This is a genomic window from Mesorhizobium amorphae CCNWGS0123 (assembly GCF_001686985.1).
In the GTDB taxonomy this organism is placed as follows: Bacteria; Pseudomonadota; Alphaproteobacteria; order Rhizobiales; family Rhizobiaceae; genus Mesorhizobium; species Mesorhizobium amorphae.
Window position 1 is genome coordinate 4,230,486 of the sequence record NZ_CP015318.1, and the last position, 55,873, is coordinate 4,286,358.

Sequence of the window (55,873 nt, forward strand, 5' to 3'; positions counted from 1 at the left end):
CGCCGACGGCCTTGAGGCCACGGAAACGCTCGACGTTGAACGGAATGCGCCAGTGGTCGCCGGCGCGCTTGTAGGTGATCTTGTTGTAGAAGGTCGACAGGATCTCTTCGCCGTCCATGCCGAGCGCCATCAAGAGCGATGTCACCGGGATCTTGCGGCGGCGGTCGATACGGGCGTGCACGACGTCCTTCGAATCGAACTCGATGTCGAGCCACGAACCACGATAGGGGATGACGCGCGCGGCAAACAGAAGCTTGCCCGACGAGTGCGACTTGCCCTTGTCATGGTCGAAGAAGACGCCCGGCGAACGGTGCATCTGCGAGACGATGACGCGCTCGGTGCCGTTGACGATGAAGGTGCCGTTCAAGGTCATGAGCGGCATGTCGCCCATGTAGACGTCCTGCTCCTTGATGTCCTTGATCGACTTCGCGCCGGTATCCTCGTCGATATCGAACACGATTAGGCGCAGCGTCACCTTCAGCGGCGCGGCATAGGTCAGGTCGCGCTGACGGCATTCGTCAACGTCGAATTTCGGTCCTTCGAACTCGTACTTCACGAACTCCAGCATCGAGGAGCCGGAAAAATCGGAAATCGGGAAGACCGACTTGAAAACAGCCTGCAGTCCCTCGTCCGGACGCCCGCCCTTGGGCTCGTCCACCATCAGGAACTGGTCATAGGATGCCTTTTGAACCTCGATCAGGTTCGGCATCTCCGCAACTTCCGGGATCTTTCCGAAGAACTTGCGTACGCGTCTGCGGCCATTGAAAGTCTGGGTCTGGGCCATCGTCGCTCCTTAGCTCTAAACTCGGGACGAGCCTCGCCGCGGCTCGCCTTGCATTCCGGGCCGCCTTGGCGGCAGCCCCTGTCTGTTGTCCCGCCACCTGTCGGCGGCCGGGCTAGAACGGGAGAAAACCCGTTTCCTGAAGGCCGGTTTCGGCCCTCAGGAAAGAGGTTCTCATACGTCTCGCGTTACGCAGCCTCCCTTCACGCCAAGGGAGTGGCGGACGGCGCGAGGCCGCCCGCCATTATTCAACGCTTACTTCAGGTCGACCTTGGCGCCGGCTGCTTCCAGCTGGGCCTTGAACTTGTCCGCGTCGGCCTTGGAAACGCCTTCCTTGACCGGCTTCGGAGCCGCCTCGACCAGATCCTTGGCTTCCTTGAGGCCAAGACCGGTGATGGCGCGGACTTCCTTGATGACGTTGATCTTCTGGGCGCCGGCGTCGGTGAGGACGACGTCGAATTCGGTCTTTTCCTCGACCGGAGCAGCAGCGGCGGCAGCACCACCGGCAGCGGCAACCGCAACCGGAGCAGCAGCCGAAACGCCCCACTTTTCTTCCAGAAGCTTCGACAGCTCAGCCGCCTCGAGGACGGTCAGCTTCGAAAGGTCGTCTACGATCTTTGCGAGATCAGCCATTGTTGTATTCCTTCATAAGGTTCGAACGTGTGTTTGTGATAGCGAGGAACGGCCTCATGCCGCCTCGTCCTTCCGGGCGTAAGCGCCGATGACACGCGCGACCGAAGCCGCGGGCGCATTGACGATCTGGGCGATCCGGGTTGCCGGCGTGGCGATCATGCCAACCAGCCTGGCGCGCAGCTCGTCGAGCGACGGAAGTGTGGCGAGTGCCTTCACACCGTCGGCGTTGAGCGAGGTGGTGCCCATTGCGCCGCCGAGAATGACAAGCTTGTCATTTCCCTTGGCGAAATCGGACGCGACCTTCGGCGCCGCAATCGGATCCTCCGAATAGGCGATCAGCGTCTGTCCCTTGAACAGGTCGATGATCGATGCGGAGTCCGTGCCCTGAAGAGCGATTTTGGCGAGACGGTTCTTCGCGACTTTGACGGTGCCACCGGCAGCGCGCATTTTCGACCGAAGGTCGTTCATTTGCGCGACGGTGATACCGGCGTAGTGGGCCACGACGACTGAACCAGCGCTTGTAAACGCATCATTCAGGCCCGTGACGAGTTCGCGTTTTTCCGCTCTGTCCACTGCCTATCTCCAGTTGACCCCTGCCCCTATGCGAGGACAGGCGTCGGGTTGCCTTTTGCCGGCCGGGCCATCCAGTAACGGATCTCCCGAACGACGCTCGAGGATCCTGCCCCCTTTCGCCACATCAGCCGGCAAGCCGGGTGATGCGCAGACAAAAGGCAAACACGGTTCGAACCTTTCATTGGAGCACTTGCTCCGTTGTCGGGTCTTCACCCGTCTCATGCAGGCCCAGATGAATTAAGGCGTTTGGGCCGCCTGCAATCTCGGACAGGATGTCCGGAAGCCTCTCGACTTCCGGTACCGGGCCGCCAACAGGTCGGAGGCCCGGAATTCTTTTGCAGATCAGCCTTTTAGCGGCCGATCAGGATAATTCGTATCAGGACGCTGCGAGCGTCGAGACGTCAAGCTTGAGGCCCGGACCCATCGTCGAGGTGACCGACACCTTCTTGACGTAGTTGCCCTTGGCGCCAGTCGGCTTGGCCTTGGTCACCGCATCGGCGAAGGCCCGCACATTCTCTTCCAGCGCCTTGACGTCGAACGAGACCTTGCCGACGCCGGCCTGGACGATGCCGGCCTTCTCGACGCGGAACTCGACCGCACCACCCTTCGACGCCTTGACGGCGGCGGCGACATCGGTGGTCACGGTGCCGACCTTCGGGTTCGGCATCATGCCGCGCGGGCCGAGCACCTTACCGAGACGGCCGACCAGCGGCATCATGTCCGGCGTGGCGATGCAGCGATCGAAGTCGATCGTGCCCTTCTGGACGATCTCGACCAGATCCTCGGCGCCAACGACATCGGCGCCGGCGGCCTTGGCTTCCTCGGCCTTGTCGCCACGTGCGAACACGGCGACGCGGACCGAGCGGCCGGTGCCGTTCGGCAAATTGACCACGCCGCGGACCATCTGGTCGGCATGGCGCGGGTCGACGCCGAGGTTCATCGCGACTTCGATGGTCTCGTCGAACTTCACCGAAGACCGCTCCTTGAGCAGCTTCAGCGCTTCACCGAGCGCATAGGCCTTGTTGGGGTCGATGCCTTCGCGGGTCTTCGATACACGCTTTGCAATCTTTGCCATGATCTCAGCCCACCACTTCCAGGCCCATCGAACGGGCGGAGCCTTCGACCATGCGCATGGCGGCTTCGACGTCGTTCGCGTTCAGGTCCTTCATCTTCTGCTCGGCGATGGCGCGCACCTTGTCGCGGCCGATCGTGCCGGCCTTGACCTTGCCCGGCTCCTTCGAGCCCGACTTGAGGTTCGCGGCCTTCTTCAGGAAGTAGCTCACCGGCGGCGTCTTCATGACGAAGGTGAACGACTTGTCCTGGTAGTAGGTGATGACGACCGGGATCGGCGATCCCTTTTCCATTTCCTGGGTCTGCGCGTTGAACGCCTTGCAGAACTCCATGATGTTGATGCCGCGCTGACCAAGCGCCGGGCCGATCGGGGGCGACGGCGTAGCCGAGCCCGCGGCAACCTGGAGCTTGAGCTGGCCTGCAACTTTCTTAGCCATCTCTCTTCCTGCCTTTTCTCATGCCGGCCCCACTATCGGGGAACACCGGCGGTTGCAGTCTGGTGGTGCGGTTCCCGCGGCCGGCTAAGCCCACGTTCGCCTCCCACCCGTTCATGGCTGCGCGAGATACCGCGCCGCCTGTCCTGCCGCCATCAGGCGCCAGGGTACCCGACGCCTTTTCGGCGCAGGTATTCGGATCAGCCCTTTTCGACCTGTCCGAATTCCAGATCGACGGGCACCGCGCGCCCGAAGATCGAAACTTCCACCTTGAGCCGCGCCCGCTCCTCGTCCACTTCCTGGACGAAACCGTTGAACGACGCGAACGGACCGTCCGATACGCGGATCGCCTCGCCGATCTCGAAAGTGACCGACGGCTTCGGCCGCTCGACGCCTTCCTGCACCTGGTTCAGGATGCGCTGCGCCTCGGTCTCGGTGATCGGCACCGGCTTGGAGTCACCAAGGAATCCGGTGACCTTCGGCGTGTTCTTGACCAGCGAAAACACCGCGTCGGTCAAATTGGCCTTCAACAGCACATAGCCCGGAAAGAACTTGCGCTCGGCATCGACCTTGCGGCCGCGGCGTATCTCGACGACCTTTTCGGTCGGCACCACGATCTGTTCGATATCCGCGGACAGGCCCTTCTGCTTGGCCTTGTTCTCGATGTCCTCGGCGACCTTTTTTTCAAAGTTCGAATAGGCGTGGACGATGTACCAGCGCGCAGTCATTTCACGACTTCTCCGTAATCGCCGGACTTAACGTCCAAGCCCCAGAATCCACTCGATCGCGTAGCCCATGGCCACGTCGGCGGTGAAGAAAAAGATCATCGCGATGACCGCGAACACCAGCACCATCACCGTCGAGATCATCGTTTCGCGCCGCGACGGCCAGGTTACCTTGGCGGTCTCCGCGCGAACCTGCTGGAGGAAGGTGAAAGGATTTGTGGTTTTCGAAGCCATATGCCGCTCTGTCTTCAAGACCCGTTGGCCGGGTCTCCTGGATGATCCCGCAGGCCGGGACGTGCCGCCTGGGCTTCATGTTGGCGCCGAATCAGCGCGACCATTTCGCCCATGCAAATCGGACGCGTAAAGCCGGCTTCCCAGCTCCACGCGTCGCGTGTCTGTTTCGTCTACATAAAACCGATTCTTGATCCACGCAAGTGGCAAGTGTCCGCTTTATGGCCAAACGCCGCATCGGAACCATCCAGTCGTTCCGTCCCGGCTATGAGCGCCTTATGCCCCAATCGCGCTAATATGGCAAGCCTGCCGCCGGTTTTCAATGCGGAGGGCGCCGAGAAGGTCAAACAAGACCAGGACGTCGAATTTGGCCATTTCGGGAAATGGCACGGGCAGCAGGGCTCGAACCTACGACCTGCGGTTTTGGAGACCGCCGCTCTACCAACTGAGCTATGCCCGTACACGCGCTCTTCGGCGCAGGCGCTTCCTAAAAGCTTCCGCGCGCGCTGTAAAGAGCGGTCTGATCATATCCTTTGCCAGAAATCGGGATAGGTGACGACCAGCCCTTCCCCGTCGATCTCGACCTCGCGGCTGAAGCCGCTGACCAGGGATTCGTAGAAATAACGCCTGTCTTCCTCCAGACAGGTGTAGCGCTGCGGATTCCTGACGACGCGTAAATCCGGAAATTCGATGAAGGCCGTGGCGATCTCGGCGATCTCGCCACGCCTGAGCCGCAACCGCCGGATCGGCAGCGTGTTGGTGAAGGGCGTGACGGTGAGATCGGGATCGAGTGCGCCCGTCAATTCGGCGACCGGCACGCCGTCCTTCGACCAGTTGCCTAGGCCGTCCGTGGTGAGCACGACCCTTGCGCCACCAACGACATTGACCTCGACCTGCTTCGTGCGCCAGTCGGTCCTGCAGGCAATGCGGTAGTGCACGGCGAAGGGCTCGGCATCAGCCGAGACCGCGACAGACTCGGCCGATATGCCGTCCGCACTCTGCCGCAGCACGAGATGTTCGACGCCAGGCCCCTGCCACTGCCGCCAGCGAACGATGCCGGTCGTCTCCTGTTTCGGCATAGTTAGGCTTTCCCGCCCGGCGGCGTGTATGGCCCGCCGGGCACGCCCCAGCCCCAGGCCGGCATCGGCTCTGTCTGCGGATCGCAGGTCTCGCCGAGGTTGGAATTCATCTTCGCCAGCCGCGACCCCCATTCGACATAGCCCATGAAGGCGGAGCGGAACTCGGGATCGTCCGGCAGGCCGATTTCGTCGGCGGCGTCGGCCAGCAGGTTGATCCAGCGGCGGCGCTGCTCTTCGCTCAGATGCTTGCCGAGATGATGCATCACCATCTCGCGATGACCGCCATGCTTTTCGCTGTAGGTCTTCGGCCCGCCGAAAACCTCGCCGATGAAGGCCGCGACATGGGCTGGATGGTCCGGCGACATGTGCTTGAACACCGGGCCGATGACCGGGTCGCGCCCCACTTTGTCGTAGAAGGTCTGCGTCAGCCGGTTCAGCGCCTCGGTGCCGCCGGCCCATTCGAACAATGTCGGGATGTCCTTGCTCATATCGATCCTCGCCTCTCGATCGCCGCGGACGATAGCGGAAACATCGAGCACGGCTCAACCTGCCTCGATGGTTAGTCCGGACGCCGTCGCGCTACAGACGGGCGGGCGCGTCGGCCTGGGCGTTGGGCGACGGCACCATGCGGCAGGTGTCGGGTTTCGGCGACGCATTGCAGATCGTGGCGCCGGTCAGCGCGTCCACCGATTGGGGCCCGGTCGTCAGCCCGACCTTCAGCATCATCTCGGGTTCGAGCTGGCGCTCGACCGAGCGCCGCTCAATCGCTGTGAACAGGCCGGGACCGATCGCCATCTCCTCCAGGTAGGCCTTGACCACCTGCCTCTGTCCCATCAGGTAGAGGCTAAGCCGCGCCTGGGGACCGACAAGCCGTCTTGCGCCGCCGGCAAGCATGAGCGCGCAAGCCGAATCGCACTCCGCGCCCGCATCGATGCTCAGCCCGGCATAGGCGCCGTCATCGGCCAGGCAGTCCGCCTTTGCCGGGTCGCAGCCAACGAAATCGGTGCGGGCAACGGCGACGTCGAGCTTCTTTTCATGGATTAGTCGTCCAGCCGCCAGAGCGCTGGACAGGTCGCCTCCCCGTGAGCTGATCACCACAGGCAGCCGCCGGTTGCCAAGCGTGGCGAGCAACTGGCGCAGCTTCTGCGGCGTCTGAGGCGTAATCGCGCCTTCCGCCGAGATCCATTCCGGGCAGTCGGGGTTGCAAAGCGGATTGATGCCGCGAACCACGACAAAGCGCATATCCTGTTCACGCAGCGCGATCTCGGGTTGGGCCGGTGGGACCTCGGCTGGTTCGGACCCGGCCGGCAACGCGGGTCTGTTCGCCGGTATCTCCCGGCAGTTCGCGGGCAGCGGATTGGCGCGGCATATGGTTCCCGCGGTGAACAGGTCGACGGAATCCAGGCTGGTGACGAGGTCCATCCGCAGCATGCTCTCCGGGACCAGCTGGTGGATGCCGCTGGCGGGCGTGTTCTTCATCGTTGTGAGCACGCCCTGGCCGACGCCCATCTCCTTCAGATAGGCCGCCAGCCTCTTCTCGACCGCCTTGCTCATCTCGTAGGTCTTGTAGCTGCCGGCGTTCTTGCGGCTGACGACCTTGGTGCCGATGATCTTCTTCTTGCCATTCACCACGCGATAGGTGGTCCGGTATTGCAATTTCGTCTTGACGTAGGTGGTCGTGATCTGGTGGACGCCGAGAAAGGCCCATTGCCCGACCACACGGCGGACCCCGCCGGAAAACATCAGCGGACAGGCGGAATTGCAAATGGAGCCGTCGGCATAGGCAGTGCCGAAATAGCCAGCACCCTTGCCCTCACTGTCGGTGCAGTCCTTCTCATCCGGCAGGCAGCCCTCGAACCGGGTCTTGCCGACGGCGATATCGAGCTTGTTCTTGCGGATCAGCCGGCCAAGCGCCAGCGCCGCATCGACATTGCCGCCGGGAGAATCGACAACAACAGGCAGCTTGCGGCCGCCAAGTTTCTTGAGCGCGCGCTTGAGCAGCGCCGGCGTGCCGGCTTCAATCGTGCCTTCCGCCGAAATCCATTCGGGACAGGTCGGCTCGCAACCCGGCGCATTGCTGCGCACGACGACAAACCGCATCGGCGGGCCAAGATCGGATTCTCTAGCATCCGCCGCTAACGCAGCATGCCCCATGACCAACAGGGACACCAGGCAAACCAGCCCCAGCGACCACCACGCCTGATTGTTCAAACGATGCCCTGGAACCACTTGCCGGCAAGCTCCCCAATGCAACCTATACTAGTTGCGGCAGCGGCGCTTGCAACAGCTTTGAAACATCGTGCGGCCTCGTCCGGTCGAGGGCACGGCCGGAACGAAAAAGGGCGGCCCTGAGGACCGCCCTTTCCATTTCGAACTCCGGCCGAGGCCGGCGTTGATTACTCTTTGATGGTGACGACGATGCCGGCACCTACGGTGCGGCCGCCTTCACGGATGGCGAAGCGCAGCTGTTCCGGAAGGTTGGCGCAACCTGTCGCACACGCGCCGATCGTGGCTTCATGCCTATGGTGTGTACGGGCCGTTCGTCACACCCCAAGCCGGCCACGGGCCTATCCCGCTAGGGCCGTCACAGGCTTCACCGAGGTTTGGATTCGTCGCAACCACCCGCAATTTGCCATCCATGTCTGTGCAGGCCATCAAGGTCAGGTTGGATTCAGGATTGGTCGCCTGCGTGGCCGGTTGAAAAAGTGGGACTTGAGCCGGTTGAGAAGGTCCGGTCTTCGCCTTGATCGCTGCCACCTCAGCCGGCTTGGCGGCAGCCGTTTGTCCGCCGCCCGGCTTATTCGCCGGTATTTCCCGGCAATTCGGCGCCAACTTGTCGAGCATGCACAGGCTTGCGCTGGTAAACTTCTCTACAGTGTCCGTGCTGGTGGCTAATTTCATCGTCAGCATATCGTGGAGGGTGATCTGCCGGATGTCGCTGGCCGGCGTCGCCTTCATTGTGTCCAGCATGCCCTGTCCAACACCCATCTCCCGGAGATAGGCCGAGAGCTTCCTCGCGAACGCCTTGCTCATTTCATAGGTCTTGTAGCTTTCGCCTTGAGTGATGGTTTCCGTGGTGATCCGATATTTTTTGCCCCGTTTGATGCGATAGGTGGTTCGATAGTGCCGTGTGGCGGGGAAATAGGTGGTGGTAATCTGATGAACACCCAGATAGGCCCAGCCACCGGCCAGGCGGCGGACGCCTCCGGCGAACATCAGCGGACAGGCGGAGTTGCACATGGCACCGCCATCAGACGCAATGCCGAAATAAGCGGCGCCCTTGCCGTCATTGGCCCGGCAATCTGTCATACCGGGCCAACAATCGGAAAACTTGGTCGTACCGATGGCGATATCGAGCTTGTTCTTCCGAATTATCCGGCCAAGCTGGAGCGCCGCGTCGACATTGCCGCCCGGAGAATTGACGATGATCGGCAATTTGCGGCGGCCGAGCGTCTTCAATATGCGCTTGAGCTGCGCTGGCGTGCCGGCTGCGATGGCGCCTTCCGCCGAAATCCATTCCGGACAGTTGGGCTCGCAGCCGGCCGCGTTGCTGCGCACGACGGCGAACTGCATATCCGAGAAATTGTTGGACACTATGGCTGGAAGGGACCAGGTGTTCGGATTCCATGTCCTCGGATCGGACGGTGTCTTCGGGTAAAAATCCTCGGCCTTCGCGGTGAAGGCAACTATCACCATCGCAAGCATCGGCACCAGGCGAACCAGCCCGTGCCACCACCTAGCCATAGTGCCTGAACGGCGTCCCCGAGCCACGCTTGTCAAAAGCCCCCTTGACGCAACCTATAATAGTTGCGGCAACGGTGCTTGCAATAGCTAGAAACAACCGCGCAATACTTACTCTGCCTGGAGCCAGTATACGAAAAAGGGCGGCCCCGAAGACCGCCCTTTCCTTCTCGATCCGGCGGATGCCGGCGTCGATTATTCCTTGATGGTGACGACGATGCCGGCACCGACGGTGCGGCCGCCTTCACGGATGGCGAAGCGCAGCTTCTCTTCCATGGCGATCGGCACGATCAGCTCGACATCGACCGTGATGTTGTCGCCAGGCATCACCATCTCGGTGCCTTCCGGCAGCGACACGATGCCGGTCACGTCCGTGGTGCGGAAGTAGAACTGCGGACGGTAGTTGGTGAAGAACGGCGTGTGACGGCCACCCTCGTCCTTGGTCAGGATGTAGGCTTCGGCCACGAACTTCTTGTGCGGCTTCACCGTGCCGGGCTTGGCCAGGACCTGGCCGCGCTCGACGCCTTCACGGTCAACGCCGCGCAGCAGCGCGCCGATGTTGTCGCCCGCCTGGCCCTGGTCGAGCAGCTTGCGGAACATCTCGACGCCCGTGCAGGTCGTCTTGGTGGTCGGACGGATGCCGACGATTTCCAGCTCCTCGCCGACCTTGACCACGCCGCGCTCGACGCGGCCGGTCACCACCGTGCCGCGGCCCGAGATCGAGAACACGTCTTCGATCGGCATCAGGAACGGCTTGTCCAGCGGACGAACCGGCGTCGGGATGTAGGCGTCGACCTGAGCCATCAGCTCGCGGATCGCGTCCTCGCCGATCGTCTTGTCGCTATCTTCCAGAGCCGCCAGCGCCGAACCCTTGACGATCGGAATGTCGTCGCCGGGGAATTCGTTCTTGGTCAGAAGCTCGCGAACCTCGAGCTCGACCAGCTCGAGCAGCTCGGCGTCGTCGACCTGGTCGACCTTGTTCAAAAACACCACGATCGACGGCACGCCGACCTGGCGGGCCAACAGGATGTGCTCGCGGGTCTGCGGCATCGGACCGTCGGCGGCCGACACGACCAGGATCGCGCCGTCCATCTGCGCGGCACCGGTGATCATGTTCTTCACATAGTCGGCGTGGCCGGGGCAGTCGACATGGGCGTAGTGGCGGTTGGCCGTCTCGTATTCGACGTGGGCCGTCGAGATGGTGATGCCGCGGGCCTTCTCTTCCGGCGCCGCATCGATCTGGTCATAGCGCTTGTATTCGCCAAAATACTTCGTGATCGCCGCCGTCAGCGACGTCTTGCCATGATCGACGTGGCCGATCGTGCCGATGTTCACATGAGGCTTAGTGCGCTCGAATTTACCTTTTGCCATAGTCTCTTTCCTTGGACGGCCTGGACCTTCAGTTCAGTCGAATGCGGGGCGATTAGCGACTACGGCTGCAAAACACAAGTGCCTTGTGGCTGAGCGCTCTCTCAGTCGGTCCGAACCTGCGATCCGATTTTCGGGGGATAAGGCGTGGATATAGGAACGCCAGCCGGGAAATGAAATAGGCGAGCGCCCCGGCTCATCAGAAGCGATATCCCCCTGCCCTTGCCGGATTTACAGCGCCGGCCTGGCCCATTGCCGCCACGGCATCGGTCTGATTTGTTCGGCCAATGCAGTTCATTCCCACAAACATCCGCGGCCCGTTGTTCATGGTCGTTTCGACCGGGTTCTACCTGGTCAACGACACGATGATGAAGCTCGCGACCGAAGGGCTGCCGTCCTACGAGGTGCTGTTTCTGCGCGGCGTCGCCGCCAGCCTGTGGGGAATGCCGCTGTTGCTGCTGCTCGGTTATGGCAAGCAGGTGCCGCTGCTCCTCGACAAAAGGGTTTTGCGCAGGAATCTGCTCGAACTGGCGGCGATCCTTTGCTACGTGGTGGCGCTGGCCAACATGCAGATCGCCGATGCCACCGCGCTCGGGCAGATCACGCCGCTGCTGATGCTGGTCGGCTCCTCGATCCTGTTCGGCGAACGGATCGGCGGCGCGCGCATGGCGCTGATCGGGCTCGGCTTCATCGGCGCGCTGATGGTGGCGCAGCCGACGATGCAAGGGATATCGGTCTACGCCTTGCTGGCGCTCGGCAATGCGGCGCTGTCGGCGGCACGCGATCTCGCCGGCCGCAAGGTCGGGGCAGACGTTCCGGGGATGATCGTCGCCATGTCGGCGGTCCTGGTGGTGCTGGTGGGCGCCGGCGCTGCGCATCTGGTTTCCGAGCCATGGGTGATACCCGAGGCCCGTCACCTGGCGCTGATCGCAGGCGCCGGTTTCTTCCTGATCTTCGGCCATTTCTTCATCTTCATGGCCTATCGCGTCGGGCCGACGAGCGCGGTGGCGCCATTCTACTATAGCTTCACCGTCTGGGCGGTTATCTCCGGCCTGCTGGTGTTCGGGCAGTTTCCCAATGCAATTGCCGTCTGCGGCATCCTGCTGGTGGTGGCAAGCGGTCTCGCCATCGTGTCGCTCGACGAGCGCAGGCGCCGGCTGACCGTCGTCGCCTGATCCCTAGACCAAGCCGCGTTCGACCAGCGGCCGCTTGGACATGAAGTGCAGGAAGTTGCGCGGCGTTCTGGGGAAAATGAGGCGGCCGTCACGCCAGGTTGCCGGATCGCCGTAGACATTCAGCGTCGAGGGATCGCCGGCATCGCCCTCGGGAATGCCTCCCCATCTGCCTGGGTCGTAATAGTCGACCAGAAAGCCATAGTCGTAGCGGCAGAACCGCATTGCCTTGGCCAGCGCCTCGGGCGACATGTCCGATGGCCCGAATTTCGTTGCCGCCGCCTGCAGGCGAGGCAGATCCAGCGCCCGTCCGCCGAGAGCGGAAAAAAACGCGCCGACTTCGTCCATGCGCTCAAACCTGAAGACCCGCTCGAACTGAAACAGGTTGCTGCCGGTGAAATGGCGCACCGACGCGACATGGAACCGGACCTCCCACGAACACGCACAATATTTCTCGATGTTCAGGATGAACGTATCGAGATCCGGATCGACGGGGATGCCGAAGCCTTCGAGCTTGTCCTTGTCAACCGACGGCCTGGCCATCACCCGGGCGTCGCGGATCCGGCTGGAATAGGCCGAGAGAAGCCGCTCCAGCGGATCGCGAATGATGGTGAACCGGCGCTTGTGCGCGTCGCGAAGCGGGTGGAAGGGATCGACATGATTTGTCGGCAGATGGCTGTGGACTTCGTTGTCCGGGTCGGGAAAATCGATGTCCTTCCCGCCAAGTGCAATCAACGCATATTTGACGCTGCTGCTGCCGCTTTTCGGGATCGGATAGTAGGTGACCGCAAGCTCTTTCGATTCAATCGCCATTGCCGTCCCCCTGCATTTGTTTGCACGCAGCGCCCGACCCGAGGCCTGCAGTGACGCCGCCAGTCACCGCGGCATCGCGCAGCCTCTACACGTGAGGGCTGGACCTGCCAACCGCAGGGCGGGATGCTTTTCAGGCAGTTGCTGGAAGTGCTGTGGCCGGTTTTGTTGACGATCTTGCGCCGATGAAGCCGGCGACGACATCCGGCGCGCTGCGCCTCGGTGTTCATGATCCTGGTGGAATCTGGAGCGGGTAGCGGGAATCGAACCCGCATATTCAGCTTGGAAGGCTGCTGCTCTACCACTGAGCTATACCCGCATCGTCTCAAGGCTCACGGGCTGGCAGTGGTGGAGAGGGTTGGATTCGAACCAACGTAGGCTAAGCCAACGGATTTACAGTCCGTCCCCTTTAACCACTCGGGCACCTCTCCAGCCTGCCGTCGAAGCCTTGCAACGAGGCATTCTCGCCGATCAGGTCGAAACCTTAGTCTTGTCCGAAATCAGCGAAGCGCCTTATGGCGGCAAGGCCTTTGGGTGTCAACCGCAACCTCTCGGCAAAATGCGCTGAATTTGACACCCCGCCCGGCAAGCCGGCTTTCTGCCAGTATCCATGGCCCGACGACACGGCTATAGAAGCCCGCCATGAGCAACGACACCAAGCCCAAGACCCCGAAAGACACCCATTACGCCAAGCTGCGTCGCGCCCACCGCGACGAGAAGGCCGGCGGCGCGCCGGAATTCCGGCCGCGCCAGCCAGTGCCGCCCGGCGAGAACGCGGCGGACGGGCTGGTCAGGCTTTACGGCTTGCACACGGTGCGGGCGGCCCTCGACAATCCGCGCCGGCGGATCAAAAAAATGCTGGTGACGCGCAACGCCGCCGAACGGCTGGCGCTCGCCGATCTCGCCGCCTTGCCCTTCAAGGCCGAACTGGTCGAACCGAAGGAGATCGACAGGATCACCGGTTCGGACGCCGTGCATCAGGGCGTGTTGATCGAGGCCGAGCCGTTGAAGCCGAAGCGCCTCGACACGCTTGGCGACACAAAACTGGTGCTGGTGCTCGACCAGGTCACCGACCCGCACAATGTCGGTGCCATCCTGCGCTCGGCGGTCGCCTTCGGCGCCGGCGCGCTGATCACCACGGCCCGCCACAGCCCGCAGGAATCCGGCGTGCTGGCGAAATCGGCCTCCGGCGCGCTGGAGCATATCGACCAGATCGAGGTGAAGAACCTCGCCGACGCGCTGGGCCAACTGCACGAAGCCGGCTTCCAGACCATCGGCCTCGATTCGGACGGACCGGCCGAGCTCGAAACGAGCTTTGCCGGCAACAGAATAGCGCTGGTGCTGGGTGCCGAAGGCAAGGGCCTGCGCCAGAAGACGCGTGAGACGGTGACGACGCTGGCCAGGCTAGACATGCCGGGCGCGATCAGGTCGCTCAACGTGTCAAACGCAGCAGCGGTGAGCCTTTATGCGGCGAGGAAGTTCTTAGCGAGTAGCGAGTAGCGAAATCAGATCTCAGCCCATGATTTCAACCCTATTCGCTATTCGCTATTCGCTTCTATCCTACCTCATGCCCCGCCATCCGCTCCAGCGCCCTCACCAGCGCAGAGTGATCCTCCTTCGCCCCGCCATTGGCCGCGCATGAGTTGAACAGCTGCTGCGTCGTCGAGGTGTTGGGTAGCGAAACACCAAGCGCCTTGGCGCCTTCCAGCGCGAGATTAAGATCCTTCTGGTGCAGTTCAATCCGAAAACCCGGCGCGAAGGTGCGCTTGACCATGCGCTCGCCATGCACTTCGAGGATGCGTGAGGCGGCCAGCCCGCCCATCAGCGCCTGCCTGACCTTGGCCGGGTCGGCGCCGGCTTTTGATGCAAAAACAAGTGCTTCGGCGACAGCTTCAATGGTCAGAGCGACAACGATCTGGTTGGCGACCTTGGTGGTCTGCCCGACGCCGTTCGGCCCGACCAGCGTGATGTTCTTGCCCATCTTTTCGAAGACGGGTCGCGCGCGTTCAAACGCCTTGTCCTCGCCGCCGACCATGATGGTCAGCGACGCCGCCTTGGCGCCGACCTCACCGCCCGACACCGGCGCGTCGAGATAGTCGCAACCGAGATCGTTGATCTTCCTGGCGAACTCTTTGGTCGCGATTGGTGAGATCGAGCTCATGTCGACGACCAGCTTGCCCTTGGTGAGGCCGGACACGACACCGTTCTCGCCGAACAGAACGTCGGCGACCTGCGGGGTGTCGGGGACCATCAGGATGACGATGTCGGCCGCTTTCGCCACGGCGTCATGGCCGCTGACGGTTTTCAAGCCTTTGCCGATCAGGTCTGCCGGCGGTTTGGAACGATGATCGCTGGAGACGACTGTGTAGCCGGCATCCAGCAGATGCCCCGCCATCGGTGCGCCCATGATGCCGAGGCCGATGAAGCCGATGGTTTCCATTGTTGTTCTCCTGAAGTCTTTGTTCGTCGAAAGTTAGCGCTGCCCCTCATCCGCCTGCCGGCACCTTCTCCCCGTATAGTGACGGGGAGAAGGGAAGCGCTCCAACGCCGGCGCCCCCCTCTCCCCGTCTCTATACGGGGAGAGGGTAAGGGTGAGGGGCAGTGCCAATGCTTCGCAATACTGGCGCCTAAGCCGCCGCGCTCCCCTGCCCGGCAAACGCCCTGAACCACCCAAGCCCAGCCTCCGTCCCCGCCTTCGGCTTGTATTCCGCGCCGATCCAGCCGGCATAGCCGATGCGGTCGATGTGCTCGTAGAGGAAGGGATAGCTGATCTCGCCCGTCCCCGGCTCGTTACGGCCGGGATTGTCCGCAAGCTGGATATGCGCGATGCGGCCGAGGTTGGCCTCGATGGTACGGGCGAGATCCCCCTCCATGATCTGCATGTGGTAGATGTCGTATTGCAGGAACAGGTTCTTCGATCCGATGCGGTCGATCAACGCCAGCGCCTGGTCGGAATGGGTGAGGAAGAAGCCCGGAATGTCGCGGGTGTTGATCGGCTCGATCAGCAGCCGGATGCCGGCCTGCTCCAGCGTCTCGGCCGCGAAGGCCAGGTTCTCGGCGAAGACGTCCTCCAGCACGGAGCGATCCGCACCTTGCGGCGCGATGCCGGCGAGGCAGTTGATCTGCTCGCAGCCCAGCGCATGCGCATAGCTGATTGCCTTGGCGACGCCTTGCCGGAATTCCGGCACGCGGTCCGGCAGCACCGCAATGCCGCGCTCGCCCTTGCCCCAGTCGCCGACCGGCAGATTGAACAGCACCTGTGTCAGGCCATTCTTCTTCAGCCTTGCGGCGACCACTTCGGGCGCGTGGTCGTAGGGGCCGATATATTCGACGCCCTTGAAGCCGGCGCGGGCGGCGGCATCGAAGCGGTCGAGGAAATCATGCTCGCCAAAGAGCATCGACAGATTGGCTGAAAAACGCGGCATTCTTTTTCTCCTTTTTTGCCTGCCCTAGGCGTGTTGAGATTCAGGTCAGGCAGCGCCGAAAACGGTGGCTTCCGAGAACCGGAGCGGAGCGTACTTAAGGTACGTGAGCACCGGAAGCGCAGGAAGCCGCCGTTTGCAGGCCGGCCTCACCTGAATATCAGCACGCCTAATCAAGCATCACGATGGCCGTCGGCGCATCCTCGTGGCTTTCGGCAAGCTCCTCGAATTCGGTGATCTTGTCGATTTCCGTGCCCATGGAAATGTTGGTGACGCGCTCGAGGATGAATTCGAGCACGACCGGAACCTGGTGCTCCTTCATCAGCCGCTGTGCCTGCTTGAAGGCGCCGGCGAACTCCTCCGGCTTCCTCACCCTGACCGCCTTGCAGCCCATGGCCTCGGCGACCGCGACATGGTCGACACCGTAGCCGGCTTCGGGGTCGTTGGCCCGGTTGACGTTCTCGAAGGCGAGGCTGACCTCGAAATCCATCGAAAAGCCACGCTGCGCCTGGCGGATCAGGCCGAGATAGGCATTGTTCACGACTACATGGATGTAGGGCAATTTGTGCTGCGCACCGACCGCCAGTTCCTCGATCATGAACTGGAAGTCGTAGTCGCCGGACAGCGCCACGATGGTGCGGTCGGGATCGGCGGCACGCACGCCGAGCGCCGCCGGCAGCGTCCAGCCGAGCGGTCCGGCCTGGCCGCAATTGATCCAGTTGCGCGGCTTGTAGACATGCAGGAACTGCGCCCCGGCGATCTGCGACAGGCCGATCGTGGTGACATAGGTGGTGTCGCGGCCAAACGCCTTGTTCATCTCCTCATAGACGCGCTGCGGCTTCAGCGGCACCTGCTCGAAATGCGTCTTGCGCTTCATCGTCTTCTTGCGCTGCTGGCATTCCTTCGCCCAGCCCGACCAGTCGCGCAGCTTTCCCGCCGTCCGCCACTCGGTGGCGACGTCGAGTAAGATCTTCAGCGCGGCACCCGCATCCGAGACCACGCCGAGATCCGGCGCGAAGACGCGGCCTATCTGCGTAGGCTCGATATCGACGTGAATGAACTTCTTGCCCTTGGTGTAGACGTCGACCGAGCCGGTGTGGCGGTTGGCCCAGCGGTTGCCGATGCCGAAGACGAAGTCGGCTTCGAGCATGGTCGCATTGCCGTAGCGGTGCGAGGTCTGCAGCCCGCACATGCCGGCCATCAGCCGGTGGTCGTCGGGGATCGCGCCCCAGCCCATCAGCGTCGGGATGACCGGCACGCCGGTGATCTCGGCGAATTCGATCAACAGATCGGAGGCATCGGCATTGATAATGCCGCCCCCGGCGACGATCAGCGGCTTTTCAGCGGCGTTGACCATAGCCAGCGCCTTCTCGGCCTGGGCGCGCGTCATCGCCGGCTTGAACGGGACAAGCGGCTCGTAGGCATCGATGTCGAACTCGATCTCGGCCAGTTGCACATCGACCGGCAGGTCGATCAGCACCGGACCCGGCCGCGACGAGCGCATCAAATGGAATGCCTTCTGCAGCGCCATCGGCACCAGATAGGGCTCCATGACCGTGACAGCCCATTTGGCGACAGGTGCCGCGATCGCGGCTATGTCAACGGCCTGGAAATCCTCCTTGTTGAGCCTGGCTCGCGGCGCCTGGCCGGTGATGCACAGGATCGGGATGGAATCGGCCGCCGCCGAATAAAGCCCGGTGATCATGTCGGTGCCGGCCGGGCCAGACGTGCCGATGCACAGGCCGATATTGCCGGCCTTGGTCCGCGTATAGCCTTCGGCCATGTGCGAGGCGGCCTCGACATGACGCGCCAGTATATGGCGGACGGAGCCCCTCGCCTTCAATGCCGAATAGAACGGGTTGATAGCCGCGCCCGGCACGCCGAAAGCCGTAGTGATGCCTTCCTTTTCGAGAACGAGAACCGCTGCGTCGACAGCGCGCATCCTGGCCATGTCCAGCCTCCGCAAATGTGTTGATGGCCAAGAATGGCAGCGTTCGCGCCATTTTTCAATTTTTTCAGAATATTTTTTCATTTCTAGAAAAAGGCGACTGCACACTGATTTCGTTGAGTTTTCCGTTTTCCAGAATTCGACCATGCAAACTGGTGAAAAACTTTTTCATTGCTTGTTTGATGAAATCGGCAAGAATGGCTCCATGGAAACGAGCGAAAAACGCCAGCGCGGCCGTCCCCGCGCCTTCAATGGCCGCGCCGAGGCCGCTTCGGTGCAGTCGCTGGACCGGGCGCTGCGCATCCTGGCCATCGTTGCCGAGGGCGCCGGCCTGTCGCTGAGCGAGATCGCCGCGCAGAGCGGCCTCCCAGCGTCGACCGCCTACCGCATGCTGACGACGCTGCAAAACCACGGCATGGTCGAGTTCGAGAGCACCGACCAGCTGTGGTCGATCGGCGTCGAAACCTACCGCATGGGCGCGGCGTTCCTGCGCCGCCGCAAGCTGGTCGACCGTGCCCGCATCGTCATGCAGGAATTGATGGAAAAGACCGGCGAGACCGCCAATCTCGGCGTCGCCGAGGACGATTGCGTCGTCTTCGTCAGCCAGGTTGAGACGCATCAGGCGATCCGCGCCTTCTTCCGACCGGGCACGCGCAGCTCCTTCCATGCCTCGGGAATCGGCAAGGCGGTGCTGGCGCATCTGGAGCCCGAACGCGTCGGCGCCATCCTGCGCAAGGCGGGGCTGGAGCGTTTTACCGAAAACACGCTGTCCGACATCTCGGCGCTGGCCCGCGACCTGGTGCGGATCAAGCTGCGCGGCTGGTCGGTCGATGACGAGGAGCGGCATCCCGGCATGCGCTGCGTCGCCGCCGCCATCTTCAACGAGTTCGGCGAGCCGATCGGCGGCGTTTCCGTGTCGGGGCCGACGGTGCGGGTGACGCAGGAGCGGCTGGCCGAGATCGGGCCGTTGGTGCGCGATGCGGCGACGGAAATCACCAGGATGATCGGCGGCCTTTCGAACTCGTCTACAAAAGGCAGCGCCGATGCATCGGGATCGCTCTTCGACATCACAGCGGCGCGCTCGCCTTGACACGCAGCCGGTGACGGCCAAATCTGCACCAACCTTCCAAAGCCGACAGTCCCCACCTGAAGACGATGAGCCTCCAGTCCGTCAAAGCCTTCTTCGCCGAACATGCCCCCGACATCGAGGTGATCGAAACGCCGACAAGCTCGGCGACCGTGACCCTCGCGGCCGAGGCGCTTGGCGTCGAGCCGGGGCAGATCGCCAAGACCATCTGCATGCGCGTCGGCGACCGGGTCCTGCTCGTCGTCGCCCGGGGCGACGCGCGCATCGACAACCGCAAGACGCGCGATGCCTTCGGCGGTAAGCCGCGCATGCTCGATGCCGAACAGGTGGCTGATATCACCGGCCACCCGGTCGGCGGAGTCTGCCCGTTCGGCCTCGCTTCGCCGCTGCCGGTCTATTGCGACGTATCGCTGCGCGCCTTCGAAGAGGTCGTGCCGGCGGCCGGCGCAACCAATACTGCGGTAAGAATAGGCGTCGAGCGCATGGCCGGGCTGGTCGGCGCCGAATGGTGCGATATCTGCCTGGATGCCCAGGGGGCGGTGGCGACTCGCTAACCGCCCGGCAGCGCGCTTTTGCCCGCAACCTCAAAGACATCGAGCAGGATCGCCAGCCCGACGCCGCTTGCGGTGAAGATGAGACCCGCAATGAAGATGCGGTTGGCGCGCTCGTAGATGCGCCTTTGCAGCGACTGGACATCGAGCAGCATCGACAGCGCCCGCATCTGCAGCGCGATGCCGATCAGGATCGGCACGACGGCGAGCAGATGGTAGGTTTGCCAGGGGATCGGGTTGGCGGCCCAATGGGTGATGAAACCCAGCGAAAACGCCAGCAGGATGCCGACGGTGGTGACCGTGCCGTTGCGAAAAACCGGCTCGATCAGGTCTTCCTTCGGATCCTGTTCGTCCAAGGGTCCCTCCTCTCCGTTGGCCGTAGGGGGAGAGATTAAACGTTCGGAAAATCGCTGTACACCGCCGGGCGCGTTAGCGCCGACATTGGCAGTCGACCAACCCAACAGGAGCCGAACCACCGAAGCAGCGGAAAAAGGGGCACGGAGGAGCCCCTTCTTCCATTTGCCTGAAGCGGTTCACCTCCTCTCAGAGCCGGCAGTAATGGCGATAGCCGTCATAGCCGACATAAGTGTCGGAGTACGGGTCGTAGCTGGCATAGCGGGCGAGGCAGCGGCGGACGTGCCGCGACTCGCCATAGTCCTCGACATAGACCGGGCGCGGCTGCTGGGAGAGCAGGCTGCCAAGGACAAACCCGCCGACGCCGGCGGCAATGCCGATGCCGATTTCGCGGTGGTGATGATGGCCGTGGGCGGCCGAGGGCTGGACGGTGCCGGCCAGCGTGGCGGCGGCGACGGTGGTGGCGATCAGGCCGGAAACGAGTGTGCGCTTGAACATGACGATCTCCTGGTTTCGTTGGAGAGGCAATCCATCCGCCTCTTGATCGTCAGTCGCAGCGAACCGGAAAAAGGTTCGACGGATTTTCGATTTTTTCGCCAAGGGAGCCCAAGCGTTCTTTAGGGCAATGTCTGGACCGCGCTGTCGACCTGTCGGCATCGCAGTTGTCAGCGATGCAGTGAGACCCCGAGCACGACAGGCTACGGTTCACTACCGACTATTCACTATTCACTCCCTACCCCATCCCAGTGACATGCCGCAGCCAGAAGGCCAGAGCGATGAAGCCGACGATGGTGGTGACGCCGGTCCAGTCGATATTGGCGTTCTTCACATCCTTGATGAGCCTGACCAGGAGAAGAAAGGCCACCACGACAAGCGGAAGAATGATGACGAATCTGATCATGCGACACCCTCGCTAAGGCGATTGCACCTCCATCATATGTAGGAAACGACTTGGCGGTTTTCAGCATGCCTGCCCTGCCGCCTCGCAGGGTCCATTAGCAACCATGAATGGAGTTTTGACTTTACTGGCGCACGAAATATGCTACCGGAGCGCCGTGCCCTTGTAGCTCAGCTGGTAGAGCAGCGGTTTTGTAAACCGAAGGTCGGCGGTTCGATTCCGTCCGGGGGCACCAGTTCGCAGCCAGAACGTCAATCTCCTGTTTTCGATGCGCCGGCATTCGCCTTAGCTCAGCTGGTAGAGTAGTAGTTTTGTAAACTATTGGTCGGGGTTCGAGTCCCTCAGGCGGCACCATCTCGCGTCGGTCGATCTGTCACCGCAACCCAGGAAAAAGGGCGGCGACCTGTCTGTTTTTGGCAATTTCAAAGTCAATTTCGAAAAAGCGGTCAGAGCATGCCCATCCATGAAAGGATGCCTATGACAACTCCAAAAGTGAGGAGAATTGCAGTGAGCGAAAAGATAAGTCCAATGAAGGTCGCAAAAGCAGCAGAAGCAACCTTCATCGCGGTGCCGTCGCCAGCCAAGCTCCTCTCTCGCCACTCCCGAATTGAAAAGGTAACCGGTCCGCCCAAGAAATCGAAATAGCCCCAGACGATTGCACGTGATCGATGTAGGATCATGCCGGGTAAAGCGGAACGATTGGTTGCCAGCCAGCGCAGTGCGTTCCATCCTCCGAACAGCGCGTATCCCGCCATCAGCGACAAGACGACCGCACCCCACGCCCAGCCGAGCCAACTGTTCACGGCGACACGAAGAGGGTCCTGCACTCCCGTGTACCACAGCCAAAATGTATATGCCGCCAGCGGCGTCAGGATGAAACCGGCAAGGGTGGCGAAGATAACCGAGGCGCGTTCCTCAGTGCTTTTTGCGGCCCCCCATTCGCGTATGATCCATGACAGGATTGCCCCGCATCCCGCCAAGACGAGCCAGATGGCGAAGATGGCGACAGCGACCAAGAACAAACCTTGTAGGCCGCTGACCATCGCGTCTTTGCCGAACAGAAGCACGCCGGCGATGATTGCGAGTAGTAGGTTGGTCAGGCCCCGATTGTCCATTACAGTTCCCCTCGCAAATAATCGCAACGCGTAGAAGTGGGTGACACCGTCAGCTTCGTTTTTCCATTGAAAGGGGATTTCTTGTTTGAAGGTTTCGCCCAAATGGGCGTTGCCGATGGCTACGGTCGAGTTCACTGGTGTAGCCGGAAGAACTTTAAGGCGGCAATCGCGGATGCGAAAAAGCACTTGCCCGATACTGCTTGATTCACGCTAAGCGTGACACGTGCTGAAGATATCCTAGCTAGCCCCTCATGCAGAAATGCAGCTATATGAATAGAGCTCGACGCGGAGGGGTGCTGTGGACATCTTCGAACTTTATGATTTGGCGACTTGGTACAAGACGTACCTTAAGCCCATGAGGGCTCTTTACACCGAATTGCATACTGCGACCAACAACAACGCTACTCAGCCGACCAAAATGCCGATTGAGGCTCACTTGTCGCCCCTTGTGCAATTCCTGAGTGAGATAGCGATGGGCCAATTATCCCTTCAGCAGTTAGCGCTGTTGCGCGATTTAGAAGTGCAGGGATTGGTGGGGCCTGAGGGAGCGCGGTGGATCGAAAGCATAGTGAGGGCCGAAGCCTACGATCCCGCGACGACCAATCAAAACGTTGCCGATGCAATCGAAGCAATCACCGCTGCAGGCCAAAAGCTCAGTGGATATACGGCCGCCGTCGACCAGCTTGGTCTTGATCGCGCAGAAGTATCCGATGAGGATGGGCGGATAACGGTTAGAATTGGCTTTCGGAATGACGCATCAATTCGAAATGTCAAGGATTGGAAGACGTCGGCAGACGACTGGTATCAGATCGTTCGCGGGCTTGCGATGATGAGCAAAGAGGCGCCCGAAGACGCCAAGGTGATCGGCGCCTCGACTGGTTCGGTAATTCTAGTCCTGTCTGTTACGTATGCTGTGAGCAGACTTCTCGCGACCATCGCGTAGCACATCACTAGCACCGCCAAGGAGGTACTATCGCTTCAAGCAGCGCTGGAAAACTTGCGGCAGCAGAGAATCCTGACGAAAACTATGGAAGCCGAATTTGATAGGCTTCAGAACGAAGCGAGAGCGGGAGCCGAAAAGCGCATCGAGGCGCAGATAGCGGCCATGGTGCCGGGCGCTGTCGATGGGGACAAAACCAATGCGTTGGGCAAAGCCATTCAGAAACTACTCCGGTTTGGCGAGAGCGGGGGAGAAATAGATTTCGTCGCCCCTCCCCCGCCAGAAGAAAAGCCGGAAGACGATGGGACCGACGATGATGCCGAAACGAAAGAGTTGGTTGCCGCAATCTTGGGGGCTCGCAACGCAATTCTGGCTTACCAAGAGGAGCGCGAGGCGGTGAAACTGCTGTCCGATAAAACCGGTGACGGCGGCCCTAGATCGTAGTTCTAGAGGAGTTTTACAGACGTGCTTTCAATCTTTGATTAGGATGGGAGGGTTAGATGCGTACCGCAATCGCAGTCGTGCTTTGCTTATTCTCTACCGCCGGGTTGGCGCAGAGTGACAGTGATTCAACCTGCAAGATCACGACAGTCTATCGAAACTCAGACGGAACGACTTCGACAAGCGTCAGCTGCGCGAGCGGAGTGCAGCAGTGCATGGACGGCATGAACGGCTATTGCGGATCTGGCCTCAACGGCCCAAACCCTGGCATTGTGAGGAAGACTTGCGATGTCGTGCCCAAATCGATGTGCAGGAGTCGCTGACCGCCTACCACCCAACACGATGCGCCGGCATTCCATGTCACGTTGTGGAGACGTCTACGAGAACAAGGTGACCGGCGAATTTGCCGTGATCCTGCGTGGCACCGAAGACCACGGCCAGGGGCCAGGCATCGTCCATTTGACCGCCCGGCCGGGAGCCGCGGTCGTGGGCGAGCACTTCCATCCGAACATGATTGAACGGTTTACCGTCGTCAGCGGCCGGCTCGATGCCTCCATTGCCGGGCAGACATTTTCTCTGGGACCCGGCCAGTCCGCAACGGTCGAAGCAGGCGTGGTGCACGATTGGTGGAACAGCAGCAAGACCGAGGAAGCACACGTCCTGATCGAAATCGAGCGGGCGCAGGGCGCGGACCACATCGACTCGAACCGCTTCGAGCTGCTGATCGGCATGCTCTTCGGCCTCGCCAATGCCGGTCGGGTGGATAAGAAAGGCAGACCCTTCCTGCTTCAGGCGGCAGTCATCGCCAGGGAATTTGCCGACGTGATCGTCTTCACGCAGCCTCCACCCGCGGTTCAGCGGGTGGCGCTCGCAATCCTGGCGCCACTCGCCAGTCTGCTCGGATATCGGGCGATCGACCCCGATTTCTGCAGACCCCACGCACGTGTCACCCCGGCGCCTGAAATCCTCGCTTTGGTGGCGGAGCGCTGACAGACATGTCGGAATTCACGACCCTGAATGGAGGGCCTTCCGATGCGCTCGGCAGCCCTGCGGCTTCGATCGATCCGACAAGTGCTGTTACCCTGATCCGTGTTGAGCGCGCCGCCCGTCTCCATCAAAGCCTGCTGCGAGACGATCTAAAAGGGTAACGAGCGTATGACAGAGATTGCGACAGTCGCGGCGGCAATGACGAGCAAGATCGCGGCAATCCGGCCATTTTCTTCGAAACGGTCGCTATTTGGGTAGACCCTTTTTGGCTTGGGTTGTGGTCGAAGCATTCCCATGGCGCGCCCTCCCGTATTCGAAGAGCATCTTGATCATATTTTACCCCTCCGAAACCGCCGCTCTCAGTCACAGTTCCTAAGCAAAAAGCCGTAGTGCGGCCCGGCAGGGACGTGCGAGCCTGATCGGCGCCATCGTTCTTCGATCGAGTCGGGAAGCTTGTTGCGCCATTATTTAGCGAAGACTAATATGCTGACGTCTTCGAGGTCGAGAGGGCCGCGCATATCGGGTCGACCTGCTTTGTCCCCAGCTTTAATCGTGACAGCTACGATGCCGATCCCCGGTTTGCCTTGGCGTCCCTGCAGGGCTCTGCGTAGAAGCATTCCAAACCGATCAGGATGTTCGCCAGTATTGGCAGGGCTATGCCCTTGGGGGCGCGGCCGTTTTGCTGATCATTGAGCTTCTGGCAATTCACCTGCTGCTCTGAATTAGGCACACTGCATTGCAGGCGTTCGCTGAACCACTGACCCTCGGATGGTCGCTGCAGCGAGTGCTCGACATAGACGCCGATCACCATCCGATATTTTGTATTTTGTTAAATTTTGTGATTTGCGCGATACCGCCAACGGGGCTTTTGGTGGGTGCAGGCCATTCTGGCTTCAGGCATTTGGGCGCAAACGGCGGGGGGTGTGAAAGGTGGCCGAGCATGGCCCTTGGAAGCACCATCGTCTTGAGCGGCGACTATGGCTACAGCAACTACAAACCATCCAGGCTGGCCGCCGACACCACTATCGACGCCACTAACGCCTCGTGGATCGTCGCCAATCAGGGAAGTCCCACCAACCTCTATCCCGTCTCGATCAGCGGCCCCGGCGACAACCTCCTGGTGTCGGGCGGCACGATCAACGGCACGGTTTCCCAAACCGGCGACTGGGAGAGCATTTACATCAACTCCGCCGCACTCCGTGTAAATTCAGCCTACAGCTTTGTCATCGACGACTGGACGATCACCAAGCCCTGGGACGGCATCCGTGTCGGCGGCACTGGCACCTTCCTCATCGACGATTGCTATGTCGGCTACTCCCGAGACGACGCGGTCGAGGACGACGACGTCATCGGCGGCACCATCCGGGATTCCCTGTTCGACAACGTGTATTCCGGAGTGAGCCTTGGCGACGGTGACGTGGATGGGTCTGACAACACGGTCACCATGGATGGCATGCTTCTGGGCATGGGAGAGTACCTTCGCAAAGGCGAGATGACCCACGGCTCGCCGTTCAAACTCGACAAGGGCACAGGCGCTGACGATGTCGTGCCCAGCCTGCGCTTTATCGATTGTGTGGTGGCGATCACCGACATCGACCACAACGGCATGGAGCGGCTGCAGCGGGCCTGGGACAAGACGGTCGAGTCGCACGGCAATTACTACCTCAACCTCTCTGACACGCCGCTGCCGTCCGATTACCCGATGCCGCCCGCCGGCTGGACGGTCTTGCAAGGCCAGGCGGCCCGCGATTACTGGGCCAACGCCAAGGCAGCCTGGCATGCAGCCCATGACGGGACCGACCCGTCAATTCCGTCACTGCCGACACCGACACTTCCGACACCGACACCGACACCGACGACACCGACGAGCGACCCGGCCAAGGGGACCACCGGGAACGACACTTTTGCCGGCACTGGCGCGGCCGACCGCTATGATGCCCTGGCTGGCAATGACACACTGTCGGGCGGGGGTGGCAACGATTTGCTGACCGGTGGCGCCGGCAACGACACCTTCGTGTTCAACACGGCCTATGGCTCCGGCAATGTCGACACACTCACCGACTTCCACGCGGCTGATGACGCGCTTTATCTCGACAATGCCATCTTCACCAAGCTCGGCGCCGGTTCCCTATCCAGCCCGACGCAGGTGAACTCGTCGTATTTCGAGTTGCGCGAACACGCCACCAGCAGCAACGATTACCTGCTCTACAACCAGACCACGGGCATTCTGTACTATGACCCCGATGGCTCGAAATCGGCCGACCAGGTGCAAATCGCCCAGCTAGCGGCCGGGGCGGCCCTGACCTATCACGACGTGTTCATCATATGATCGCTCATGCGATCGCACATGGCACGACGAAGCGCGAGCGCGTCGCACGACGACGCGCTCGTGCGGTGGCCCGAATTCCCGATCCGCCCGAACAGGGTCGCTCTGGCGGTCTGTAACGGATGTGGAATTCGTTCACTATGGCCGATCCGGTGCCATGTCTCTTCGGCAAGATGGCGCGAAACCTCATGGCGGTCTTCAACAATTCCTGTGTCAACCGGTTCGCTGAAGACTTCATGGATTTCTCCTGTCTGCGCCTGACTCCTCACACACGACAATCGCCGCCACCAGTATCCGGTTCTGCCGCCGGATCGCCGCGCGCAGCTCCGGTATCTTCGCCTCGTCGCGCTTCACGAACTCGATGAACATCATGTTCATGTTGTTGAAGACCAGTTCGCCAAGCGCCGGCCCGTCGATATCCTGGCGCACCAGGCCGATCTCTTGCAGCCGGGCCACCAGTGCCCGGATCTGCTCGGTCAGCGCGCGGTCGAGCCCGGTATAGGCCTGGCCGAACGGGCTGTCGGGCAGCTGCGTCGAGATCGCCATCGCCTGCCGCCACATCTCCTTGCTGAGATAGTGCAGCGAGTGCTCGACATAGATGCCGAGCAGCGTATCCAGCGCATCGCCGACATTGGCCGGCGGGTTGGCCACCACGCCGCGCCCGGCATTGAGCACCTCGTTGACCTCCATCGAGACGATGGCGCCGAGGATGTCGCCCTTGTTCTGGTAATAATTGTAGATCGTGCCGATCGAGACTTCGGCCTGCGCGGCGATCGCCTCGATCTTGGCGCCTTCATAGCCGGCCTCGCGGAAAAGTGCCGCCGCCGCCTCGATGATGCGGCGGTGCCGATCCGCCTTTTGCCTTGCCCGCAATCCGCTCATGAAAGCCTCTTGCCATAAAAACAGAATTGACTCAATTTTAGAATTGGTTCAATTTTTTGCAAGAAGCCACAAAGGCAAGGGAGAACACTAAATGTCCGCACAGACCACGAAACCGCTTTCCGCCCTGAAGCGCCATTTGCGCGCCGCTTGTGCCGCCACGGCATTGCTGCTCACGACGGGTGCCCAGGCCGCCGATCTCAACGCGCTGATTTGGTGCGACCATGCCGATCCGGCCCTGCTGCAGCCTTTCGAGGAGGCCAATGGCGTCAAGGTCAACGTCAAGGAATTCGAAGGCACCGGCGCGGGCCTTGCGATCGTCGAGCAGTCGCAGCCCGGCGACTGGGACGTGATGGTGATCGATAGCATCGACGTGCCGCGCGGCGTCGAAAAGGGCCTGTTCGAGCCGTTGCCGGAAGACAAATTGCCCGTCGCCGACCTGTTCCCGCAGGTGAAGATGGACGCCTCGACTGTCGTCGGCGGCAAGCGCTACGGCATCACGGAAAAATTCGGCTACAACACCATCGGCTTCAACAAGACCAAGGTCGATCCGGCCGACATGCATTCGCTGGCTGCGCTCACCAGCGACAAGTACAAGGGCAAGATCGCCATCTATGATTACTATCTGCCGGTCATCGGCATGGCCGCTTTGGCCATCGGCAAGAAGACCGCCGAGCTCACCGAGGCCGACTTGCCCGCCATCAAGGCCGAGCTTCTCAAGATGAAGGCCAATGCCAAGCTGGTCGGCGAAGTGACCGCCAGCCAGACCGCGTTGGCCACCGGCGAGGTCGACATATTGGTCGGCGGCGGCGAATGGGTAACGGCGGGCCTCGCCAAGGAGAACCCGGCGCTCGACTTCTCGATCCCCAAGGAAGGCGCGGTGCTGTGGTCGCAGTCGCTCGCCATGTTCAAGGATTCCAAGAACAAGGACATGGCGCTGAAATTCATCCAGTACATCATAAGCCCGGAAGGCCAGGCGCGGCTTGCCACCTCTGCCTGCTACTGGGGCATGCCGGCGAACACCAAGGCAGCACTTTCCGACGACCAGAAGAAGGTCCTGCGCTTTGACGAGCAGCCGGACTTCCTCGCCCGCGCCCAGGCCTATCCGGCGCCGAATGCCGATCTCGACAAGAAGATGCAGGACGTCTGGACCGAAATGCTGCAGGCGCAGTGAGCGGCTGCCGGTTATGAGCACTGTCAACAACAGCGGGCGTGCCCTCCCTTGGGCGCTGGTCACGCCGGCGCTCGGCTGGACATTGCTGTTCTTCGTGCTGCCCTTCATCGCCATGGGGTTTTCCAGCCTCACGGCGCATGAAGGCGGCGGCTTCACTTTTGCCAACTACAGCCAGTTCTTCACCGATCCGTCCTACTGGCGCGCGATGGTGAACTCGCTGCAGGTGACGGCGATCGTCACCGTCGTCTCGGTGCTGCTCGCCTACCCCTTTGCCTGGATCCTCGCCGAACAGGTGCCCGAGCGCTGGCAGCGGCTGGCGCTGATGGTGGCCGTGCTGCCGTTCTGGACCTCCTATGTCGTGCGCTCCTATTCCTGGCTTCTGGTGCTGGCGCAGAACGGCGTCATCAACCGCACGCTCACCGGCCTCGGCCTCACCGCCGAGCCGCTGCAGCTCGCCAACACCCGTTTCGCCACCGTCACCGGCTTCGTGCATTTCTTCGTCATGCTGCTGACGCTGACCATCTTCGCCAATCTGAAGCAGTTGAGCCCAAGCTACCGCAAGGCCGCCGCCGATCTCGGCGCCGGGCCGGTGCGCACCTTCCTGCATGTCGTCCTGCCGTTGACCCTGCCCGGCATCATGGTCGGCGCCTTCCTCACCTTCGTGCTCTGCATCGGCGACTACATCACGCCGCAGATTCTCGGCGGCAACAACGAGCTTTTGATGCCGCAGCTGGTGATGATGCAGATCGGCCGGCGCGGCGATTTCCCGCTGGCGTCGGCGCTGTCGATCATCCTGATGGCGGTGGTCACCGTCGCCTATCTCGCCTGCGCCCGCTGGCTCAAGATCGAGCGGGCCTGACATGCGCCAGATTGTCCGCATCGCGTCCTGGATTTACGCTGTCACCGTCTACGGCTTCATCTTTCTGCCGGTCATCGTGCTGGTGCTGTTTTCGCTGCAGGCGACCTCGTTTCCGATCCCGCCTTTCACCGGCCCGTCGCTGCGCTGGTACGACGCGGTGCTCTCCGACACCCGGCTGACCTCGGCGCTGGTCAATTCGCTGATCGTCGCCATCCTCTCCTCAGCTGCCGCGGTCACGCTCGGCTTCCTCTCCGCCTGGGGTTTTGCGCGGTTCACCCTGCCTTCCTCGGCGCTGCTGCGCGGACTGATCACGCTGCCGCTCACTGTCAGCTATCTCATAATCGGCATGGGGCTTCTTGTGCTGTTCAACTGGGCTGGCTTGCCGAAATCGCTGCTCGCCGCCGGCATCGGCCATGTCGTGATCAACCTGCCGCTCTGCTTTGCCATCATCTACAGCCAGATGGGCGACCATCAGATCAACATCGAACGCGCCGCGCGCGATCTCGGCGCGCCGGAATGGAAGGTGCTGCTGCTGATCACCGTGCCGGTGATGGCACCGGCGATCTTCGCGAGTTTCTTCCTGTCGATGACCTTCTCCTGGGACGAATTTGTCATCTCCTTCCTGCTGACCCGCTTCGACACCACGCTGCCGGTGGAAATCTGGAACCTCTTGCGCTCCGGTCTCAATCCCAAGACCAACGCTGTTGGTTCGCTGGTCTTCGCCGTCTCCATCGTCCTGGTGGTGCTTTTTGAATTGACATTGCTGCGGAGGAAGCCGGCATGAGCGCATCCCTGGTCGACATAAGCTCCGTCTCGCATCGCTTCGGCCAGCACCCGGTGCTGAAGGACGTTTCACTGAAAATCGAGCCCGGCAGCTACACCATCCTGCTCGGACCCTCCGGCTCCGGCAAGACGACATTGCTCTCCATCCTCGGCGGCTTCGTCACGCCGAGCGAAGGCAAGGTGTTCATCCGCGGCGAGGATTGCACCGCCGTGCCGCCGGCAAAACGGCCGACGACGACCGTGTTCCAGGACTATGCGCTGTTTCCGCATATGAGCGTCGGCGCCAATGTCGGCTTCGGCCTGCGTATGCAGGGTGTCGATGCCGCGACACGGGCGGCCAGGGCGCGCGAGGCGCTGGCGCTGGTCGGACTGGCGACGGCCTTCGACAAGAAGCCGCATCAATTGTCCGGCGGCCAGCGGCAGCGCGTGGCGCTGGCCCGTGCGCTGGTCATCGAACCGGCCGTGCTGCTCCTCGACGAACCGCTCGGCGCGCTCGACCTGAAACTGCGCCGGCAGATGCAGGACGAATTGAAGGCGATCCAGAAGCGCGTCGGCACCGCCTTCATCCATGTCACCCACGACCAGGAAGAAGCGATGGCGCTGGCCGACCATTGCGTGGTCATGAATGACGGGCGCATCGAGGACGAGGGTCCGCCCGAGCGCGTCTATGCGCGGCCGGCGACGCGCTTTTCCGCCACCTTCATGGGCGAAAGCACGATCCTCTCGGGAACCGTGACCGAGGCGAAGAACGAGACGGTTACGGTCGCGACGCCGCCCGGCGCGATTTCCCTACCGGGCACCTCGCCGGTCGGCGCGAAAATCGCCCTCGCCATCCGGCCGGAGCATTTGGTCCTCGGCGCGACTGGAGGCACGATTGCGCTCGGCACGGCGACGGTCAGCGACGTCGTCTTCCAGGGCAGCTTCAAGCGCGTTTTGGCCGCCTCAACGCAGGATCCTGCGCTCCAGTTCATCGTCAAGGCTCCCGCCGCGGCGACAGTCCAGCCGGGCGACACGATCGCCGTTTCATGCAACGCTGGCGACATCATCCTGCTGACGGACTGAGCATGGGCACACTTCCGGTCATCAAGGCTCCGGACTGGTACGAAACCATCCGCATGGGCGACGGCGTGACGCTGATCCACGAGCCGTGGATAAAGCCGTTCTTCCGCTGCAACATCTGGCATGTGCGCGGCCGCGACCGCGATCTCTTGTTCGATACGGGCCTCGGCCATTTCAGCCTGCGCGCCCACGTGCCGCTGGTGACGGAGCGAAAGCTCACTTGCGTCGCCAGCCACACGCATTTCGACCATATCGGCTGCCACCACGAATTCCCGGAGCGCTGCGTGCACCGGGCCGAAGCAAAGATCCTCGCCGATCCGCGCAACGAATGGACGGTGGCCGACCGCTACGCCACCGACGAGATGTTCGATTGCCAGCCGCAAGGCTGGGACACGGCCCGCTACAAGATCCTGCCGGCACCGGCCGGCCGCCTGCTGGAGAACGGCGATATCGTCGATCTCGGCGACCGTGCCTTCGAGGTCATCCACACACCTGGCCATTCACCCGGCGGCATCGCGCTCTACGAAAACAGGACGGGTATCCTGTTATCCGGCGACATCATCTATGATGGCCCGCTGATCGACGATGTCTACCACTCGGTCGTTGATGACTATGTCGCAACGCTGCTCAACATGCGCGACCTCGATGTCTCGGTCGTGCATGGCGGCCACTTCCCGAGCTTCGGCAAGGTGCGCTATCGCCAGCTCATCGACGAGTATCTGGCGCAGAAGCGCCAGGCCGGCTGCCATCTCAGAACCACCGGCGGGACCTAGCGCATCAATTCGAAATGTCGCGGAAACGCTTGGTGCAGCAGGAGCAGCATGGTCTTGCGCAGCACGTTGGTGTCACGGCTGGACGGATTGAGATGATCCCAATACCAGGCGCCATGAACCAGATAGTTCAGGCTCTCGGACAGGGTGTCTATGTCGACGCCGGCATAGCCGCCGCTGCGCGAAATCTCGATCAGCAGCTCGCGCGCCTCGGCGGTGTAGGCGAGATCGCTGGGCAGGCCGATCTCGTTGTAGATCTGCATGCTCTTGCGGTCGCTGGAGAAGACGACAAAGACAGAGACCCATTTCGGATGCTGCCGAGCAAAGCGCTGCGCGCACTCGACCGCACCCATCAGCCGCTCGACCGGCGACAGGCCGGGCGCCCGCACCAGCGTCGCCCAAAGTTCGTCGTACCGGTCGCTGAGATACTGCAGGACGGCGCGAAACAGGTTCTCCTTGCTGCGAAAATGGAACACCACCAGCGCATTGGAGGAGCCGACATGCTCGGCGATGCGTTGCATGGTGACGCTCGCCAGGCCTTCCTCGGCGATGAGGTCGATGGTGGCATCGATGATGCGCTGGACGCTCGCCTCGCCGCGTTCGCGCCGACGGTCCTTCGGGGCGGCATCGTTCGCCGACCCCCTGCCCTCAGCCATCGCAACCTTGGGCTTCTCCGCTATCACGCTTGCCTTGCGTTCTGTCATCTCATCCGGCCTTTTCAACCTTGCGGCCCGCGTCAAATATCAAAGCGACGGGCGTGTCCCGGCACTCCCATACCATTGTCCCCGCCCCGTTTCATAGGCGAGAGCCGCCCGGAACACATCGGCGTCGCAATAGGTGCGGCCGACGATCTGGATGCCCGTCGGCACGCCGTTCGCCGCCCGGCCCGTGGGCATGGAGAGAACCGGACACCGGCTCATCATGTTGAACGGGGTCGTCATCACCCAGCCAAGCGACGGGTTCACCTGCTTGCCGTTGATCTCGACGCTGTCCCTGGTGTGGTCGAACTCCGCCGGCACCGCGGGAAGAGCGTTCGTCGGGCAGATCAGCACGTCGTACTTTTCCAGCAACGGACCCAGTGTCTGGTACATCCTGGCCGCGACCTCCAGGGTTCCGACATAGTCCGTCGCCTTCGATCTTTGACCGTCCTCGGCGAACTGCCGCGCATAGCTGGTCATGTCTTCGCCGTGCTCTTTAAGCAGCTGCGCCAGCGAGGCGCCGAAGAGATGCTCGAGATAGGCGATGCCCGCCTTGAGCACCTCGTCGCCCCAACCCAGGTCGACCTCCTCGACCGTGGCGCCGAGCGACCGGAACACATCGCAAGCGGCAAGCGTGTTCCTGCGCACATCGGCATCCACCTCAAAGGAGCCTAGGTCCATCGAGAAACCGATCTTCCAGCCCTTGACCGGTTTGTAATCGAGCGGCAATCGCAGCTTCGGGCGCAGCGTGGCGATATCAAGCGGGCTCGGCCCCGCCATGACGTTCTGCAGCAGGATGGCGTCCCTGACGTTCCGCGCCAGCGGCCCGGTGTGGCAGTAGAAATCGAGATTGAACGGCGGCTCGTCCGGATTGCGCCCATAGGGCGGCTTGAAGCCGACGAGACCGCAGGCCGACGCCGGAATGCGGATCGATCCGGCAATGTCCGAACCGGTGGCGATCGCGGATGTGCCCGAGGCCAGCGTCGCCGCTGCCCCGCCGGACGAACCGCCCGGCGTGAAATCCGGATTCCACGGATTGCGCGTGACGCCCCATCGTCTCGACCAGGTCACGCCGGCGCAGCTGAACTCGGGTGTCGCGGTACGGGCATGCACGATGCCGCCTGCCTTGATGACGCGCTCGTTCATCGTCGACGTATGCTCGCCGACAGCGTCTTTCGTCAGCAGCGAGCCATGTGACGTCGGCTTGCCCTTGATATAGCTCTCGTCCTTGATGCCGATGGGCAGCCCCTCTAGCGCGCCGGCCCTGGCTCCCCTGGCGTATTTCGCCTCGGCTTTTCTGGCCAGTTCCATGGCCTCTTCGAAATGCTCGAAGGTGAAACAGTTGATCGTCGCCTTCGTCGCCTCGGCGCGATCGATGGTCGCCTGCATCAGTTCGACGGGCGAAAGCGTCTTCGCCTTGAACTGCCGCAATGCCTCGCTGGCGGGCATGTAGCAAAGGTCGAGATCGGTCATGAAAGTCTCCTGCGATCCTCGGATCGCCTTTGGGCTTGATGGTCGAGAAATGGCCGCGCCGCATGTCGCGGCGCGGGAAAACCCGGGTCAGGCTATTTCTGCAGGTCGGTCCAGATTTTCGTGTAGAGCGCCTGCACGTCCGGCGAACAGGTCGGCATGAATTTGCCCTTGGCCGCAAATTCGGCCGGAACATCCACTTCCGGCGCGCCCTTCATGTCAGCCGGCATGAAGGCTTCCGACCCCTTGATGCCGTTAGCGTAACGGGCGAAGGCCGAAATTAGCGCGGCGTTCTCGGGGTCCATGATGAAGTTCTGGAACAGTTTTGCGTTCTCGACATTCTTGGCGTCCTTGAGAACCGCGACATTGTCCATCCAGATCGGATAGCCTTCCTTGGGATAGCCATAGACGATCTTGTCGTTCTGCAGCCGCTGGCGCAGCGAAATGCCGTTCCAGTTCACGCCGGCCGCGATGTCGCCCTTGCCCAGCCCATCGACGGCGCCATAGTCGAAGGACAGCCATTTCGCCTTGGCCTCGACCAGTCTGTCGCGCACCTTCTTCAGCACCTGCTTGTCGTCGGTGCAGTATTCGCCGCCTTCATAGGCGATCGCGAGGTACATGATGTCGCCCATTTCCGGCACGACATTGATCTTGCCGACCAGCTCGGCCGGTGGATCGAGGAAGATGGCGGACGTGTTGATGTCGCCGGAATAGACCGACTTGTTAACCGACACGCCGGTCGTGCCCCACTGCCACGGAACGGTGTATTTGCGGCCTGGATCGAAGGGCACATCGACCCATTTCGGGTCCATGTTCTTGAAATTCTCCATCGTGTTGGGATCGGTCTCCAGCAGCAGGCCCTCGCTGATCCAGATCGGAACGACGCTGGCCGACGGCACGACGATGTCGAACCCGGCGCCGCCCTGGCGGATCTTGGCGAGTGCTGTGTCGTTGGAATCGAAGTCGGTGACGGTGACCGTGACCTTGTAGGTCGCCTCGAATTTCTTGATCAGGTCGGGGCTGGTGTAGTTGCCCCAATTGTAGATGTTGAGCTCGCCGTTGGCGCGGGCCGCGCTGGTGACAGTCAGCAGCGACAGCCCGACGGCCGTCGCGGTCAGTTTCCAGTTCATGCTTCTTGCTCCCATTGTTGGGACCGTCGGCGATACGGCCTCAGGTCCGTTTCCTGCTGATGAAGAAGAAAGCCGTGACGATGCCGATCGACAGCGCCAGGAAGACCGTCGAGATCGCGTTGATCTCGGGTGTAACGCCGCGGCGGATCTGGCCGAGCATGAAAGTCGGCAACGTGTCCTGGCCGCCCGATTTGACGAATTCTGTGATGACCACGTCGTCCAGCGAGACGACGAAGGCAAGCATCAGCCCGGCTAGAATGCCCGGCCAGAGCAGCGGCAAGGTCACGTGCCGGAAGATCTTCCATTTGGTCGCATAGAGATCGGCGGCTGCCGTCTCGAGCGACAAATCCATGCTTTCGAGCCGCGCCCGGATCGGCAGATAGGCGAACGGCACGCAGAAGGCGGTGTGGGCCAGGATCAGGTAGCCGAGGCCCGAATAGCCGGTCCAGATCTTGATGCGTGAGAACACGATCAGCAGCGCCACCGCGGTGACGATCTCCGGCACCATCAGCGGCTGGTTGATGAAGGCGTATTTGAACGTCAGTCCCCGGTATGGCTTGGTCCGGGTCGTCGCCAATGCTGCCATCGTTGCCGAGATCGTCGCCAGGATTGCAGCGACAGCGGCGATCTGGAACGAGCGGATCGAGGATTCGATGACCAGCGAATTGTTCCAGGCGGCATGGAACCAGCGCAGCGAAAAGCCCTTCCAGATCGCGAGCGACTCGTTGTCGTTGAAGGCATAGACCACCAGCGTGGCGATCGGCAGATAGAGCAGGAAGAAACACATCATCGCCATCGAGGCGAAGCCTGTCTGCCGCCGGACGTCGAAGCGGTCAGCCATGACTGCCATCCGATCTGGTTGTGTTGCGGACGTAGAACAGCAGCGCGACCATCACGATCGTCATCAGCGCGATCGACAGCGCCGCGCCGAGCGGCCAGTTCCGCCCCTGGCCGAATTGCAGCTCGATCAGATTGCCGATCATCAGATTGGTGCCGCCGCCCAAGACGCGCGGCGTCACATAGGCGCCGAGCGAGGGAATGAAGACGAGGATCGAGCCGGCGACGATGCCCGGCGTGACCAGCGGGATGATGATGCGCCGCAGCACCTGCAGCCGCGTCGCATAGAGATCGTAGCCCGCCTCGACCAGCCGGAAGTCGATCTTCTCCATGCTGGCATAGAGCGGCAGCACCATCAGCGGCAGGAACACATAGACCATGCCGGCGAGCACCGCGAAGTTGGTGTACATGAGCTGGACGGGGTGGTCGGTGATGCCAAGCGCTTGCAGCACCCAATTGACGATGCCGTCATTGCGCAGCACCTCCTGCATGGCGAAGGTGCGGATCAGAAGGTTCGTCCAGAACGGGATGGTGATCAGGAACAGCCAGATATCGCGGCGGTGTTCGGGCCGCGTCGCGATGAAATAGGCAGTCGGAAAGCCGAAGATCAGGGTCAGGATGGTGGTCATCGCCGACAGCGACACCGAGCGCCAGAAGATCGACAGATGCGCGCCGGCAAGCGACAACGTGTCGTCGAAGACGTCACGTTCGAGCAGCACGCTCACCCAGGCGTTGGTCGAGAACTGCCACTTCACGTCGCCGTAATTGCCGGGCGTCAGGAAGGAGTAGACCACCACGATCAGCAGCGGCCCAAGCGCCGCGAGGAAGACGATCAGCAGCGCCGGAGTGGAGAGCAGCCAGCGCGATTGGATATCGTCGCGCTCGGCCTTGTCGGCGATCTCTTTCGCGCTCGCCATCGGCCCTAGTCCTTTAGCAGCTGCGCGGCGTCGTCGCCGATCTGGATGCCGACCTTGTCGCCCCGCTCGAAGCCGCAATTGGCGCAGCGCGAATTCTGCTGACGCACGATGAAAGCCTCGCCGCCGTCCAGCCGGACATGGATGTGCGTGTCGGTGCCGAAATAGACGATGGTCTCGATCGTGCCGGCCAGATCGCCGGTGCCCTTGACCAGCCTGGCATGCTCGGGCCGCACCATAAGCGTCGCCATACTGCCCAGCTGAAAGTCTTTGGCAGCGGTTGCGCAGATCCTCGCGCCCGAACTCAAGACGATCCGCGCATGGCCGTTGCCTGCACTCTCGATTGTGCCGGTCAAAAAATTCGTCTCGCCGATGAAGTCGGCGACGAAACGCTCGGCCGGGCGGTCGTAGACATCCCATGGCGTGCCGACCTGCAGGATGTTGCCCGACGACATCACCGCGATGCGGTCGGACATTGTCAGCGCTTCTTCCTGGTCATGGGTGACGAAGATGAAGGTGATGCCGGTCTCGTGCTGCAGCCGCTTCAATTCGATCTGCATTTCCTTGCGCAGCTTGTAGTCGAGCGCCGAGAGCGGCTCGTCGAGCAACAGCACTTTGGGCTGCGGTGCCAAGGCCCTCGCGAGCGCCACGCGCTGCTGCTGACCGCCGGAGATCTGGCTGGTGCGGCGGTTCCTCTGCTCCTGCATGTGGACGAGCTTGAGCATCGCATCGACACGTGCAGCGATCTCGGCCTTCGGCTTGCCCAGCATTTTGAGGCCGAAGCCGATGTTCTCGGCCACCGTCATGTGCGGGAACAGTGCATAGGACTGGAATACGGTGTTGACCGGCCGCTTGAACGGCGGCAGCGGCGCGATGTCCTGGCCATGCAGCAGGATCTCGCCATCGGTCGGATAGTCGAAGCCGGCGATCAGCCTGAGCAGCGTGGTCTTTCCGCAGCCGGACGGGCCAAGCAAGGTGAAGAACTCATTCTCGCGGATCGAGACCGAGACGTTGTCGAGCGCTTTGACCGCGTCCTGGCCGGCTCCCTGAAAAATCCTGCTGACGCCCTTCGCCTCAACGGCGGGCCGGATGGCTGTCAAGATGTTCCCCTTTTCTGGTGGCCATTCACCGGCGAACGCCGGCTGACCAACTCACTTCTCACCATCAGGGATAACTATGACTAAACATACAGTCAATATCTTTTTGAACGTGCGGCAGTCCGGCGACCGTTGACGATGCGGATCAGTAGGGCGAGCGACCATTGGCGCGCCTTGTAAGCACGCTTCCCAACCGAAAGGCGCTTGTGAGGCGAGGCTTTGGTGCTAGACGCTATGTCTGGATCTCGGCCGGTCAAAGCCTGTCGCGGCCGCATCGGAAATGAGAACAGGCGATGGCACGAAAAATTCTGAAGGGAACCCTCGACGCGATCAATGCCAGCAGCTTCGTCGGCAAGGCGAAATCCATCCGCGATAAACTGTCGTACCGAATTTATCAGGCCAAGGGCGCGAGCCGTGGGCGGGAATTCTCGCGCCATTTGCAAAAATCCGGATTGTCCAGGGTTTGCTTTACCATCGCCTTCAACACGCCTTGGGTCATCGATGCCTTGACCAGGGCATGGCAGATCCACTCGCCGGGATTGTCGCTCGTGGTCGTCGACAATTCGTCCAGCGATGCGGCGAGAAAATCGATTGAACGCATCTGCTCGGCAAGAGGCGTACCTTACTTCGGCTTGCCCAATCGTCGTGAGCGCCATTGGTCGCGCTCGCACGGGACGGCCCTGACCTGGGTGTTTGACAACATCGTCAGGCACCTTCGGCCGGAATTCTTTGGATACATCGATCACGATTGCTTCCCGGTCGCACCCTTCAACATTCCCGAGCGGATGGAAGGAAAGGTCGTCTATGGTCTCAAGCTGCCTGCCAACGAGAACTTTCGCTACAAGCCAACTGTAGACGATCCCAAATGGCATCTTTGGGGAGGCTTTTGCTTCTTCCGCTTCGCGGCCGTCGAGGGACTGGATCTGGATTTCGGGCCGCGTATGGAGCTTGGGCTGGACACCGGCGGCGGCAACTGGCTGCCGCTCTATTCGCGCCTGGCGGAAGCAGACATTTCAGCCGCGGTCGAAGAACCCGCTGCTGTCGTGCTGGCTGGCGAACGCAGTGAGCATCATCAGATGTTTGACGCCGCTTTCTTTCATGTCGGAGGCTCCTCCTACGCCGACCAAAAAACCCGTCATCACCGCACCGCGCAGCATCGCGAACTGTTGCGCGACTATGTTTGGGAAACCTACCTCGGCGGCGCCCAGAACCGGATTGCCAGCGATTCCTGATCCGGTATCGACTGCCGCGGATGAACGGCGCCTCTGGATTTTCGAGACCTGCAACTTTACAGACGCAAAAATGCAAGAGTTCCCATCCGACAAGGTCTTCGTCCGCGTATGCCACGTCAAACAAGGCTACGAGGACCGGGAGCGTCATATCCTGAAAGAGTTTGGCCGGCGCGGCGTGCCGGTCCATTTCTTTCTCGACTGGGACGTTGCGGATATCACGGAGGAAACCAGGGCATCCTTTGTTGGATCGGACAAATTGCGGCCGTCCGAAGTCTCACTTGCCCTGAAGCAGGTCGGCATATGGCGGGAGTTTCTCGAAACGGACAAGCCGTTTTGCCTGGTGTTCGAGGACGATGTGTTCCTTGACGCCGACTTCGTCGGCAAGCTGGGCGAATGCATTGCCGAGTTCGGCAGTGCGGACCGGAAGGCTGTCGTCTATCTCGGCAGCGGCAGCAACTACTATGTGCCTCGATGGAAGCTGCGGAAGGACCAGAGACTCTATCCGGGGCTCCATGCGCGCTGCGCCGATTCATACCTGATCACGCGCCCGGTCGCCAAAGCCAGGCTCGATTGGTTGGCCGAGCACAAACTGTCAAAGCCGATCGACCATCAGATTGAACATATCGATGAGAAGCTGGGCATAGAAATGCTCTGGTTCGAGCGGCCGATCGTTGAACAAGGAAGCCAGAACGGTGCTTTCCAAAGCTCGGTCGCGGGCTCGGCTCGTTACTTGTGGCTGAAACGGATCAGCTGGAGTTGGAAGAAAGCCAGCCGGCGCTTCTTCGGTCACAACGCGCGCGGCAAGAGCAATTCCAGGAAAAGTGCGTAGCGGTTTCCGTTTGTTTTTGGAGATACCCTTTGTCGAAACTATCCAACTGGTTGCGCGAGCATCGCATCCTCGGGGCAAGGCACCCGTTGGCAGCGAACGTAACTGTTGGTCGCCACACCTATGGGATAACGAAGCACACGGTCTCCATGCAGTCCGCAGAGGCACCCTTGAATGTCGGCTCCTTTTGCTCGATCGCCGGCCAGGTCGTCATCATGTGCTCCGGCAATCATTCGATGGACTGCGCGACATCGTTTCCGGTCCACATGCAGCTGCTGAAAAAGCCCTCGCCGGTCGACAATGGCGGAAGGCGGGCCGGCGTGAATATTGGCAACGACGTCTGGGTCGGTTTCAGAGCGACCATATTGCCTGGCGTAAGCATCGGTCATGGTGCCGTCGTCGGCGCCGGCGCAGTGGTCACCAGGGATGTGCCACCCTATGCAATTGTCGCCGGGAACCCCGCGAGAATTATCCGATTCCGCTTCGCCGACGAGATTGTCTCAAAATTGCTCGCAATCCGCTGGTGGGAATGGGATGACAACAAGATCAAACAAGAGGCCGATACGCTAACCGGTCCGATAGAAATATTTGTTGCGAAGCATTTTCAGACTGCGCCTTGATAGCAACCTCCTGTTTTGACCACTTGGCGAGCTTTGGCCAAGAGCTCTCGGGCTTGTGGGAACTGAAAGGAGCCAGTATGTGCGGCTCCAGCGGGGGTATCAGACATGTTTGGTTTTGGAAAAAAGCGTCCCGAGCTTGCTCCCATGGAACAGGCTTTGTTGCGCACTCCGGCGAGACATAAGCTCGAGTCGATAATTTTGAGCTCGGACGACGAGGTTTGGCAGCCAACGCGACGCCTGGTTGATCTGGCCATTAGGGCGGCCAGTCGCGCTGCCGATATTTCTTTTCCCGACCTGGACAGCAGAAAAGCCAAGGAGCCGCGCTGGTACCGCACTTGGCCAGGAGAACACTACCGGCTTCTCGCCGCGTTGGTGGCGGACCTGGAAGCTTTGACCGTTATCGAGATTGGAACCTGGACGGGCATGGGAACGCTGTCGATCGCCTCGGCGCTTCCACCAGGCGGCAGGGTTGTCACTTTCGACATCGTGCCGTGGAATAGCCTTAAGCGATCCTGGTTTCGCCAGGCTGATTTCGCAGATGGGCGCATCGTTCAACATCTGGCTGACGTTACAAAGCCCGAGGGGATGGAGCCCTATCGAAGCCTTTTTGCAGAGGCCGATTTCATTTTTATAGATGCCCCAAAAGACGGCGTCACCGAACAGAATTTCATCGACACTCTAGGTGCTCTAACCTTGCCCAAGAACCCGATCGTCATGTTCGACGACACCCGCGTCCTGAACATGATCCACATATGGCGCCAGTTGAAGCGCCCGAAGCTGGACATAACGTCGTTTGGGCACTGGAGCGGGACCGGTCTGGTGGACTGGAATGGCAAAGCGGGCACCAGGAAAAGTCTTGCCGCCGAATAAGGCGCGGGCGCAGCGTCTTTCGTCACAATGCTTCCTGCGGCGTGCCCTGCGCCACCCGCCGCCTATCCGGCGTCAATATCACCGGATTTGTGAACCTACAGCGCCTTTTGCGGACAGGGCATGCCGGCGGCATCGCCGCAGCGCGAGGCGGTGGGCTGAGGCCGGATGCTCATTTCCTCGGACTGGCGCACCAGTTCGGAAAAGACGAGCGCAAAGCTTCCCAGCATCAGGAAGACGATGATCATGCGGGTCACCGGCAATAGACAGGTCTCGACTTGTTGGCCCCCACGCCGCCCATCCACTGCCGGCTAACATGAACGATCCGGCTTTACGAGAGCTTAAGTCCCGTCTTAACCATCACGTTCCCTTGTTCCGCGACACGAAGCGCGAGCGGTCATGTCCGCGGTGCCGCATCAAGGCCCGGCCTCCCTTTGCAGAAGCCGGTGGCCCATGCTACCCCCGGCGCAGGCGCGGCCCGGCAGACCGGTCGCCGCCAATCGGTCGTCGCCAATCGGTCGTCATCGGGGAACCATGAGCAAAGCCGCCAGCCGTCTCGCCTTCGTTTCCTCCGACACAACCGACGCCAAAGCAGCGCTGGAAAACCTGTCGGCGCGCTATGGCCAGACTTCGGTCGAAGACGCCGAGATTGTCGTCGCGCTCGGCGGCGACGGTTTCCTGTTGCAGACCCTGCGCGACACGATGAGCACGGGGAAGAAGGTCTACGGCATGAACCGTGGCACCATCGGCTTCCTGATGAACGAATACCGCGCCGGCGGCCTCGTCGAGCGCATCGCGGCGGCCGTCGCCGAGACCATCCGTCCGCTGGAGATGCTGGCGCTCACGCATGCGGGCGAGACGGTTTCGGCTCTCGCCATCAACGAGGTCGCGCTGTGGCGGCAATCCTACCAGACGGCAAAGATCCGCATCACCGTCGACGAACAAATTCGGCTGGAGGAATTGAACTGCGACGGCGTCATGATCGCCACGCCTGCCGGCTCGACCGCCTACAATCTGTCCGCGCACGGGCCGATCCTGCCGCTCGATGCGCCGCTTCTGGCGCTGACCCCGGTCAGTCCGTTCCGCCCGCGCCGCTGGCGTGGCGCGCTGCTCTCCAACAAGGCAACGGTTCGCTTCGACATTCTGGAGCCGGAAAAACGGCCGGTGAACGCCGCCGCCGACCATACCGAGGTGAAGGCGGTGGCCTCGGTCACGGTGCGGGAGTCACCGACGGCGACAGCAACATTGCTGTTCGATCCCAATCATTCGTGGAACGAACGCATCCTGGCGGAACAATTCCGCTATTGAGCCGGCGCAACGACCGGACCTCGATTAAGCATCGCGATTAAGGTTACGTCTTCACAATCGTAGCATTCCGGCCCGTTTCTGTTGACAAATCGCGGGCTTGCGCCTAATCGCATTACCGATCTTGCAGGCGCGCAGCGCTTGCCGCGACGGTTGCCGTTGCGCTTCCCCGAACCAGCCAAAGACATCAAGACTTGTCCTCAGACACCCAGACCGCTCAAGAAGCGTTGACTTTTTCGGACCTCGGCCTGTCGCCGAAGGTCCTTTCCGCAGTCACCGATGCCGGCTACACGCAGCCGACTCCGATCCAGGCCGGCGCCATCCCGCACGCCTTGCTCGGCAAGGATATTTTGGGCATCGCCCAGACCGGTACCGGCAAGACGGCATCCTTCGTGCTGCCGATGCTGACCCGGCTTGAAAAAGGCCGCGCCCGCGCCCGCATGCCGCGCACGCTGATCCTCGAACCGACGCGCGAACTCGCCGCGCAGGTGGAGGAGAATTTCATCAGATACGGCAAGAACCACAAGCTCAACATCGCGCTCTTGATCGGCGGCGTCTCCTTCGACGAGCAGGACAAGAAGCTGGAGCGCGGCGCCGACGTGCTGATCGCGACGCCCGGCCGCCTGCTCGACCACCGTGAGCGCGGCAAGCTCTTGCTCAACGGCGTCGAGATCCTCGTCATCGACGAGGCCGACCGCATGCTCGACATGGGCTTCATCCCCGACATCGAGCGCATCTGCGAGATGATCCCGTTCACAAGGCAGACGCTGTTCTTCTCGGCGACGATGCCGCCCGAGATCACCAAGCTCACCGAAAAATTCCTGCATGCGCCGGTGCGTGTCGAGGTTTCGAAAGCTGCGTCCACCGCCACCAGCATCATCCAGCGCCTGGTCAAGTCCGGCTCCAAACCCTGGGACAAGCGCGAGACGCTGCGCAATTTGATGAAGGCCGAAGATGCCGAGCTGAAGAACGCCATCATCTTCTGCAACCGCAAGGTCGAGGTGTCGGAACTGTTCCGCTCGCTGCTGAAGTATGATTTCGACGCCGGCGCCCTGCATGGCGACATGGACCAGCGCGCGCGCATGCAGATGCTGGCCAATTTCCGTGACGGCAAGCTGCGCTACCTCGTCGCTTCGGACGTCGCCGCGCGCGGTCTCGACATTCCCGATGTCAGCCATGTCTTCAACTACGACGTGCCGATCCATGCCGAGGACTATGTCCACCGCATCGGCCGCACCGGCCGCGCCGGACGCTCGGGCAAATCCTTCACCATCGCCACCAAGTCGGACACCAAATACATCGACGCCATCGAGCGCCTGATCGGCAACAAGATCGAGTGGCATGACGGCGACCTGTCGACAGTCGTCGCCAGCGAGGGCGAGGACGAAGCACCGCGCCGTGGCCGTGGCGCCCCGCGCCGCGCCGGCCGCAAGGACGACGACCGCAAGGAAAAGGGCGAGCGCAAGCCGCGCGAACGTCACGCCAAGCCCAGCGAAGCAGCGCCGCCGGAAGCGGCGCACGATGAACAGCCAGTCGCGGCCGAGGCCACGGTTGCCGACATCGGCGAGCGCCGGGCGCGCAAGGAAGCGATCCGTTCGGAAAACACCGAGCGCAAGGCCGACCGCAACGAGCAGCGTACGCCGGAGCGGGGCGATTCGAGGCCGCAGCGCGACAGCAACCGCCCTGCCCGCCACCGCCAGGAAGACAACGACGCCACCGTCGGCTTCGGCGACGACATGCCGGCCTTCATGCGGATCGTCGCCAAGGTCTGATCGTCCAGGTTCGATCTACAAACAAAAACGGCCCCTTGCGGGGCCGTTTTGACGTTCAGTGCCACCGTTTTCAGGTGAGCGGCGAGAGCTGGATCTCGACGCGCCGGTTCTGGGCGCGGCCGGCCGATGTGGCGTTGGACGCGATCGGGCGGGTCTTGCCGAAGCCGGTGACGGCGAAGCGGCGCGAATCGACGCCCTGGCCGGACAGATAGTTGGCGACCGCCAGCGCGCGGCGCTGCGACAGATCGAAATTGTGTTCGTCGCCGCCGGTCGAATCGGTGTGGCCGAACACGTCGACCGTGGTCTGGCGGAACTTGTTCAGCACCAGTGCCACCGAATTAAGCACCTGATAGAAGCCCGGCTTCACCGCGTCCTGATCAACGTTGAAGGTGATGTCGGACGGCATGTTGAGGATGATCTGGTCGCCGGTGCGCGTGACGCTGACGCCGGTGCCCTGGAGCTGGCGGCGCAGTTCCGCCTCGTTCTGGTCCATGGTGGCGCCGATGGCGCCGCCGGCAAGCGCGCCGATGCCGGCGCCGATCAGCGCGTTGCGGCGGTCATTGCCGCCGGCAAGCAGGCCGATGCCCGCACCGGCCAGCGCGCCAAGGCCGGCGCCGGCTGCCGTGTTGGAGACCTTCTGCTCCCCGGTGTACGGATCGGTTGTGGTGCAAGCGCTCACGAGCACAGCCGTCGCCACGACGACGAGCACAGTCTTTTTCATAGAATCGTCCCTCTTCAAACCGCAGCCATTGCAGCCGCGCATACAAGCCCTTCGCCCGGACTTGTACATGAAATACGGCGAAAAGCGGAACGGGGAAAGCGCCGGCCAAGGCTTTTCCAGGCTCAATCACACGTTGCCGCGCCAGCCTCTGCGAGACCGGCTACCAGAGGTTCCTGCCGTCGATGACGACCACCTCGACCTTGTCGAGATCGAAATCGTCGAACAGGCGCGAATTCACGCTGATCTTCGGATTGTCGAAATCCGGCTCGCCGCTCGACCAGTCCGGCGTCTCGGTGAAGGTGCCGCAACCGCATGTGGCGCAAAATCCGTGCTTTATGGTTTTTGACCCCCAGCGGTAGAAAGAGACGTTTTCAGGCGGGCTGGTGAGCTTGAATTGCGAGGGAACGTAGTAGGCCCAGAGCGAGCCGCGCTTCGAGCAGAAGGTGCATGTGCATTGCGTCACGGTCTCGGGCGCTTGCGAAACCTCGAATGTCGTCGCCTTGCAGTGGCAGCTTCCCTTGATGGTCATGAACGAGTTCCTCTCCGTTGCCCGCCGCGGCAAAGGCAACATAAAGAAACGTTCCTGACAACCGCCTGTCGGCAGGCTTGCATGCCTGCCGCACCCAAGCCGAACCCTCAAAGCCACGCCCTCGCGCCGATCCCGTGACGGCAATTGCCTCAATATGAGCGTGGTGGCACGAACAGGCAGATCGTCTTGCCGGCATCGAGACCAGCCTGGTGCGCACACCAGTGGAAATCGCCGTCAGGGCTGTCCTTGACGCGCTTGTCGCTCATTGGAACAACCTCACCCGTGCCGGCGATTACATAACCCTCGGGCCTTTCCAACACTTCGCCCGTATGCGTGGTACGGCAATCGTAGTTGGCACAGCAGGCGAACGGATAGCTCCAGCCCTGCGGCCGCGCCGCGGTGGGCTTGGCATCGTGCGCGAAAGCAGGCGCCGTCAGCAATGCGATCGCACCGGTTGCGAACAGGGAAAACAGAAGTCGGCCAGCCGGTTGAACGGCAGCGGCCGATCGAAGTGTGGCAGCAGACATGGAAATGTTCCTTTCAAACGAGCCCCAAGCGTTTCGCTTGCCCGTTCCCAGAACGTGTCTTCCCAGTGGCCAGATCGTCAGGTCGCAGATATGCCGCGTCCGGCCATAAATGCTTTTGGTCCCTCAGCCCGAATGCTGGGCTGATTCCTTGGTCGGCGCAAGGAATTGCTGAGCGCATAGTGCCGCAGCCCGGCGCCGACATCTGCCATACGAAATGGTGCGCCGGCTTGGTTAACGAGCAGTTAACGCAGCCTGCGGCCAGGGATTGCACTCAACGAAATACGCACCCGCTGGTTCCGCCTACCCGCCGGCGGAAGCTCAGTTCACATACCCCTTATACTGCGGCAGGTCGTCGGTGACTGTGAACCATTTCGCCTTGGAATCGACGAAGATGTGGGCCGTCGGGCGGGTGCTCGGATCGTCCGGAAGCGCAGGAAACCGCCATTTGCAGGCCGGTCTCACTGAATGTGAACATACCCTAGTCGAGGTCCGCCACCGCTTCGCCGGCCCCGCCCTCGATGCGCTGCGACAGCGAGGCCTCCATGAAATCGTCGAGATCGCCGTCGAGCACGCTCGACGGGCTGGTGCTCTCGACGCCGGTGCGCAAATCCTTCACCAGCTGGTAGGGCTGCAGCACATAGGAGCGAATCTGGTGGCCCCAGCCGATGTCGCTCTTCGACGCCTCGGTGGCGTTGGCCACCGCTTCGCGCTTCTTCAGCTCTTCCTCGTAGAGGCGCGAGCGCAGCATCTCCCAGGCCTTGGCCTTGTTCTTGTGCTGCGAGCGCTCGGCCTGGCAGGCAACCGCGATGCCGGTAGCGATATGGGTGATGCGGACCGCGGAATCGGTGGTGTTGACGTGCTGGCCGCCCGAGCCGGACGAACGATAGGTGTCGATGCGGACATCGGATTCCGAAACGTCGATCTCGATCGTGTCGTCGATGACCGGATAGACCCAGACGCTGGCGAAGGAGGTGTGGCGGCGGGCATTGCTGTCATAAGGCGAAATGCGCACCAGGCGGTGGACGCCGGATTCCGTCTTCATCCAGCCATAGGCGTTGTGGCCTTTGATCAGCAGCGTGGCGGACTTGATGCCGGCCTCTTCGCCGTCGTGAACTTCCAGCACTTCAACCTTGAAGCGGCGCCGTTCCGCCCAGCGCGTGTACATGCGCAACAGCATCGAGGCCCAGTCCTGGCTCTCGGTGCCGCCGGCGCCGGCATGGATTTCGAGATAGGTGTCGTTGGCGTCCGCCTCGCCCGACAGCAGCGTCTCGACCTGGCGGGCCTTCGCCTCGCCTTGCATCGAGCGCAATGACGCTTCGGCCTCGGCAATGACGCCCTCGTCGCCCTCTTCCTCACCAAGCTCGATCAGCCCGACATTGTCTTCCAGCGCCTGGGTCAGGCCCTTGACCGCAGCGATGCCCTCCTCGAGGCCCTGGCGTTCCCGCATCAGCTTCTGCGCTTCCAGCGGCTCGTTCCAGAGGCTGGAATCCTCTGCCCGCACATTCAGGTACTCAAGCCGCTTTATGGCCTGGTCCCAGTCAAAGATGCCTCCTCAGCAGGGTTATCGCCTGCCTGATCTCGTCGACAATATTCTGCGTTTCCGCGCGCATGCTGGCTGTTCGATCCTGTTGCTGAAAATGGCGCTTGGTCGGCGCGATACATAGGGACGGCACCGCCGCCTGTAAAGCGAAATGGGCCGGCTAAACCATGATCCCGAAAAGTGGAAACCGGTTTTCGGATAAGATCATGGTCCGGCCAAAGGAGGCCGGCTCGGTTCGATATCGAGGTCGTCAGTAGAGGCCGCCGCCGCCCGACTGGATGGCCTGCGTGGCTTGCGGCGACAGCGCGCCGCCGGCGCCGTTGGAACCGTCGGCGCCCATGCCGATCACCCAATAACTGTCGGCCGGACCGGTGCCGGGCTTGAAGGCTTCGATGATGGTGCCCGCCTCGCCTTCGCCTGCCTTCATGCCGGTCTTGCGGTTGATGGCGATCAGCTTCATGCCTTCCGGTACCTGGAAGTCGACATTGGGCGTGCCGTCGAGCGCCACGCGCATGAAATCCTTGAAGATCGGCGCCGCCAGACCGCCACCGGTCGCGCCTTTGCCAAGCCCGCGTGGCGTGTCGTAGCCCATATAGAGGCCGACGACGAGGTTCGGCGTATAGCCGATGAACCAGGCGTCCTTCTCGTCATTCGTCGTGCCGGTCTTGCCGGCGATATGACGGCCGAGTTCTGCGATGGTGGCGCCGGTGCCGCGCTGCACGACGCCTTCCATCATCGAGGTGATCTGATAGGCGGTCATAGGATCGAGCACCTGCTCGGCATTGTCGACCAGTTCCGGCTCGGGCTGGTTCTTCCATTCGTTGGCGTTGCAGCCTTCGCAGCCGCGCTCGTCCTGCTTGAACACGGTCTTGCCGTAGCGGTCCTGGATGCGGTCGATGAGCGAGGGTTTGATCGACTTGCCGCCATTGGCCATGATCGAATAGGCCGACACCATGCGCATGACCGTCGTCTCGCCGGAGCCCAGCGCCATCGGCAGATACGCCGCCAGATGGTCATAAACACCGAAGCGCTCGGCATATTCCACGACCAGCTTCATGCCCATGTCGTTGGCAAGCCGCACCGTCATCAGGTTGCGTGATTTTTCGATGCCGGAACGCAAGGTCGCCGGACCGGCCGCGGTGCCGTCATAGTTCTTCGGCGTCCATGTCGTGTTGCCGCTCTGGATGGTGATCGGACCGTCCATGATCACCGAGGCCGGCGTGTAGCCATTGTCGAGCGCCGCCGAATAGACGATCGGCTTGAACGAAGAGCCCGGCTGGCGCATCGCCTGCGTCGCGCGGTTGAATTCCGACTGCGCATAGGAGAAGCCACCGACCATGGCCAGCACGCGGCCGGTGTGCGGATCCATGGCGACCAGGCCACCTTCCACTTCCGGAACCTGGCGCAGGCTGTAGGCGCTGTCGGAACCTTCGTTCTTCTGCACGTAGATGACGTCGCCGGGCTTGAGCACGTCGGCCGGCGACTTGGCCTTGACCGTCTTGCCGTCGACAACATGGCGCATGGCAAAGCCCATGTCTTCCTTGCTGACCGTGCCTTCGACGCGCTCCTTGACGATGTCGCCGGAAACCTGGCGTGTCGGTTGCAGGCCGATGGTGAGGCCGGTCTCGGAACTGTCGAGCACGACGGCCAAGGACCATTCCGGCACGTCTTCCAGCCCCTTGACGTTGCCGAGCGGCACGCCCCAGTCGCCGGAGACGTCGATATTCTTCACCGGCCCGCGATAGCCGCGCAGCGTGTCGTATTTCAGCAACCCGTTCTGCATCGCCTTGCGGGCGATGAGCTGGATCTTCGGATCGAGCGTCGTCCGGACGGACAGACCGCCTTCGTAGAGCGCATTCTCGCCGTAGCGGGAAATGATCTGGCGGCGCACTTCCTCGGTAAAGTATTCGCCGGCGAACAGATAGGTGCCGTTGCGGCGCGGCGTGACACCGAGCGGCTCGGCCTTGGCCTTGTCGCCCTCTTCGCGCGTCACATAGCCGTTCACGACCATCTGGTCGATGACCCAGTTGCGGCGCTCGAGCGCACGGTCGGCATGTTTGAAGGGATGGTAGTTATTGGGGCCCTTCGGCAGCGAGGCCAGATAGGCCGCTTCCGCCACGGTCAACTCATTCACCGATTTGTCGAAATAGGTGAGCGCGGCACCGGCGACGCCATAGGCGCCGAAGCCGAAAAAGATCTCGTTGAGATAGAGCTCGAGAATGCGGTCCTTCGAATAGGCCTGCTCGATGCGGAAGGCCAGGATCATCTCCTTGATCTTGCGCTCATAGGTCTGGTCCGAGGTGAGCAGGAAGTTCTTCGCCACCTGCTGGGTGATCGTCGAGGCACCGACCTGGCGCCTGCCCGAGCCGGCATTCTGCAAATTGACGATGACCGCGCGGCCAAGGCCGGTCACGTCGATACCCGGATGGTTGTAGAAATTCTTGTCCTCGGCCGACAGGAAGGCCGCCTTGACGCGATCCGGAACCGCCTGGATTGGCAGATAGAGGCGCCGTTCGCGTGCATATTCGGCCATCAGCGATCCGTCGGACGCATGGATGCGCGTCGTCACCGGCGGCTCGTATTTGGCCAGCACTTCGTAGTCGGGCAGGTCCTTCGACAGATGGCCGATATAGATCGCCACGCCCGCGGCCACCAGAAGGGCCAGCGTCGTGCCGATGCCAAAGAAATAGCCGATGAGACGAATCATGCCCGCTCCAGTCCGTGGTCCGGGAATTTCCTAAACGAAGCCGCCTTCCGCGCAAGCTTCCGGGACGGTCCCAATCCGCAATGGAAAACCCATGTCGCCATCATGTGGACAAAATACGGCAACGCTGGGACTTCGGCTTCCCGTGCGGGAAATAATAGCGCCGGGTGTTGTCGTCGCGCAACGCTGCCTCTGGTTGCAGGCGGCAGCGGTCATATCAGCCTCCGGCTCCCGTCCCCATCTTGGCCGAGGCGAACAGCGCGACAGCGTTGGTGATGCTCTGCGCCGCCTTGCTGCGCCAATCGGCATCCAGCAATTGCGCCTCGTCCTTGGCGTTCGACAGATAGCCGAGCTCGACCAGCACCGAAGGCACGTCGGGCGCCTTCAGCACCTTGAAGCCGGCTGAACGCTGCGGATTGTTGATCAGGCCGACGCTGGTCGAGAGCTGACCGACCAGCGTGTGGGCAAAGCTCATCGAGAAGTTGTGCGTCTCGCGGCGGATCAGGTCGATCAGGATGTCGGTGACTTCCTTGTTGTCGTCCTTGATCTCCATGCCAGCGAACTGGTCGGAAAGGTTTTCACGATCGGCCAGTGCCTGCGCCTCGGGATCGGACGCCTTGTCGGAGACTGTATAGACGGTGGCACCCCGAATGCCCTTGACGCTGATCGTATCGGCATGGATCGAGATCAAAAGGTCGGCCTCGTGCTGGCGGGCGATGCGCACCCGGTCGTCCAGCCGCAGGAATTCGTCCTTGTCGCGCGTCATGAACACGTCGTAGCTGCCGACCGCGGCGAGCCTTTCGCGCAATTCGGTGGCGAAGGCGAGCGTGACGTTCTTCTCGATGGTGCCGTGGAGCCCCTCGGCGCCGCCGTCGATGCCGCCATGGCCGGGATCGATGACGACCGTGAAGCGGTGGCCCGGATTGGAGATCGGCCCGGTGCCGACCCTGGAACCCTTGTCGGTCGAAACCGTCGAACCGGTGGTCAGCGCCTGGTTGGCTAGAGCGGCGTCGAACTCCCGCGCCGAAGCCGCCGACATGTCGATGGCGATTCGGTAGCCCTTGCCGTCATCGTTCTTGAGCACGTCGAGCTTGTCGACCGAAAACGGCCCCTTGCCGGTGAGGATCAGCCGCGATCCCTGGCCGAGATCGCCGTAACGCACGGCCTTGACCAGGCCGCGGGCCTTCACGTCCCTGGCACTGATGGCAAACCTGGTGCGCGGCAAATCGACGACCAGGCGATTGGGACCGCGCAACAGGAACCATTTGATGTCGGGCTCGCGATCGAAATTCATGACGATGCGCATCTTGGTGGCATCGCCCGCCATCTTGTAGCCGGTGGCGCCGAGCAGCGCCTCGGTGGCGTGCGAAGCGGTGGCGAAAGCGAGGAAAGCCGCCATCAGCAAAAGGGCGCAGACGGCGTGCAGCAAAGGCCTCGCAGCGCCGTGACCCTTGTTTGCCGTGCCTACCAGTCCCATTTCTTTCCAGTCGCTCCCGGTTCTTGGCGCCAGGCGCCGGGTCGTTTCGTCGAAGTGCCGGTTAGGCCGCGGACTCGATTAACGATTGGTATCCAGAGAAGGTTAACCAAGCCTTTTCGGACAAGGAATTGGAGCCTGTGCTTCCCCAACGGAACCGCTTTTTGCCGGCATCCTAAATCGGGGTTGCCTTCCATGCCGCCAAATCATAAAAGCGATGGTGGATCACTGCAATCCTGGAACCGCTTCCTCCGCAGCTTCCTGCTACAGGTCAGATGAAAAGCGGCTCCTTTCGCTTCCCAGCGAAAAGGCTTCAGGTGATCGCGATGAATTTCGCAGGTGCGCGCCCGTGGCGGGGGAAACGCCTGCGTGAGGAAAACGGCCGGGTTTGTCCCGCGCCGGCTCTGTATGAGCAAACAAGCTGGTCCGGTCTTTCCGGGCTTTGGTTCAAAAGGTTCTGCTGGTGACGATGGCTTCAAGCGCAATCATGGAAAGGTCCGCATCAGACCGCGCCATTATGGCTGCGGGCGGCACCGCCATGGCGCTCAAGCGGCGGCCGGCGGACGTTCAATTATCCGGCACCCACACTCCAGACACGCAGCAGCAGGCCTTGCCTCGCAAGCTGCGGCTGACGGCTGCCGGGGGGAAACGAAATAATGCCCAACAAAATGCTGATAGACGCCTCCCACCCGGAGGAAACACGCGTTGTCGTCGTTCGCGGTAACCGTATTGAAGAATTCGACTTTGAATCACAGGACAAGAAGCAGCTCAAAGGAAACATCTATCTCGCCCGCGTAACGCGCGTCGAACCCTCCCTTCAGGCAGCCTTTGTCGAATATGGCGGCAACCGTCACGGTTTCCTTGCCTTCAGTGAAATACACCCCGACTACTACCAGATCCCGGTCGCCGATCGTCAGGCCCTGCTTCGCGCCGAAGCGCAGGAAGCCCAGGACGAAGAGGACGAGGACAGTGAAGGCGAGGACCGCCAGAACCGCGATCGCGGCAGGCGCGGACGCCGGCGCGGCGGCAAAGGCCGCGAGCGCGGCGAACACAAGCGCGACGCCGGTGCCGCAGATTCCGACGACAGCGGCGAACATGGCGACACGGGCGGCGATGCAATTGCCGAAGACACCACCGCCGAAGCCGATTTCACAGCTGAAAATGCCGACGCCTCGCCTGAAACGGCCGGGCACGAAGACGTAGCCGCCGATCACGGCGAAGCAGAAGCGTCCGAAGAAGTTTCCGGAAGCGGGCCCACATCGATCGCCGCCAGCGTTGAAGCCGATGTGATTTCCGAGGCCGCTCCGCAGCCGGAATCGGCCTCCGCCGACGCAAGCGGCGAAGCCTCGTCCAGCGACAATGATCGCGGCATGCTGGAAGAGGTCCAGTCCTCGCATCCGGACGACCACGAAGTCGAATCGGTCGGTGCTGAGGATGCGCTGGAAGAAGTGCGCAACCGCCGCAAGCCGGTGCGCCGCCAGTACAAGATCCAGGAAGTCATCAAGCGCCGCCAGATCCTGCTGGTGCAGGTCGTCAAGGAAGAGCGCGGCAACAAGGGCGCCGCTCTCACCACCTACCTGTCGCTTGCCGGCCGCTATTCGGTGCTGATGCCCAACACGGCGCGTGGCGGCGGCATTTCGCGCAAGATCACCAACGCGCAGGACCGCAAGCGGCTGAAGGAAGTCGTCGCCGATCTCGAAGTGCCGCAGGGCATGGGCGTCATCCTGCGCACGGCCGGCGAAAGCCGCACCAAGGCCGAGATCAAGCGCGACTACGAGTATCTGATGCGGCTTTGGGAAAACGTCCGCAATCTGACGCTGCAATCCACTGCCCCTGCCCTGGTTTACGAGGAAGGCAGCCTGATCAAGCGCTCGGTGCGCGACCTCTACAACAAGGACATCGACGAGATCCTGGTCTCCGGCGAGGAAGGCTATCGCGAAGCCAAGGACTTCATGCGCATGCTGATGCCGAGCCACGCCAAGGTGGTTCAGCCGTTCCGCGACACGACGCCGATCTTCGTGCGCAACGGCATCGAGGCGCAACTCGACCGCATGCTGCAGCCGCAGGTGACGCTGAAGAGCGGCGGCTACATCATCATCAACCAGACCGAGGCGCTGGTTGCCATCGACGTCAATTCGGGCCGCTCCACCAAGGAGCACTCGATCGAGGACACCGCTCTCCACACCAACCTCGAAGCGGCCGAGGAAGTCGCCCGCCAGCTCAGGCTGCGCGACCTCGCCGGCCTGATCGTCATCGACTTCATCGACATGGAGGAGAACCGCAACAACCGCTCCGTCGAGAAGCGGCTGAAGGATCACCTCAAGAACGACCGCGCCCGCATCCAGGTCGGCCGCATCTCGCATTTCGGCCTGATGGAAATGTCGCGCCAGCGCATCCGCGCCAGCGTGCTGGAATCGACCATGAAGCCCTGCCCGCATTGCGGCGGTACCGGCCATGTGCGCTCCGATTCCTCGGTGGCGCTGATGGTGGTTCGGGCGATCGAGGAGTTCCTGCTCAAGGATTCGCGCAGCCACATCACGGTGCGGACCCCTGCGGCGACGGCGCTCTACGTGCTCAACCACAAGCGCGGCACGCTGGTCGAACTCGAAAGCCGCTTCGGCCTGACCATCACGATCGAGGCCGACGACGCGGTCGGCGCGCAGCACTATGCGATCTTCCGCGGAGCACTGGCGGAAAAGCCGGAGGGCTTCGTCGAAGTGCGCAGCCTGCCGACCTATGTCGAGCCGGAAGAGCCCGAAGACGAAATCGTCGTCGAGGAGGAGGACGAGACACCTGCCCAGGTGGAACAGCCGCGCCATCCCCAGCAGCAACAGCCGAGGTCCGGCGAGGACGGCGAAGGCCGCGATCGCAAGCGCCGCAAGCGCCGCAGGCGGCGTGGCGGCAAGGATCGCGATCGCGAACATGGTGATCGCGAGCACGCCGCTCCCGCGGAAGGTGCAATCGTCGCGGCGCCGGCGGATATCGACGCCGCCGTCGCAACGGATGAAATCACCGCCGAGGGCGGCGAAGCGCCGGTCGTCGCCGTCGCAGTGGACGCCTCGGACGACGGTCAGGGCAAGAAGCGCCGGCGCGGCAAGCGCGGCGGCAAGCGCAATCGCCGTGAGGACGGCGAGGACGGAGCCGAAGCGGGCGAGACGGCCGATGGCGTCGAAGCCGATGCGGCGGCAAGCGAAGCCGTGGCCATCGAGTCCGTGGCCGAGACTGTAGCGGCGGTATCGGCGGAAGAGCTTCCCTCTGCCGCCAATGACGACGTGCCGAGCGCTGAGAAGCCTAAGAAGAAGCGCGCATCGAGGTCCAAGAAGGCCGCAGCAGAAGTTGCCGCCGAGACGGTAGCCGAAGCACCAGCCGAGGATGCTGCGCCGGCCGAGGCGGCGACGC

At 62.0% G+C, this 55,873-nt stretch carries 55 protein-coding genes, 4 tRNA genes and 1 pseudogene (2 of these 60 only partly in view); 21 read left to right on the top strand and 39 right to left on the bottom strand.

Annotation, left to right across the window (positions count from 1 at the left end; translation table 11 throughout):
* From rpoB to tuf, 14 genes and pseudogenes are all read right to left on the bottom strand, one after another.
* On the bottom strand, nucleotides 1-784 hold the 5' end (the start) of the coding sequence (gene rpoB, locus A6B35_RS19915; protein ID WP_006202133.1) for a DNA-directed RNA polymerase subunit beta. The gene continues 3,353 nt to the left of window position 1, outside the view; 784 of the gene's 4,137 nt are visible here — the first part of the coding sequence; it begins with the start codon at nucleotides 782-784; its stop codon lies beyond the left edge, outside the window.
* A gap of 252 nt (nucleotides 785-1,036) precedes the next feature.
* Nucleotides 1,037-1,414 (bottom strand): 50S ribosomal protein L7/L12, encoded by a 378-nt coding sequence (gene rplL / locus A6B35_RS19920; protein ID WP_006202136.1) that lies wholly within the window; start codon nucleotides 1,412-1,414, stop codon nucleotides 1,037-1,039.
* Nucleotides 1,415-1,468: 54 nt separating this feature from the next.
* Nucleotides 1,469-1,987: a 50S ribosomal protein L10 gene (gene rplJ / locus A6B35_RS19925; protein ID WP_006202138.1), complete on the bottom strand. Its 519-nt coding sequence runs from the start codon at nucleotides 1,985-1,987 to the stop codon at nucleotides 1,469-1,471.
* Between the two features lie 376 nt (nucleotides 1,988-2,363).
* Nucleotides 2,364-3,062: a 50S ribosomal protein L1 gene (gene rplA, locus A6B35_RS19930; RefSeq protein ID WP_006202139.1), complete on the bottom strand. Its 699-nt coding sequence runs from the start codon at nucleotides 3,060-3,062 to the stop codon at nucleotides 2,364-2,366.
* A 4-nt stretch (nucleotides 3,063-3,066) separates the two neighbouring features.
* Nucleotides 3,067-3,495, bottom strand: a complete 429-nt coding sequence (gene rplK / locus A6B35_RS19935) for a 50S ribosomal protein L11 (protein ID WP_006202140.1) — start codon at nucleotides 3,493-3,495, stop codon at nucleotides 3,067-3,069.
* A 197-nt stretch (nucleotides 3,496-3,692) separates the two neighbouring features.
* Nucleotides 3,693-4,220, bottom strand: a complete 528-nt coding sequence (nusG, locus tag A6B35_RS19940; RefSeq protein WP_006202141.1) for a transcription termination/antitermination protein NusG — start codon at nucleotides 4,218-4,220, stop codon at nucleotides 3,693-3,695.
* 27 nt (nucleotides 4,221-4,247) lie between these two features.
* Nucleotides 4,248-4,451: a preprotein translocase subunit SecE gene (secE, locus tag A6B35_RS19945; protein ID WP_006202142.1), complete on the bottom strand. Its 204-nt coding sequence runs from the start codon at nucleotides 4,449-4,451 to the stop codon at nucleotides 4,248-4,250.
* A 381-nt stretch (nucleotides 4,452-4,832) separates the two neighbouring features.
* A tRNA-Trp gene (locus tag A6B35_RS19950) sits at nucleotides 4,833-4,908 on the bottom strand.
* Between the two features lie 64 nt (nucleotides 4,909-4,972).
* Complete coding sequence (locus A6B35_RS19955; protein WP_006202143.1) at nucleotides 4,973-5,527, bottom strand: putative glycolipid-binding domain-containing protein; 555 nt, start codon at nucleotides 5,525-5,527, stop codon at nucleotides 4,973-4,975.
* Nucleotides 5,528-5,529: 2 nt separating this feature from the next.
* A complete protein-coding gene (locus tag A6B35_RS19960) occupies nucleotides 5,530-6,015 on the bottom strand; it encodes a group II truncated hemoglobin (RefSeq protein ID WP_006202144.1) in 486 nt (161 codons plus the stop codon).
* Nucleotides 6,016-6,106: 91 nt separating this feature from the next.
* Nucleotides 6,107-7,756, bottom strand: coding sequence for a COG3904 family protein (locus A6B35_RS19965; RefSeq protein ID WP_040582740.1), 1,650 nt, complete (start codon nucleotides 7,754-7,756; stop codon nucleotides 6,107-6,109).
* Between the two features lie 167 nt (nucleotides 7,757-7,923).
* Nucleotides 7,924-8,004, bottom strand: a pseudogene (locus A6B35_RS37530) (EF-Tu C-terminal domain-related protein); the annotation flags it as partial.
* A gap of 43 nt (nucleotides 8,005-8,047) precedes the next feature.
* Nucleotides 8,048-9,238: a hypothetical protein gene (locus A6B35_RS19970; protein WP_139032207.1), complete on the bottom strand. Its 1,191-nt coding sequence runs from the start codon at nucleotides 9,236-9,238 to the stop codon at nucleotides 8,048-8,050.
* Between the two features lie 225 nt (nucleotides 9,239-9,463).
* On the bottom strand, nucleotides 9,464-10,639 hold the full coding sequence (tuf, locus tag A6B35_RS19975; RefSeq protein ID WP_006202147.1) for an elongation factor Tu: 1,176 nt from the start codon (nucleotides 10,637-10,639) through the stop codon (nucleotides 9,464-9,466).
* A gap of 284 nt (nucleotides 10,640-10,923) precedes the next feature.
* Here tuf and A6B35_RS19980 point away from each other — a divergent pair, with 284 nt between their 5' ends.
* The gene (locus A6B35_RS19980; RefSeq protein ID WP_065518239.1) at nucleotides 10,924-11,811 is read left to right on the top strand and encodes a DMT family transporter; all 888 of its coding nucleotides are present in this window, start codon (nucleotides 10,924-10,926) and stop codon (nucleotides 11,809-11,811) included.
* Nucleotides 11,812-11,814: 3 nt separating this feature from the next.
* On the opposite strand, the gene A6B35_RS19985 is transcribed toward A6B35_RS19980, so the two are convergent.
* The 3 genes from A6B35_RS19985 to A6B35_RS19995 form a co-directional block, all read right to left on the bottom strand.
* The gene (locus A6B35_RS19985) at nucleotides 11,815-12,621 is read right to left on the bottom strand and encodes a sulfotransferase family 2 domain-containing protein (RefSeq protein WP_065518240.1); all 807 of its coding nucleotides are present in this window, start codon (nucleotides 12,619-12,621) and stop codon (nucleotides 11,815-11,817) included.
* A 242-nt stretch (nucleotides 12,622-12,863) separates the two neighbouring features.
* Nucleotides 12,864-12,937 (bottom strand) — tRNA-Gly (locus A6B35_RS19990).
* Between the two features lie 27 nt (nucleotides 12,938-12,964).
* Nucleotides 12,965-13,049: transfer RNA gene (locus tag A6B35_RS19995), tRNA-Tyr, on the bottom strand.
* 211 nt (nucleotides 13,050-13,260) lie between these two features.
* Here A6B35_RS19995 and A6B35_RS20000 point away from each other — a divergent pair.
* Complete coding sequence (locus A6B35_RS20000; RefSeq protein WP_006203009.1) at nucleotides 13,261-14,118, top strand: TrmH family RNA methyltransferase; 858 nt, start codon at nucleotides 13,261-13,263, stop codon at nucleotides 14,116-14,118.
* A gap of 55 nt (nucleotides 14,119-14,173) precedes the next feature.
* Here the strand turns inward: A6B35_RS20000 and A6B35_RS20005 are convergent, their stop codons facing one another.
* From A6B35_RS20005 to gcl, 3 genes are all read right to left on the bottom strand, one after another.
* Nucleotides 14,174-15,058, bottom strand: a complete 885-nt coding sequence (locus A6B35_RS20005; RefSeq protein ID WP_006203010.1) for a 2-hydroxy-3-oxopropionate reductase — start codon at nucleotides 15,056-15,058, stop codon at nucleotides 14,174-14,176.
* A gap of 187 nt (nucleotides 15,059-15,245) precedes the next feature.
* Nucleotides 15,246-16,043: a 2-oxo-tetronate isomerase gene (gene otnI, locus A6B35_RS20010; protein WP_006205130.1), complete on the bottom strand. Its 798-nt coding sequence runs from the start codon at nucleotides 16,041-16,043 to the stop codon at nucleotides 15,246-15,248.
* A gap of 166 nt (nucleotides 16,044-16,209) precedes the next feature.
* Nucleotides 16,210-17,991, bottom strand: a complete 1,782-nt coding sequence (gene gcl / locus A6B35_RS20015) for a glyoxylate carboligase (RefSeq protein ID WP_006205131.1) — start codon at nucleotides 17,989-17,991, stop codon at nucleotides 16,210-16,212.
* A 202-nt stretch (nucleotides 17,992-18,193) separates the two neighbouring features.
* Between gcl and bhcR the strand changes: the two genes are divergently transcribed.
* Both bhcR and A6B35_RS20025 read left to right on the top strand, forming a co-directional pair.
* The gene (gene bhcR, locus A6B35_RS20020) at nucleotides 18,194-19,078 is read left to right on the top strand and encodes an HTH-type transcriptional regulator BhcR (protein ID WP_040583674.1); all 885 of its coding nucleotides are present in this window, start codon (nucleotides 18,194-18,196) and stop codon (nucleotides 19,076-19,078) included.
* 65 nt (nucleotides 19,079-19,143) lie between these two features.
* The gene (locus tag A6B35_RS20025) at nucleotides 19,144-19,629 is read left to right on the top strand and encodes a YbaK/EbsC family protein (RefSeq protein ID WP_006205133.1); all 486 of its coding nucleotides are present in this window, start codon (nucleotides 19,144-19,146) and stop codon (nucleotides 19,627-19,629) included.
* Here the strand turns inward: A6B35_RS20025 and A6B35_RS20030 are convergent.
* From A6B35_RS20030 to A6B35_RS34605, 3 genes are all read right to left on the bottom strand, one after another.
* Nucleotides 19,626-19,982, bottom strand: coding sequence for a hypothetical protein (locus tag A6B35_RS20030; RefSeq protein ID WP_006205134.1), 357 nt, complete (start codon nucleotides 19,980-19,982; stop codon nucleotides 19,626-19,628). The genes A6B35_RS20025 and A6B35_RS20030 overlap by 4 nt on opposite strands.
* A gap of 187 nt (nucleotides 19,983-20,169) precedes the next feature.
* Complete coding sequence (locus A6B35_RS20035; RefSeq protein WP_006205135.1) at nucleotides 20,170-20,478, bottom strand: BA14K family protein; 309 nt, start codon at nucleotides 20,476-20,478, stop codon at nucleotides 20,170-20,172.
* A gap of 235 nt (nucleotides 20,479-20,713) precedes the next feature.
* Nucleotides 20,714-20,881, bottom strand: a complete 168-nt coding sequence (locus A6B35_RS34605) for a hypothetical protein (protein WP_006205136.1) — start codon at nucleotides 20,879-20,881, stop codon at nucleotides 20,714-20,716.
* A 156-nt stretch (nucleotides 20,882-21,037) separates the two neighbouring features.
* On the opposite strand from A6B35_RS34605, the gene A6B35_RS20040 reads away from it, so the two are divergent.
* Nucleotides 21,038-21,113, top strand: a tRNA-Thr gene (locus tag A6B35_RS20040).
* Nucleotides 21,114-21,324: 211 nt separating this feature from the next.
* Here A6B35_RS20040 and A6B35_RS20050 read toward each other — a convergent pair.
* A complete protein-coding gene (locus A6B35_RS20050) occupies nucleotides 21,325-22,128 on the bottom strand; it encodes a hypothetical protein (protein WP_065518241.1) in 804 nt (267 codons plus the stop codon).
* A gap of 163 nt (nucleotides 22,129-22,291) precedes the next feature.
* Between A6B35_RS20050 and A6B35_RS20055 the strand changes: the two genes are divergently transcribed.
* The 3 genes from A6B35_RS20055 to A6B35_RS20065 all read left to right on the top strand — a co-directional run bounded on the left by A6B35_RS20055 (nucleotide 22,292) and on the right by A6B35_RS20065 (nucleotide 24,364).
* Complete coding sequence (locus A6B35_RS20055) at nucleotides 22,292-22,936, top strand: hypothetical protein (protein ID WP_006205138.1); 645 nt, start codon at nucleotides 22,292-22,294, stop codon at nucleotides 22,934-22,936.
* 84 nt (nucleotides 22,937-23,020) lie between these two features.
* Nucleotides 23,021-23,377 (top strand): hypothetical protein, encoded by a 357-nt coding sequence (locus A6B35_RS20060; RefSeq protein WP_065518242.1) that lies wholly within the window; start codon nucleotides 23,021-23,023, stop codon nucleotides 23,375-23,377.
* Nucleotides 23,378-23,764: 387 nt separating this feature from the next.
* Complete coding sequence (locus A6B35_RS20065) at nucleotides 23,765-24,364, top strand: cupin domain-containing protein (protein ID WP_006205140.1); 600 nt, start codon at nucleotides 23,765-23,767, stop codon at nucleotides 24,362-24,364.
* 556 nt (nucleotides 24,365-24,920) lie between these two features.
* On the opposite strand, the gene A6B35_RS20070 is transcribed toward A6B35_RS20065, so the two are convergent.
* A complete protein-coding gene (locus A6B35_RS20070) occupies nucleotides 24,921-25,172 on the bottom strand; it encodes a hypothetical protein (protein ID WP_006205141.1) in 252 nt (83 codons plus the stop codon).
* 129 nt (nucleotides 25,173-25,301) lie between these two features.
* Here A6B35_RS20070 and A6B35_RS20075 point away from each other — a divergent pair, with 129 nt between their 5' ends.
* Nucleotides 25,302-26,690 (top strand): calcium-binding protein, encoded by a 1,389-nt coding sequence (locus tag A6B35_RS20075; RefSeq protein ID WP_006205142.1) that lies wholly within the window; start codon nucleotides 25,302-25,304, stop codon nucleotides 26,688-26,690.
* Nucleotides 26,691-26,921: 231 nt separating this feature from the next.
* On the opposite strand, the gene A6B35_RS20080 is transcribed toward A6B35_RS20075, so the two are convergent.
* The gene (locus A6B35_RS20080) at nucleotides 26,922-27,569 is read right to left on the bottom strand and encodes a TetR/AcrR family transcriptional regulator (RefSeq protein WP_006205143.1); all 648 of its coding nucleotides are present in this window, start codon (nucleotides 27,567-27,569) and stop codon (nucleotides 26,922-26,924) included.
* A gap of 91 nt (nucleotides 27,570-27,660) precedes the next feature.
* On the opposite strand from A6B35_RS20080, the gene A6B35_RS20085 reads away from it, so the two are divergent.
* The 5 genes from A6B35_RS20085 to A6B35_RS20105 are packed head-to-tail and all read left to right on the top strand — an operon-like array spanning nucleotide 27,661 to nucleotide 32,214.
* Entirely contained in the window at nucleotides 27,661-28,740 is a 1,080-nt protein-coding gene (locus A6B35_RS20085) for a polyamine ABC transporter substrate-binding protein (protein ID WP_006205144.1), read from the top strand.
* A gap of 13 nt (nucleotides 28,741-28,753) precedes the next feature.
* Nucleotides 28,754-29,599 carry an ABC transporter permease gene (locus tag A6B35_RS20090; RefSeq protein ID WP_006205145.1) on the top strand — a complete coding sequence of 282 codons (846 nt, stop codon included), beginning with the start codon at nucleotides 28,754-28,756 and terminating at the stop codon, nucleotides 29,597-29,599.
* A gap of 1 nt (nucleotide 29,600) precedes the next feature.
* Nucleotides 29,601-30,383, top strand: coding sequence for an ABC transporter permease (locus tag A6B35_RS20095; protein WP_065518243.1), 783 nt, complete (start codon nucleotides 29,601-29,603; stop codon nucleotides 30,381-30,383).
* Nucleotides 30,380-31,444: an ABC transporter ATP-binding protein gene (locus A6B35_RS20100; RefSeq protein ID WP_006200792.1), complete on the top strand. Its 1,065-nt coding sequence runs from the start codon at nucleotides 30,380-30,382 to the stop codon at nucleotides 31,442-31,444. Before A6B35_RS20095 ends, A6B35_RS20100 begins: the two co-directional genes overlap by 4 nt.
* Before the next feature lie 2 nt (nucleotides 31,445-31,446).
* Complete coding sequence (locus A6B35_RS20105; RefSeq protein ID WP_006200793.1) at nucleotides 31,447-32,214, top strand: MBL fold metallo-hydrolase; 768 nt, start codon at nucleotides 31,447-31,449, stop codon at nucleotides 32,212-32,214.
* Here A6B35_RS20105 and A6B35_RS20110 read toward each other — a convergent pair.
* From A6B35_RS20110 to A6B35_RS20135, 6 genes are all read right to left on the bottom strand, one after another.
* Nucleotides 32,211-32,915, bottom strand: coding sequence for a TetR/AcrR family transcriptional regulator (locus A6B35_RS20110; protein WP_006200794.1), 705 nt, complete (start codon nucleotides 32,913-32,915; stop codon nucleotides 32,211-32,213). The genes A6B35_RS20105 and A6B35_RS20110 overlap by 4 nt on opposite strands.
* 39 nt (nucleotides 32,916-32,954) lie before the next feature.
* The gene (locus A6B35_RS20115) at nucleotides 32,955-34,382 is read right to left on the bottom strand and encodes an amidase (RefSeq protein WP_006200795.1); all 1,428 of its coding nucleotides are present in this window, start codon (nucleotides 34,380-34,382) and stop codon (nucleotides 32,955-32,957) included.
* A 92-nt stretch (nucleotides 34,383-34,474) separates the two neighbouring features.
* Nucleotides 34,475-35,509 carry an ABC transporter substrate-binding protein gene (locus A6B35_RS20120; RefSeq protein WP_006200796.1) on the bottom strand — a complete coding sequence of 345 codons (1,035 nt, stop codon included), beginning with the start codon at nucleotides 35,507-35,509 and terminating at the stop codon, nucleotides 34,475-34,477.
* Nucleotides 35,510-35,549: 40 nt separating this feature from the next.
* Complete coding sequence (locus A6B35_RS20125; protein WP_006200797.1) at nucleotides 35,550-36,350, bottom strand: ABC transporter permease; 801 nt, start codon at nucleotides 36,348-36,350, stop codon at nucleotides 35,550-35,552.
* On the bottom strand, nucleotides 36,343-37,263 hold the full coding sequence (locus tag A6B35_RS20130; protein ID WP_006200798.1) for an ABC transporter permease: 921 nt from the start codon (nucleotides 37,261-37,263) through the stop codon (nucleotides 36,343-36,345). The genes A6B35_RS20125 and A6B35_RS20130 overlap by 8 nt, the downstream gene beginning before the upstream one ends.
* 5 nt (nucleotides 37,264-37,268) lie before the next feature.
* Complete coding sequence (locus tag A6B35_RS20135; RefSeq protein WP_006200799.1) at nucleotides 37,269-38,360, bottom strand: ABC transporter ATP-binding protein; 1,092 nt, start codon at nucleotides 38,358-38,360, stop codon at nucleotides 37,269-37,271.
* A gap of 290 nt (nucleotides 38,361-38,650) precedes the next feature.
* Between A6B35_RS20135 and A6B35_RS20140 the strand changes: the two genes are divergently transcribed.
* From A6B35_RS20140 to A6B35_RS20155, 4 genes are all read left to right on the top strand, one after another.
* Entirely contained in the window at nucleotides 38,651-39,589 is a 939-nt protein-coding gene (locus A6B35_RS20140; protein WP_006200800.1) for a hypothetical protein, read from the top strand.
* A gap of 70 nt (nucleotides 39,590-39,659) precedes the next feature.
* Nucleotides 39,660-40,418, top strand: coding sequence for a glycosyltransferase family 25 protein (locus tag A6B35_RS20145; protein ID WP_006200801.1), 759 nt, complete (start codon nucleotides 39,660-39,662; stop codon nucleotides 40,416-40,418).
* 29 nt (nucleotides 40,419-40,447) lie between these two features.
* On the top strand, nucleotides 40,448-41,035 hold the full coding sequence (locus A6B35_RS37195) for a CatB-related O-acetyltransferase (protein WP_280110132.1): 588 nt from the start codon (nucleotides 40,448-40,450) through the stop codon (nucleotides 41,033-41,035).
* A gap of 105 nt (nucleotides 41,036-41,140) precedes the next feature.
* Entirely contained in the window at nucleotides 41,141-41,905 is a 765-nt protein-coding gene (locus tag A6B35_RS20155; RefSeq protein WP_202799448.1) for an O-methyltransferase, read from the top strand.
* Between the two features lie 95 nt (nucleotides 41,906-42,000).
* Here the strand turns inward: A6B35_RS20155 and A6B35_RS35660 are convergent, their stop codons facing one another.
* The gene (locus tag A6B35_RS35660) at nucleotides 42,001-42,150 is read right to left on the bottom strand and encodes a hypothetical protein (RefSeq protein ID WP_244425881.1); all 150 of its coding nucleotides are present in this window, start codon (nucleotides 42,148-42,150) and stop codon (nucleotides 42,001-42,003) included.
* 286 nt (nucleotides 42,151-42,436) lie between these two features.
* On the opposite strand from A6B35_RS35660, the gene A6B35_RS20160 reads away from it, so the two are divergent.
* Both A6B35_RS20160 and A6B35_RS20165 read left to right on the top strand, forming a co-directional pair.
* Nucleotides 42,437-43,210, top strand: coding sequence for an NAD kinase (locus A6B35_RS20160; RefSeq protein WP_006200805.1), 774 nt, complete (start codon nucleotides 42,437-42,439; stop codon nucleotides 43,208-43,210).
* A gap of 191 nt (nucleotides 43,211-43,401) precedes the next feature.
* A complete protein-coding gene (locus A6B35_RS20165) occupies nucleotides 43,402-44,979 on the top strand; it encodes a DEAD/DEAH box helicase (RefSeq protein ID WP_040582283.1) in 1,578 nt (525 codons plus the stop codon).
* Nucleotides 44,980-45,049: 70 nt separating this feature from the next.
* On the opposite strand, the gene A6B35_RS20170 is transcribed toward A6B35_RS20165, so the two are convergent.
* From A6B35_RS20170 to A6B35_RS20195, 6 genes are all read right to left on the bottom strand, one after another.
* Nucleotides 45,050-45,700, bottom strand: coding sequence for a YiaD family glycine zipper/OmpA-like lipoprotein (locus tag A6B35_RS20170; protein ID WP_040582308.1), 651 nt, complete (start codon nucleotides 45,698-45,700; stop codon nucleotides 45,050-45,052).
* 160 nt (nucleotides 45,701-45,860) lie between these two features.
* Nucleotides 45,861-46,229 carry a GFA family protein gene (locus A6B35_RS20175; protein WP_006200808.1) on the bottom strand — a complete coding sequence of 123 codons (369 nt, stop codon included), beginning with the start codon at nucleotides 46,227-46,229 and terminating at the stop codon, nucleotides 45,861-45,863.
* A 149-nt stretch (nucleotides 46,230-46,378) separates the two neighbouring features.
* Complete coding sequence (locus tag A6B35_RS20180) at nucleotides 46,379-46,756, bottom strand: hypothetical protein (RefSeq protein WP_006200809.1); 378 nt, start codon at nucleotides 46,754-46,756, stop codon at nucleotides 46,379-46,381.
* A gap of 478 nt (nucleotides 46,757-47,234) precedes the next feature.
* Nucleotides 47,235-48,366 (bottom strand): peptide chain release factor 2 gene (prfB, locus tag A6B35_RS20185; RefSeq protein WP_100084754.1). Its coding sequence is split into 2 segments (ribosomal slippage): nucleotides 47,235-48,299 and nucleotides 48,301-48,366, totalling 1,131 coding nucleotides; the frame shifts between segments, so codons are not numbered across the junction.
* Nucleotides 48,367-48,546: 180 nt separating this feature from the next.
* Complete coding sequence (locus tag A6B35_RS20190) at nucleotides 48,547-51,003, bottom strand: penicillin-binding protein 1A (protein ID WP_006200811.1); 2,457 nt, start codon at nucleotides 51,001-51,003, stop codon at nucleotides 48,547-48,549.
* A 214-nt stretch (nucleotides 51,004-51,217) separates the two neighbouring features.
* Nucleotides 51,218-52,477 (bottom strand): N-acetylmuramoyl-L-alanine amidase, encoded by a 1,260-nt coding sequence (locus tag A6B35_RS20195; RefSeq protein ID WP_006200812.1) that lies wholly within the window; start codon nucleotides 52,475-52,477, stop codon nucleotides 51,218-51,220.
* A gap of 653 nt (nucleotides 52,478-53,130) precedes the next feature.
* Between A6B35_RS20195 and A6B35_RS20200 the strand changes: the two genes are divergently transcribed.
* Nucleotides 53,131-55,873 carry the 5' portion of an Rne/Rng family ribonuclease gene (locus A6B35_RS20200; protein WP_006200813.1) on the top strand. Its footprint extends 188 nt past the window's final position, so only the first 2,743 of its 2,931 coding nucleotides appear in the window; it begins with the start codon at nucleotides 53,131-53,133; its stop codon lies off the right edge, out of view.

Bases quoted from the DNA above. Each gene is read 5' to 3' on its own strand.
- A6B35_RS20195 (WP_006200812.1), bottom strand. From the start codon at position 52,477: ATGGGACTGGTAGGCACGGCAAACAAGGGTCACGGCGCTGCGAGGCCT.
- gcl (WP_006205131.1), bottom strand. From the start codon at position 17,991: ATGGCCAGGATGCGCGCTGTCGACGCAGCGGTTCTCGTTCTCGAAAAG.
- A6B35_RS20115 (WP_006200795.1), bottom strand. From the start codon at position 34,382: ATGACCGATCTCGACCTTTGCTACATGCCCGCCAGCGAGGCATTGCGG.
- rplK (WP_006202140.1), bottom strand. From the start codon at position 3,495: ATGGCTAAGAAAGTTGCAGGCCAGCTCAAGCTCCAGGTTGCCGCGGGC.
- secE (WP_006202142.1), bottom strand. From the start codon at position 4,451: ATGGCTTCGAAAACCACAAATCCTTTCACCTTCCTCCAGCAGGTTCGC.
- tuf (WP_006202147.1), bottom strand. From the start codon at position 10,639: ATGGCAAAAGGTAAATTCGAGCGCACTAAGCCTCATGTGAACATCGGC.
- rplL (WP_006202136.1), bottom strand. From the start codon at position 1,414: ATGGCTGATCTCGCAAAGATCGTAGACGACCTTTCGAAGCTGACCGTC.
- A6B35_RS20105 (WP_006200793.1), top strand. From the start codon at position 31,447: ATGGGCACACTTCCGGTCATCAAGGCTCCGGACTGGTACGAAACCATC.
- A6B35_RS19960 (WP_006202144.1), bottom strand. From the start codon at position 6,015: ATGAGCAAGGACATCCCGACATTGTTCGAATGGGCCGGCGGCACCGAG.
- A6B35_RS20190 (WP_006200811.1), bottom strand. From the start codon at position 51,003: ATGATTCGTCTCATCGGCTATTTCTTTGGCATCGGCACGACGCTGGCC.
- otnI (WP_006205130.1), bottom strand. From the start codon at position 16,043: ATGCCGCGTTTTTCAGCCAATCTGTCGATGCTCTTTGGCGAGCATGAT.
- A6B35_RS20085 (WP_006205144.1), top strand. From the start codon at position 27,661: ATGTCCGCACAGACCACGAAACCGCTTTCCGCCCTGAAGCGCCATTTG.
- A6B35_RS20160 (WP_006200805.1), top strand. From the start codon at position 42,437: ATGAGCAAAGCCGCCAGCCGTCTCGCCTTCGTTTCCTCCGACACAACC.
- A6B35_RS35660 (WP_244425881.1), bottom strand. From the start codon at position 42,150: ATGATCATCGTCTTCCTGATGCTGGGAAGCTTTGCGCTCGTCTTTTCC.
- A6B35_RS20095 (WP_065518243.1), top strand. From the start codon at position 29,601: ATGCGCCAGATTGTCCGCATCGCGTCCTGGATTTACGCTGTCACCGTC.
- A6B35_RS20130 (WP_006200798.1), bottom strand. From the start codon at position 37,263: ATGGCGAGCGCGAAAGAGATCGCCGACAAGGCCGAGCGCGACGATATC.
- A6B35_RS34605 (WP_006205136.1), bottom strand. From the start codon at position 20,881: ATGATCAGATTCGTCATCATTCTTCCGCTTGTCGTGGTGGCCTTTCTT.
- A6B35_RS20025 (WP_006205133.1), top strand. From the start codon at position 19,144: ATGAGCCTCCAGTCCGTCAAAGCCTTCTTCGCCGAACATGCCCCCGAC.
- A6B35_RS20080 (WP_006205143.1), bottom strand. From the start codon at position 27,569: ATGAGCGGATTGCGGGCAAGGCAAAAGGCGGATCGGCACCGCCGCATC.
- A6B35_RS20125 (WP_006200797.1), bottom strand. From the start codon at position 36,350: ATGGCTGACCGCTTCGACGTCCGGCGGCAGACAGGCTTCGCCTCGATG.
- A6B35_RS20070 (WP_006205141.1), bottom strand. From the start codon at position 25,172: ATGGTGATCGGCGTCTATGTCGAGCACTCGCTGCAGCGACCATCCGAG.
- A6B35_RS20180 (WP_006200809.1), bottom strand. From the start codon at position 46,756: ATGTCTGCTGCCACACTTCGATCGGCCGCTGCCGTTCAACCGGCTGGC.
- A6B35_RS20155 (WP_202799448.1), top strand. From the start codon at position 41,141: ATGTTTGGTTTTGGAAAAAAGCGTCCCGAGCTTGCTCCCATGGAACAG.
- A6B35_RS20000 (WP_006203009.1), top strand. From the start codon at position 13,261: ATGAGCAACGACACCAAGCCCAAGACCCCGAAAGACACCCATTACGCC.
- A6B35_RS20110 (WP_006200794.1), bottom strand. From the start codon at position 32,915: ATGACAGAACGCAAGGCAAGCGTGATAGCGGAGAAGCCCAAGGTTGCG.
- A6B35_RS20175 (WP_006200808.1), bottom strand. From the start codon at position 46,229: ATGACCATCAAGGGAAGCTGCCACTGCAAGGCGACGACATTCGAGGTT.
- A6B35_RS20100 (WP_006200792.1), top strand. From the start codon at position 30,380: ATGAGCGCATCCCTGGTCGACATAAGCTCCGTCTCGCATCGCTTCGGC.
- A6B35_RS20075 (WP_006205142.1), top strand. From the start codon at position 25,302: ATGGCCCTTGGAAGCACCATCGTCTTGAGCGGCGACTATGGCTACAGC.
- A6B35_RS20145 (WP_006200801.1), top strand. From the start codon at position 39,660: ATGCAAGAGTTCCCATCCGACAAGGTCTTCGTCCGCGTATGCCACGTC.
- A6B35_RS20170 (WP_040582308.1), bottom strand. From the start codon at position 45,700: ATGAAAAAGACTGTGCTCGTCGTCGTGGCGACGGCTGTGCTCGTGAGC.
- A6B35_RS20140 (WP_006200800.1), top strand. From the start codon at position 38,651: ATGGCACGAAAAATTCTGAAGGGAACCCTCGACGCGATCAATGCCAGC.
- A6B35_RS20035 (WP_006205135.1), bottom strand. From the start codon at position 20,478: ATGTTCAAGCGCACACTCGTTTCCGGCCTGATCGCCACCACCGTCGCC.
- A6B35_RS20005 (WP_006203010.1), bottom strand. From the start codon at position 15,058: ATGGAAACCATCGGCTTCATCGGCCTCGGCATCATGGGCGCACCGATG.
- A6B35_RS20120 (WP_006200796.1), bottom strand. From the start codon at position 35,509: ATGAACTGGAAACTGACCGCGACGGCCGTCGGGCTGTCGCTGCTGACT.
- A6B35_RS20060 (WP_065518242.1), top strand. From the start codon at position 23,021: ATGGAAGCCGAATTTGATAGGCTTCAGAACGAAGCGAGAGCGGGAGCC.
- A6B35_RS19955 (WP_006202143.1), bottom strand. From the start codon at position 5,527: ATGCCGAAACAGGAGACGACCGGCATCGTTCGCTGGCGGCAGTGGCAG.
- A6B35_RS20090 (WP_006205145.1), top strand. From the start codon at position 28,754: ATGAGCACTGTCAACAACAGCGGGCGTGCCCTCCCTTGGGCGCTGGTC.
- A6B35_RS19980 (WP_065518239.1), top strand. From the start codon at position 10,924: ATGCAGTTCATTCCCACAAACATCCGCGGCCCGTTGTTCATGGTCGTT.
- rplA (WP_006202139.1), bottom strand. From the start codon at position 3,062: ATGGCAAAGATTGCAAAGCGTGTATCGAAGACCCGCGAAGGCATCGAC.
- bhcR (WP_040583674.1), top strand. From the start codon at position 18,194: ATGGAAACGAGCGAAAAACGCCAGCGCGGCCGTCCCCGCGCCTTCAAT.
- A6B35_RS19985 (WP_065518240.1), bottom strand. From the start codon at position 12,621: ATGGCGATTGAATCGAAAGAGCTTGCGGTCACCTACTATCCGATCCCG.
- nusG (WP_006202141.1), bottom strand. From the start codon at position 4,220: ATGACTGCGCGCTGGTACATCGTCCACGCCTATTCGAACTTTGAAAAA.